Origin of the sequence: Agrobacterium sp. NPDC090283, assembly GCF_044769685.1 — a bacterium.
GTDB lineage: Bacteria > Pseudomonadota > Alphaproteobacteria > Rhizobiales > Rhizobiaceae > Agrobacterium.
Map to the genome: position 1 here is coordinate 389,775 of NZ_JBIVYG010000001.1, position 57,671 is coordinate 447,445.

General features: G+C 59.2%; 48 protein-coding genes and 3 tRNA genes (2 of these 51 cut by a window edge). 37 read left to right on the plus strand and 14 right to left on the minus strand.

Annotation, left to right across the window (positions count from 1 at the left end; all coding sequences use genetic code 11):
* Nucleotides 1-450, plus strand: the end of a protein-coding gene (locus ACIQUH_RS01970) for an O-acetylhomoserine aminocarboxypropyltransferase (protein ID WP_400812185.1). It extends 834 nt beyond the left edge of the window; 450 of the gene's 1,284 nt are visible here — the last part of the coding sequence; the start codon falls outside the window, past its left edge; it ends in the stop codon at nt 448-450.
* 169 nt (nt 451-619) lie between these two features.
* Here ACIQUH_RS01970 and ACIQUH_RS01975 read toward each other — a convergent pair whose 3' ends face one another.
* Nucleotides 620-1,075: a MarR family winged helix-turn-helix transcriptional regulator gene (locus ACIQUH_RS01975; RefSeq protein WP_400812187.1), complete on the minus strand. Its 456-nt coding sequence runs from the start codon at nt 1,073-1,075 to the stop codon at nt 620-622.
* 178 nt (nt 1,076-1,253) lie between these two features.
* Between ACIQUH_RS01975 and ACIQUH_RS01980 the strand changes: the two genes are divergently transcribed.
* The 3 genes from ACIQUH_RS01980 (at nt 1,254) to ACIQUH_RS01990 (ending at nt 2,800) form a co-directional block, all read left to right on the plus strand.
* Nucleotides 1,254-1,718: a hypothetical protein gene (locus ACIQUH_RS01980; RefSeq protein WP_400812189.1), complete on the plus strand. Its 465-nt coding sequence runs from the start codon at nt 1,254-1,256 to the stop codon at nt 1,716-1,718.
* A 117-nt stretch (nt 1,719-1,835) separates the two neighbouring features.
* The gene (locus ACIQUH_RS01985) at nt 1,836-2,348 is read left to right on the plus strand and encodes a hypothetical protein (RefSeq protein WP_400812191.1); all 513 of its coding nucleotides are present in this window, start codon (nt 1,836-1,838) and stop codon (nt 2,346-2,348) included.
* A gap of 110 nt (nt 2,349-2,458) precedes the next feature.
* On the plus strand, nt 2,459-2,800 hold the full coding sequence (locus tag ACIQUH_RS01990) for a cupin domain-containing protein (RefSeq protein ID WP_400812193.1): 342 nt from the start codon (nt 2,459-2,461) through the stop codon (nt 2,798-2,800).
* Nucleotides 2,801-2,837: 37 nt separating this feature from the next.
* On the opposite strand, the gene ACIQUH_RS01995 is transcribed toward ACIQUH_RS01990, so the two are convergent.
* Both ACIQUH_RS01995 and ACIQUH_RS02000 read right to left on the minus strand, forming a co-directional pair.
* The gene (locus ACIQUH_RS01995; protein ID WP_400812194.1) at nt 2,838-4,091 is read right to left on the minus strand and encodes a cytochrome P450; all 1,254 of its coding nucleotides are present in this window, start codon (nt 4,089-4,091) and stop codon (nt 2,838-2,840) included.
* Between the two features lie 83 nt (nt 4,092-4,174).
* Entirely contained in the window at nt 4,175-5,422 is a 1,248-nt protein-coding gene (locus ACIQUH_RS02000) for a diguanylate cyclase (protein ID WP_400812195.1), read from the minus strand.
* A gap of 449 nt (nt 5,423-5,871) precedes the next feature.
* Between ACIQUH_RS02000 and clpP the strand changes: the two genes are divergently transcribed.
* The 5 genes from clpP (at nt 5,872) to ACIQUH_RS02025 (ending at nt 14,024) form a co-directional block, all read left to right on the plus strand.
* On the plus strand, nt 5,872-6,504 hold the full coding sequence (clpP, locus tag ACIQUH_RS02005) for an ATP-dependent Clp endopeptidase proteolytic subunit ClpP (protein WP_003521529.1): 633 nt from the start codon (nt 5,872-5,874) through the stop codon (nt 6,502-6,504).
* A gap of 292 nt (nt 6,505-6,796) precedes the next feature.
* Nucleotides 6,797-8,074 (plus strand): ATP-dependent Clp protease ATP-binding subunit ClpX, encoded by a 1,278-nt coding sequence (clpX, locus tag ACIQUH_RS02010; protein WP_003521528.1) that lies wholly within the window; start codon nt 6,797-6,799, stop codon nt 8,072-8,074.
* 415 nt (nt 8,075-8,489) lie between these two features.
* The gene (gene lon / locus ACIQUH_RS02015) at nt 8,490-10,907 is read left to right on the plus strand and encodes an endopeptidase La (protein ID WP_400812196.1); all 2,418 of its coding nucleotides are present in this window, start codon (nt 8,490-8,492) and stop codon (nt 10,905-10,907) included.
* A 290-nt stretch (nt 10,908-11,197) separates the two neighbouring features.
* Nucleotides 11,198-11,473: a DNA-binding protein HupB gene (gene hupB / locus ACIQUH_RS02020; protein ID WP_003496481.1), complete on the plus strand. Its 276-nt coding sequence runs from the start codon at nt 11,198-11,200 to the stop codon at nt 11,471-11,473.
* Between the two features lie 352 nt (nt 11,474-11,825).
* Nucleotides 11,826-14,024, plus strand: a complete 2,199-nt coding sequence (locus tag ACIQUH_RS02025) for an esterase-like activity of phytase family protein (protein ID WP_400812198.1) — start codon at nt 11,826-11,828, stop codon at nt 14,022-14,024.
* A 669-nt stretch (nt 14,025-14,693) separates the two neighbouring features.
* Here ACIQUH_RS02025 and ACIQUH_RS02030 read toward each other — a convergent pair.
* Nucleotides 14,694-14,769: transfer RNA gene (locus ACIQUH_RS02030), tRNA-Val, on the minus strand.
* A 445-nt stretch (nt 14,770-15,214) separates the two neighbouring features.
* Between ACIQUH_RS02030 and ACIQUH_RS02035 the strand changes: the two genes are divergently transcribed.
* The 25 genes from ACIQUH_RS02035 (at nt 15,215) to dnaE (ending at nt 43,287) form a co-directional block, all read left to right on the plus strand.
* A tRNA-Asp gene (locus tag ACIQUH_RS02035) sits at nt 15,215-15,291 on the plus strand.
* A 39-nt stretch (nt 15,292-15,330) separates the two neighbouring features.
* Nucleotides 15,331-15,407, plus strand: a tRNA-Asp gene (locus ACIQUH_RS02040).
* Between the two features lie 438 nt (nt 15,408-15,845).
* Nucleotides 15,846-16,211 carry an NADH-quinone oxidoreductase subunit A gene (locus ACIQUH_RS02045; protein WP_003496469.1) on the plus strand — a complete coding sequence of 122 codons (366 nt, stop codon included), beginning with the start codon at nt 15,846-15,848 and terminating at the stop codon, nt 16,209-16,211.
* Nucleotides 16,202-16,786, plus strand: a complete 585-nt coding sequence (locus tag ACIQUH_RS02050) for an NADH-quinone oxidoreductase subunit B family protein (protein ID WP_059762566.1) — start codon at nt 16,202-16,204, stop codon at nt 16,784-16,786. Before ACIQUH_RS02045 ends, ACIQUH_RS02050 begins: the two co-directional genes overlap by 10 nt.
* A 21-nt stretch (nt 16,787-16,807) precedes the next feature.
* Nucleotides 16,808-17,410, plus strand: a complete 603-nt coding sequence (locus ACIQUH_RS02055) for an NADH-quinone oxidoreductase subunit C (RefSeq protein ID WP_269710454.1) — start codon at nt 16,808-16,810, stop codon at nt 17,408-17,410.
* Nucleotides 17,407-17,835 carry a GFA family protein gene (locus ACIQUH_RS02060; RefSeq protein WP_149741472.1) on the plus strand — a complete coding sequence of 143 codons (429 nt, stop codon included), beginning with the start codon at nt 17,407-17,409 and terminating at the stop codon, nt 17,833-17,835. The genes ACIQUH_RS02055 and ACIQUH_RS02060 overlap by 4 nt, the downstream gene beginning before the upstream one ends.
* A 1-nt stretch (nt 17,836) precedes the next feature.
* Nucleotides 17,837-19,027, plus strand: coding sequence for an NADH-quinone oxidoreductase subunit D (locus tag ACIQUH_RS02065; RefSeq protein ID WP_149741471.1), 1,191 nt, complete (start codon nt 17,837-17,839; stop codon nt 19,025-19,027).
* Entirely contained in the window at nt 19,027-19,287 is a 261-nt protein-coding gene (locus tag ACIQUH_RS02070) for a hypothetical protein (protein ID WP_400812202.1), read from the plus strand. The genes ACIQUH_RS02065 and ACIQUH_RS02070 overlap by 1 nt, the downstream gene beginning before the upstream one ends.
* Nucleotides 19,288-19,303: 16 nt before the next feature.
* On the plus strand, nt 19,304-20,401 hold the full coding sequence (locus ACIQUH_RS02075) for an NADH-quinone oxidoreductase subunit E (RefSeq protein ID WP_400812204.1): 1,098 nt from the start codon (nt 19,304-19,306) through the stop codon (nt 20,399-20,401).
* Nucleotides 20,402-20,411: 10 nt separating this feature from the next.
* Nucleotides 20,412-21,716 carry an NADH-quinone oxidoreductase subunit NuoF gene (nuoF, locus tag ACIQUH_RS02080; protein ID WP_080817174.1) on the plus strand — a complete coding sequence of 435 codons (1,305 nt, stop codon included), beginning with the start codon at nt 20,412-20,414 and terminating at the stop codon, nt 21,714-21,716.
* A gap of 149 nt (nt 21,717-21,865) precedes the next feature.
* Nucleotides 21,866-23,947 carry an NADH-quinone oxidoreductase subunit NuoG gene (nuoG, locus tag ACIQUH_RS02085; RefSeq protein ID WP_400812207.1) on the plus strand — a complete coding sequence of 694 codons (2,082 nt, stop codon included), beginning with the start codon at nt 21,866-21,868 and terminating at the stop codon, nt 23,945-23,947.
* A gap of 13 nt (nt 23,948-23,960) precedes the next feature.
* Nucleotides 23,961-25,007: an NADH-quinone oxidoreductase subunit NuoH gene (gene nuoH / locus ACIQUH_RS02090; RefSeq protein ID WP_003496451.1), complete on the plus strand. Its 1,047-nt coding sequence runs from the start codon at nt 23,961-23,963 to the stop codon at nt 25,005-25,007.
* Between the two features lie 36 nt (nt 25,008-25,043).
* Entirely contained in the window at nt 25,044-25,535 is a 492-nt protein-coding gene (nuoI, locus tag ACIQUH_RS02095; RefSeq protein WP_004441327.1) for an NADH-quinone oxidoreductase subunit NuoI, read from the plus strand.
* A gap of 136 nt (nt 25,536-25,671) precedes the next feature.
* The gene (locus tag ACIQUH_RS02100) at nt 25,672-26,286 is read left to right on the plus strand and encodes an NADH-quinone oxidoreductase subunit J (RefSeq protein WP_400812208.1); all 615 of its coding nucleotides are present in this window, start codon (nt 25,672-25,674) and stop codon (nt 26,284-26,286) included.
* 29 nt (nt 26,287-26,315) lie between these two features.
* Nucleotides 26,316-26,624: an NADH-quinone oxidoreductase subunit NuoK gene (gene nuoK / locus ACIQUH_RS02105; RefSeq protein WP_003502389.1), complete on the plus strand. Its 309-nt coding sequence runs from the start codon at nt 26,316-26,318 to the stop codon at nt 26,622-26,624.
* A gap of 7 nt (nt 26,625-26,631) precedes the next feature.
* Entirely contained in the window at nt 26,632-28,629 is a 1,998-nt protein-coding gene (gene nuoL, locus ACIQUH_RS02110; protein WP_400812210.1) for an NADH-quinone oxidoreductase subunit L, read from the plus strand.
* Nucleotides 28,629-30,140 (plus strand): NADH-quinone oxidoreductase subunit M, encoded by a 1,512-nt coding sequence (locus ACIQUH_RS02115; protein WP_003502393.1) that lies wholly within the window; start codon nt 28,629-28,631, stop codon nt 30,138-30,140. Before nuoL ends, ACIQUH_RS02115 begins: the two co-directional genes overlap by 1 nt.
* An 18-nt stretch (nt 30,141-30,158) precedes the next feature.
* Complete coding sequence (gene nuoN, locus ACIQUH_RS02120; protein ID WP_003521512.1) at nt 30,159-31,601, plus strand: NADH-quinone oxidoreductase subunit NuoN; 1,443 nt, start codon at nt 30,159-30,161, stop codon at nt 31,599-31,601.
* Between the two features lie 26 nt (nt 31,602-31,627).
* Entirely contained in the window at nt 31,628-32,368 is a 741-nt protein-coding gene (locus ACIQUH_RS02125; RefSeq protein ID WP_400812211.1) for a biotin--[acetyl-CoA-carboxylase] ligase, read from the plus strand.
* A gap of 204 nt (nt 32,369-32,572) precedes the next feature.
* Nucleotides 32,573-34,240, plus strand: a complete 1,668-nt coding sequence (locus ACIQUH_RS02130; protein WP_400812212.1) for a ribonuclease J — start codon at nt 32,573-32,575, stop codon at nt 34,238-34,240.
* Nucleotides 34,241-34,862: 622 nt separating this feature from the next.
* Complete coding sequence (locus ACIQUH_RS02135; RefSeq protein WP_400812213.1) at nt 34,863-35,132, plus strand: DUF1467 family protein; 270 nt, start codon at nt 34,863-34,865, stop codon at nt 35,130-35,132.
* Between the two features lie 668 nt (nt 35,133-35,800).
* Nucleotides 35,801-37,123, plus strand: coding sequence for a proline--tRNA ligase (proS, locus tag ACIQUH_RS02140; protein WP_400812214.1), 1,323 nt, complete (start codon nt 35,801-35,803; stop codon nt 37,121-37,123).
* Nucleotides 37,124-37,242: 119 nt separating this feature from the next.
* Entirely contained in the window at nt 37,243-38,550 is a 1,308-nt protein-coding gene (locus ACIQUH_RS02145) for a lipoprotein-releasing ABC transporter permease subunit (RefSeq protein ID WP_400812215.1), read from the plus strand.
* Nucleotides 38,551-38,565: 15 nt separating this feature from the next.
* Nucleotides 38,566-39,249 carry an ABC transporter ATP-binding protein gene (locus ACIQUH_RS02150; protein WP_400812217.1) on the plus strand — a complete coding sequence of 228 codons (684 nt, stop codon included), beginning with the start codon at nt 38,566-38,568 and terminating at the stop codon, nt 39,247-39,249.
* A 537-nt stretch (nt 39,250-39,786) separates the two neighbouring features.
* Nucleotides 39,787-43,287: a DNA polymerase III subunit alpha gene (dnaE, locus tag ACIQUH_RS02155; RefSeq protein WP_400812218.1), complete on the plus strand. Its 3,501-nt coding sequence runs from the start codon at nt 39,787-39,789 to the stop codon at nt 43,285-43,287.
* A gap of 11 nt (nt 43,288-43,298) precedes the next feature.
* Here the strand turns inward: dnaE and ACIQUH_RS02160 are convergent, their stop codons facing one another.
* From ACIQUH_RS02160 to ACIQUH_RS02170, 3 genes are all read right to left on the minus strand, one after another.
* Nucleotides 43,299-44,537 carry a L,D-transpeptidase family protein gene (locus ACIQUH_RS02160; RefSeq protein ID WP_400812220.1) on the minus strand — a complete coding sequence of 413 codons (1,239 nt, stop codon included), beginning with the start codon at nt 44,535-44,537 and terminating at the stop codon, nt 43,299-43,301.
* Between the two features lie 166 nt (nt 44,538-44,703).
* The gene (locus ACIQUH_RS02165; protein WP_400812222.1) at nt 44,704-45,987 is read right to left on the minus strand and encodes a DNA polymerase IV; all 1,284 of its coding nucleotides are present in this window, start codon (nt 45,985-45,987) and stop codon (nt 44,704-44,706) included.
* A 69-nt stretch (nt 45,988-46,056) separates the two neighbouring features.
* Nucleotides 46,057-46,365 carry a DUF3572 domain-containing protein gene (locus ACIQUH_RS02170; protein ID WP_020012343.1) on the minus strand — a complete coding sequence of 103 codons (309 nt, stop codon included), beginning with the start codon at nt 46,363-46,365 and terminating at the stop codon, nt 46,057-46,059.
* A gap of 131 nt (nt 46,366-46,496) precedes the next feature.
* On the opposite strand from ACIQUH_RS02170, the gene ACIQUH_RS02175 reads away from it, so the two are divergent.
* Nucleotides 46,497-46,868 (plus strand): response regulator, encoded by a 372-nt coding sequence (locus ACIQUH_RS02175; protein ID WP_003521498.1) that lies wholly within the window; start codon nt 46,497-46,499, stop codon nt 46,866-46,868.
* 18 nt (nt 46,869-46,886) lie between these two features.
* A complete protein-coding gene (locus ACIQUH_RS02180) occupies nt 46,887-48,257 on the plus strand; it encodes a PleD family two-component system response regulator (RefSeq protein ID WP_400812224.1) in 1,371 nt (456 codons plus the stop codon).
* A 901-nt stretch (nt 48,258-49,158) separates the two neighbouring features.
* On the opposite strand, the gene rpmG is transcribed toward ACIQUH_RS02180, so the two are convergent.
* The 6 genes from rpmG to topA all read right to left on the minus strand — a co-directional run bounded on the left by rpmG (nt 49,159) and on the right by topA (nt 56,813).
* Entirely contained in the window at nt 49,159-49,326 is a 168-nt protein-coding gene (rpmG, locus tag ACIQUH_RS02185; protein ID WP_003496403.1) for a 50S ribosomal protein L33, read from the minus strand.
* A gap of 89 nt (nt 49,327-49,415) precedes the next feature.
* Nucleotides 49,416-50,582 (minus strand): MFS transporter, encoded by a 1,167-nt coding sequence (locus ACIQUH_RS02190; protein WP_400812497.1) that lies wholly within the window; start codon nt 50,580-50,582, stop codon nt 49,416-49,418.
* 17 nt (nt 50,583-50,599) lie between these two features.
* Nucleotides 50,600-51,226, minus strand: coding sequence for an NUDIX hydrolase (locus ACIQUH_RS02195; RefSeq protein WP_400812498.1), 627 nt, complete (start codon nt 51,224-51,226; stop codon nt 50,600-50,602).
* A 62-nt stretch (nt 51,227-51,288) separates the two neighbouring features.
* Nucleotides 51,289-51,732 (minus strand): DUF983 domain-containing protein, encoded by a 444-nt coding sequence (locus tag ACIQUH_RS02200; RefSeq protein ID WP_400812227.1) that lies wholly within the window; start codon nt 51,730-51,732, stop codon nt 51,289-51,291.
* Nucleotides 51,733-51,777: 45 nt separating this feature from the next.
* Complete coding sequence (gene rnr / locus ACIQUH_RS02205; RefSeq protein ID WP_400812229.1) at nt 51,778-54,132, minus strand: ribonuclease R; 2,355 nt, start codon at nt 54,130-54,132, stop codon at nt 51,778-51,780.
* A complete protein-coding gene (topA, locus tag ACIQUH_RS02210) occupies nt 54,129-56,813 on the minus strand; it encodes a type I DNA topoisomerase (protein WP_400812230.1) in 2,685 nt (894 codons plus the stop codon). Before topA ends, rnr begins: the two co-directional genes overlap by 4 nt.
* 258 nt (nt 56,814-57,071) lie before the next feature.
* Between topA and ACIQUH_RS02215 the strand changes: the two genes are divergently transcribed.
* On the plus strand, nt 57,072-57,305 hold the full coding sequence (locus ACIQUH_RS02215; RefSeq protein ID WP_400812232.1) for a hypothetical protein: 234 nt from the start codon (nt 57,072-57,074) through the stop codon (nt 57,303-57,305).
* Here the strand turns inward: ACIQUH_RS02215 and dprA are convergent.
* Nucleotides 57,258-57,671, minus strand: the final stretch of a protein-coding gene (gene dprA, locus ACIQUH_RS02220; protein ID WP_400812234.1) for a DNA-processing protein DprA. It continues 729 nt past the right edge of the window; the window shows 414 of its 1,143 coding nt (coding positions 730-1,143); its start codon lies off the right edge, out of view; the stop codon is at nt 57,258-57,260. The genes ACIQUH_RS02215 and dprA overlap by 48 nt on opposite strands.

A 57,671-nucleotide genomic window follows, 5' to 3' on the forward strand; every position in this document is an offset into this window, starting at 1 on the left:
TTCAATGCCTTCCTCATCCTGACCGGCATAGAAACCCTGCCGCTGCGCGTTCAGCGCCATTCCGACAATGCGCTCGCTGTCGCCAAATGGCTGAAGGCGCATCCCAAGGTGGGCTGGGTGCATTATGCGGGACTGGAAGACAGCGATAATCACGCCATCCAGCAGCATTATTCACCAAAAGGGGCGGGCTCCGTCTTCACCTTCGGCGTCAAGGGCGGTTATGCGGCCGGCAAGGCGCTGGTGGAAGGGCTGCAGCTTTTTTCCCATCTTGCCAATATCGGCGACACGCGCTCGCTCGTCATCCACCCGGCCTCCACCACCCATGCGCAGCTGACACCGGAACAGCAGACGGCCGCCGGCGCCGGGCCGGATGTGGTTCGCCTGTCGGTCGGCATTGAGGATGTCAAGGACATCATTGCCGATCTCGAGCAATCGCTTGCCAAACTCTGATCTGGTTCGTCACGCGAGTTTGGTGCCCGCGTGATCTGCAATGATATTTTGGTGTGCTTGAGCTGCCGCCGGAAAACCATGGAACACGGTATTTTCGGCGGCAACGGATTTCAGTGCTGCGGTGTGGCCGGAATTCGCGCCGAGCTACAATCGCTTGCCCGCATTCAGCTTATTTCTTCTGCAAAGTGACAATGAAGTCCTTTGAAATGGCACATGATTTTTCCATGAAGCCGATGATGAGCTGCAATTGCTCTTCATCATATTCTTGATAGAGCGCCTTCATCTGTTCCTGAAGGGGCGCGTAGATATGAAACAATTCCTGCATTTTTTCGGGATGAGGCGCTGCCAGCACACGACGGCGATCCGCAGGATCGGGCAAACGTTTTATGAAGCCGGCCTTCTCCAGCCGGTCGAGCAGTGCCGTCACCGCTCCGGTCGTGAGGCCGGTCGATCTTGCAAGTTCACCCGCACTTGCCTGGCCCTGCATTTGAAGGATGTCCAGGCACTCCAGATCGGTTGTGTTCATCCGCGCCTTTACCGCGACGGACTGGCTGATGAGCAATGATTGCGCGCTGGCTCGGCGAAGCACGTCGGTCAACCGGCGATCGAGGATATCTCTTGACATTTAAATATCTCAATAATTAAGAAATAATGGTCATCAAGATAATTGGCTGAGCGCGATTTCGCCAGCGTTAAATGTGTCGCCTGCGCCTGTGAGCGTCGAAAAGCGGAAAATGCGTGCTGGATGGACACGTTCGCGCAGGCGCCACTGCGATGGTTTCTGGAAGAGGTGAATGACGAATATGTTCGAGCCGCTGGTTTTCTACGCGATTATCGTCGCCGGTGTTCTTGGGAGCGTCGGGCTGGGCGGCGGCATCTACGAGACACTTCTTGTCGATCGGGTATGGCCTTCGCAGCCGATGTTGATCCAGCCTGAACGGGGCGGTATCAACCGAAAGCTTTTCTGGGGCCCCGCTCACGGGCTGTTTGAGGTGGCCGTGCTCCTCGCTGTCTGGCTGACATGGGCTCATCCCGCAATTCGCGTCTGGATATGGTCCGCACTCGCCGCGCATCTTGCCGCGCGGATCTGGTCCTTTGCATATTTCATCCCAATGGCGCTGCGGTTTGAGACGGGATCGGCCGGTGACGCAACGGCTGCTTCCAATGCTGCGGCGCGATGGGTCCGATTGAGCCGCTGGCGACTTCCCATCGAGTTTCTTGCGGTGATCTTCCTGTTCATCGCGCTTGCGAAATCAGCGGGAAACTGAGGCCCTGCACTGCCAGTCACCACTGGCGCGCTGTTTCCGTTCATCAGCCCATCTTACTCAAAGCGCCGAATCTGCCTAGAACGGACCCCTGCAGTCCCATCGCGAAAGATACGCCCTATGAAAAACCGAACCGGAATGCTCCGTATTGTCATCTTTCTGCTTGCGGGCGGGATTGCGGGCACGGCTGATATACCAGTCGTGGCTTCGGTTTCGCCGGCGAAGGCCGAGGCGGAATATTTCCCGAAGCAGCAGGATTTCGTTGGAAAATGGAAGCTCACCGGCGCCACCAGCCGCCCGCCGCGCGGCATGAAGACTGCGCCCACCGCCCAACAGGAAGCGGATGCGACACTCTTCCAGGAGACGGTGACGACATTTTATTCCGCGTTCGATTATCTGGAGATTACGGCAGACGGCCGCTACAATTTCCATCAACCCGGCGATCCCGTAGGGTCGTGCGTCTGGTGCGGCACATGGTCCTTTAACAAGAGTTCGCTCTGGCTGAAGCTGGATACTGCGCCCCGGCTCGATATTTACGCGAAGGACGGCGATATACAGATGACGTACACCGCCGAACCCGACAAGAAATCGAAATATACCTGGCTTGTTTTCGGCTGGACGAAGATGGACTAGGCTCCATGTCCGCCCGGTGGCAACGCCCGCTGGGACACTCAATATTTGACGCGGCGCCCGCAATCGCGCAAAGCTGTATGGCCAATCACATTTGACGGACAGGGGACGTCATGATGAATTTTTTGTCCTTCGATGATGCCACCGAGGTGGAGCACGGAGCGCCCGCGCCGGAAAGACTGATTTCCGGCGATCCGAAATTCACCACATGGAATATCGAGGAGGCTCCCGGCGGCATCTATGCCGGCATCTGGCAGTCCACGCCCGGTAAGTGGCGGGTGGTCTACGATGAGTGGGAATATTTCAACATTCTAGAAGGCCATTCCATTCTGACCGAAGACGGCGGCACGCCGCGTGATCTGAGGCCGGGCGACCGCATTATCCTGCGTCCGGGCTTTACGGGCACGTGGGAGGTGGTGGAAACGACGCGCAAGGATTATGTCATCCGGCTCTAAACCAGATGGTCTTTGCGAGTACTCTACCGGCCAAATCTCACCAGCTGAGATCGAGCCGCTCCAGCCCGTGGAAATGATAGACATCCTTGACCCTGGGCGGCTCGGCAATCTTCACGCCCGGCAGGCGTTTGAAAAGCAGGGGCAGGGCAAGATTGAGCTCCAGCCTTGCGAGCGGCGCGCCGATGCAGAAATGGATGCCGGCGCCGAAGGAGACGTTGGCGCCTTCGTTGCGGTCCGGCCGGAAGGTCAGCGGATCGGAAAACTTTGCCGGATCGAGGTTGGCGGCGGCCAGGATGAGGCTGACCTTGTCGCCGCGCTTGAACGCGACGCCGTCGATTTCGACCGGTTCCAGAACCCAGCGCTGGAAAATATGAACCGGGGCACAGATGCGCAGGGTTTCTTCCACTGTGCGTTCCGTCGCGGCCTCGTCGTGGAACAGGGTCTCCGGAGAGATGCCGCTTTCCAGAATGATACGTACGGAGTTACCGATCTGGTGCACGGTCGCCTCGTGCCCGGCATTCAGCAGCACGATGGTGGTGGAGACGAGTTCGTCGTCGGTGAGATACTGGCCCTTGTGCTCCGTATGGATCATATGGCTCAGCAGATCGTCCTTCGGCTCCGCCCGCCGCTCGGCGATCACGCTGCGCACATAGTCTGAAAATTCATGCGCGGCCCTGTCGGCCAGCAGCTCGTCTTCGGGCGTGCGCTTGAACATGTACATGCCGACATAGGCATGTGACCATTTCAGCAGTTGCGGCCCCATCTCCTCGGGAATGCCGATCATGCGCGCAATCATCGTCACGGGAATGATATCGGCATAGGAGGAGAGCAGTTCCGTTTCGCCTCTGCTTTCGAAGGCATCGATCAGGCGGCTGGCAAGTTCCTCGATTTCCGGCTTCATCTTGTCGACATGCCGGGAGACAAAAGCGCGATTGATGAGCGTGCGCAGCCGCGTATGTTCCGGCGGTTCCAGTTCCAGAAGCGAATGCTGCTCGGCGGCATCGAAATTCTTCACATGTTCGAGCGGTTCCGCCAAGCCGATCTCTTCGCGGCTTGCCACATGCAGGATCTGCCGTCCGAAGCGACGGTCACGCAAAAGCGCGCTTACATGGTCGTACCCGGTAAAGAACCATTGCCGCTGTTCTTCCCAGTAGAAGGTGGGACATTCAGCATGCAGGGCGGCATAGACCGGGGTGGGATCGTTGTAGAAGGCCGGGTCGCGGGCATCAAGCGAAACGCGGCGGGTAGCGGGATCGATTTTGAGAAAGGGAAATGTCGCTGTCATGCCCATGGTCTATTCCGCGCGCGGCGCTTTGGGAAGGGAGGGAAATCCCTTCCGGATACCTCTATGTCTGTCACTGGATGGTTACATCGTCACCGGCTGGCGATGGCGGATATCCGGTTCAGCGCCGCGACCTGGCGGTCGGCATTGTTATCCATCGGATTTTCGTCGCGATCCGCGGCGGGCACGACGACATTGGCCGAATTGACGTGGATGACGGTCCGGTTGCGCCCGGCTTTCTTGGCGGCATAGAGTGCGCGGTCGGCTTCCGTCATCATCGTATTGAGATCGGCATCCTTGATCATGGCTTCGGATATGCCAACGCTGGTAGTCACCTCGATGGCCTCACCACGCGAACTGATCTTTGAAAGGCGCAGATTGCTTCGGATGGCTTCCGCAAGCGTCGCCGTGCTGGAAGGGCTCTCCACTTCGGCAACCAGCGCGAATTCCTCGCCTCCCATTCTGACGAAAAGGCCGCGATCGCCGATCACGCGCTGCGCGATGTTACAGAAATGCACGAGGACCGCATCGCCGGACTGGTGGCCGTATCTGTCGTTTATCCTCTTGAAATGGTCGATATCGAACAGCACCAGCGCCACGTAACGGCTGGAGGCCGGCGACCTTTTCTTGATGCGTTCGAATTCCTCCAGCAGGCCGCGTCGGTTGAGGACGCCGGTCAGATGATCGGTCATGGCGAGCCGGTGGAGACGAATTTCCGTATCCTCCATGATGATCTTGGCGCTGATCATGATGATGGCCGTGAAGCCGAGCATGCCGGAAATGGAGAGCGCCGACGTCATGGGAATGGCGTTGGGAATTGCGGCATTGGCCGGGATGACGATGGAGGCGACGATCGCTCCGGCAAAAGCCTGCAATATCAGGATCGTGGCCAATACCTTTCGGCTGCGTGTGGCGCGCGCCCTGTTGGCCAGAAGGACACCGGCGAGCATGAAATAGCCCGTGGCCGCGCAGGCATGATAAAGCAGGATGCGGGCGACCATGTCTTCGCGCACCGACGGCACGAACATTCCGGCGATCCACAGCAGGGCCGGGATTGCAATCCAGCCGCCGGGTTTACGCTGCTCGAAGCACAAGAGGCCTGCGAGCCAGAAACCGAAGGCGGAAAGCGCCAGCATATTGCCGACCTGAATGGACAGGAAACTGGAAATATCCCCACGAAACGCCACCATGACAGTGCCGAAGCCCGTGGCGAGGAAACCGGCGGCGAAATAGAGATTATGCCGGCGGGAAGGGCGGTGCAGCCACAGCGTTCCCAAAAGCACGGCAAGGGTGAACGTCTCCGCCGCCCACAGTAGCGTGCTCGTCTTTGCATCCAGCATTGCAAAATCCTATCTGCGCCATCATGCGGTAAAAGCGGGCCCTTCGCACGAGGTGCGTTACGCCCGCTGAAATTGTTGAGCTGCCATTTCGCCCGAATGGGCCCATTCCCCAACGGGAACCGGAAATTCGCTGGCCAGTATCAGCAGCAAATACTAACGAGTTCTTGCCGGTGAGAAGTTATATCTGTGCATGGCGGGCGATTTTTGCCTTCGTCAGCTGCCATAGTAAAAAAATGGTGGCGGTGGGAGAAAGAGGCCCGACGGCCGCCGCCCGGTCCGAAAGCCCTGTCAACCTCGGCCGAAAGGCCTGCAAACGCTGTTGAGCCGTTAAGGATATGCGGCTTCGTGTCTTGAAGTACGGGGCAGGGACACTCTATGTAGGGAGTATGAAGGTTAGAAGTGATTCCGGAGCGGTTTTCCGCAAAGGGCAGAGTTGACAAAGGACGGACATGAAAAATCCAGTTGATACCGCCATGGCTCTGGTGCCGATGGTCGTTGAGCAGACCAATCGCGGCGAACGCTCCTACGACATATTTTCCCGTCTTCTCAAGGAACGCATCATTTTCCTCACCGGCCCGGTGGAAGACCAGATGGCGTCGCTCGTCTGCGCGCAGCTGCTTTTCCTCGAGGCTGAGAACCCGAAGAAGGAAATCGCGCTCTACATCAATTCGCCGGGCGGCGTCGTGACCGCCGGCATGGCGATCTACGATACGATGCAGTTCATCCGCCCTGCGGTGTCCACGCTCTGCGTCGGTCAGGCCGCATCCATGGGCTCGCTGCTTCTGGCTGCCGGCGAAAAGGGAATGCGTTTCGCAACCCCGAACGCCCGCATCATGGTGCACCAGCCTTCCGGCGGTTTCCAGGGCCAGGCATCGGACATCGAGCGTCACGCCCGCGACATCATCAAGATGAAGCGCCGCCTCAATGAAGTCTACGTGAAGCACACCGGCCGCACGCTCGAAGAGGTTGAAAAAACCCTTGATCGCGACCACTTCATGGATGCAGACGAGGCGAAGGACTGGGGCGTGATCGACAAGATCCTGACCTCGCGCCAGGAAATCGAAGGCGCCGCCGCGAATTGAGGCGCGCCGCTTTTTGACGTTTGTTTGAACCCGCAAAAGTAATTTCGGGGCTTTCAACCGCAACAGAAAGCGATATTAGTATATATAAAGGCTATGTTGAATTTTTATGACGTGGCCTTTGGTTTGATGGGGAATTCGTTGCAGCCGGTTGTCAGCTCCTGTATCTGATACGGCTAGTACCCCGGGAGACGAGGCGGATACGGCGATGCACCCCAAGGGCGGCCGTATCTGCGGGCGGTAAGTTGACCGCGATCCGTTTGGCGGACCTGCGGCGTGCTGGAAGGAAAGAGATATGAGCAAAGTCAGCGGCAGCAACGGCGGCGACTCTAAAAATACACTCTATTGTTCATTCTGCGGCAAGAGCCAGCACGAAGTCCGGAAACTCATTGCCGGACCGACGGTATTCATCTGCGATGAATGCGTCGAATTGTGCATGGACATCATCCGCGAGGAGAACAAGACGTCGATGGTGAAGTCGCGCGAGGGTGTTCCCACCCCGCAGGACATCATCAAGATCCTCGACGAATATGTCATCGGTCAGAAACAGGCGAAGAAAATCCTGTCGGTGGCCGTTCACAACCATTACAAGCGCCTCGCGCACGCCTCCAAGAACGGCGATGTCGAGCTTGCGAAGTCGAACATCATGCTCGTCGGTCCGACGGGTTGCGGCAAGACCTATCTTGCCCAGACGCTCGCCCGCATCATCGACGTTCCCTTCACCATGGCGGACGCAACGACGCTGACCGAAGCCGGTTATGTCGGCGAGGACGTGGAAAACATCATCCTGAAGCTGCTTCAGGCTGCGGATTACAATGTCGAGCGCGCCCAGCGCGGCATCGTCTATATCGACGAAGTCGACAAGATTTCCCGCAAGTCGGACAACCCGTCCATCACGCGCGACGTGTCGGGCGAGGGCGTTCAGCAGGCACTTCTGAAGATCATGGAAGGCACGGTCGCTTCCGTTCCGCCGCAGGGCGGCCGCAAGCATCCGCAGCAGGAATTCCTGCAGGTGGATACGACCAACATCCTGTTCATCTGCGGCGGCGCCTTTGCCGGCCTCGACAAGATCATCTCGGCCCGTGGTGAAAAGACCTCGATCGGCTTCGGTGCGACCGTCAAGGCGGAAGACGATCGCCGTGTGGGCGAGGTGCTGCGCGAGCTGGAGCCGGAAGATCTGGTGAAGTTCGGCCTCATCCCGGAATTCATTGGCCGTCTGCCTGTTCTGGCGACGCTGGAAGACCTTGATGAAGACGCGCTGATCCAGATCCTGTCCGAGCCGAAGAACGCGCTCGTCAAGCAGTATCAGCGCCTGTTCGAGATGGAAGATGTGGAACTGACCTTCCACGAGGACGCGCTGCGCGAGATTGCCCGCAAGGCGATCACCCGCAAGACCGGTGCCCGTGGCCTGCGCTCGATCATGGAAAAGATCCTGCTGGATACCATGTTCGAACTGCCGACCCTGGAAGGCGTGCGCGAAGTGGTCATTTCCAACGATGTCGTCAGCGGCGTCGCCCGTCCGCTCTACATCTATGCGGATCGCCAGGAAGAAAAGACCAACGTTTCGGCCTGACAGGCTGATACGCTAATGCGATGAAATCAGAAGGCCCGCATCCGTGCGGGCCTTTTCCGTTGTCTTGAGGACAGGAAACTTGCGCCTAACTTGGCGGAGCCCGATTTTGCGTTTGGAGCGGATTGCGCTTTGCTGATAAAGTCTTACAACTGATTTGCAGCGCGATATGACGGAAATGTGAATTCCCGTCGGCGACCCGGTTCCCATGTCCTCAGGGATAACCGGAAATGTCGGGAGTACTAGCCGGCGCTGGGTTTTGTTGAATTTCACGGTCTTGCCACGGCGCGAGACTGTCTGTTCCGGCGACTTGAAATCGGTGTTTTGAAACTCCACTTTCAGTCTCGAGAAATGAATGTGCCGGATGCCCCAAGCTGTCCGGCAAAGTGTCCCGAAAGGGACCAGGAAAGGAAATGATATGACGAACATCACGTCTGCGGCATCTGGCGGTACCTATCCGGTACTTCCCCTGCGCGACATTGTCGTTTTCCCGCATATGATCGTTCCCCTGTTCGTCGGGCGGGAAAAATCCATTCGTGCGCTCGAGGAAGTCATGGGCTCGGACAAGCAGATCATGCTTGTCACCCAGATCAACGCCAGCGATGACGATCCGGCTCCCGAGGCCATCCACAAGGTTGGCACGGTCGCCAATGTGCTGCAGCTTCTGAAGCTTCCCGATGGCACCGTGAAGGTGCTGGTGGAAGGCAAGGGCCGCGCCCAGATCGACAGCTATACTGGCCGCGAGGATTTCTACGAAGCCTCCGCGACGCCGCTGCAGGAACCCGCCGAAGATCCGGTCGAGATCGAGGCGCTGTCGCGTTCGGTCGTTTCGGAATTCGAGAGCTATGTGAAGCTCAACAAGAAGATTTCGCCCGAGGTTGTCGGCGCTGCCGGCCAGATCGACGATTATTCGAAGCTCGCCGATACGGTCGCTTCGCACCTGTCGATCAAGATCACCGAAAAGCAGGAAATGCTCGAAACCGTCAGCGTGAAGCAGCGGCTTGAAAAGGCGCTCGGCTTCATGGAAGGCGAAATTTCCGTGCTTCAGGTCGAAAAGCGCATCCGCTCGCGCGTCAAGCGCCAGATGGAGAAGACCCAGCGCGAATATTACCTGAACGAGCAGATGAAGGCGATCCAGAAGGAACTCGGTGACGGCGAGGATGGCCGTGACGAGATGGCCGAACTGGAAGAGCGCATCGCCAAGACCAAGCTTTCCAAGGAGGCCAAGGAAAAGGCCGAAGCGGAAATGAAGAAGCTTCGCCAGATGAGCCCGATGTCCGCGGAAGCGACCGTCGTGCGCAACTATCTGGACTGGCTGCTGGGCCTGCCCTGGGGCAAGAAGTCGAAGATCAAGACCGATCTCAACGCTGCCGAGACAATCCTCGATCAGGATCATTTCGGTCTGGACAAGGTCAAGGAACGCATCGTCGAATATCTCGCTGTGCAGGCGCGTGCCTCGAAGATCCGTGGCCCGATCCTGTGCCTCGTCGGTCCTCCCGGCGTCGGCAAGACCTCGCTCGCCAAGTCGATCGCCAAGGCGACCGGCCGCGAATATGTGCGCATGGCGCTGGGTGGCGTTCGTGACGAGGCGGAAATCCGCGGTCACCGCCGCACCTATATCGGCTCCATGCCGGGCAAGATCGTCCAGTCGATGAAGAAGGCCAAGAAGGCGAACCCGCTCTTCCTGCTCGACGAAATCGACAAGATGGGCATGGATTTCCGTGGCGATCCGTCGTCTGCTCTGCTTGAGGTGCTCGATCCGGAACAGAACTCCACCTTCATGGATCACTACCTTGAAGTGGAATACGACCTGTCCGACGTGATGTTCGTGACCACGGCCAACACGCTGAACATTCCGGGTCCGCTGATGGACCGTATGGAAGTGATCCGCATTGCCGGTTACACGGAAGACGAAAAGCGCGAAATCGCCAAGCGTCACCTGTTGCCGAAGGCGATCAAGGAACATGCCCTGCGCCCGGAAGAGTTCTCGGTTACCGATGACGCTCTGATGGTCGTGATCCAGCAGTACACCCGCGAGGCGGGCGTACGCAGCTTCGAACGCGAGCTGATGAAGCTGGCGCGAAAGGCTGTCACCGAGATCATCAAGGGCAAGGTCAAGTCCGTGGAAGTCACCGCTGCCAACGTTCCGGATTATCTGGGCGTTCCGCGGTTCCGCCACGGCGAGGCCGAGCGCGAGGATCAGGTCGGTGTCGTCACGGGTCTTGCCTGGACGGAAGTCGGCGGTGAGCTGCTCACCATCGAAGGCGTGATGATGCCAGGCAAGGGCCGCATGACGGTTACCGGCAACCTCAAGGAAGTGATGAAGGAATCCATTTCCGCAGCGGCATCTTACGTCCGCTCGCGCGCCGTGGATTTCGGCATCGAACCGCCGCGCTTCGACAAGAGCGACATTCACGTCCACGTTCCGGAAGGGGCAACCCCGAAGGACGGGCCGTCCGCAGGTGTTGCCATGGCCACCGCCATCGTCTCCATCATGACCGGCATTCCGGTTTCGAAGGATGTGGCGATGACGGGCGAGATCACGCTGCGTGGTCGCGTGCTGCCGATCGGCGGCCTGAAGGAAAAGCTGCTTGCGGCTCTTCGCGGCGGCATCAAGAAGGTGCTGATCCCGGAAGAAAACGCCAAGGATCTGGCGGAGATTCCGGATAATGTGAAGAACGAGATGGAAATCATCCCGGTTTCGCGCATGGGCGAGGTTATCAAGCACGCGCTCATCCGCCAGCCGGAGCCCATCGAGTGGGACGGCAGCATCGAGACGCCGGTGATCGCAACGGTCGAAGGCGTCGACGACGGCAGCCAGACCATCGCACATTGATGGATGATATCGTCGCGAGGGGCGGGAATCGCCTTTCGCGACGGGCATGCATAGAATCAATGCGTTAGGTGTCAGAGGGTGCACGCGCCCTTCAGCTTGGCGCAACTGATGCCAAATTGGCACGAATATGTGGAAGGCCGGCAGAAATGTCGGCCTTTTTTGTGAAAAAAAACGCAGACCCCTTGTTTTTCAGGCGATTCCAGCGCTTTTGAGTTGCTGTGCGCGGATGCGAACGTATTCTGCGCCGGCTTAATTCCTAGTCGTTTCAAACCATTGAAAGGGGTGGAAACATGAACAAGAACGAGCTCGTCTCTGCTGTTGCCGAAAAGGCTGGTCTCACGAAGGCAGATGCTGCTTCCGCTGTTGATGCCGTATTCGAAACCGTACAGAACGAACTGAAGAGCGGTGGCGACATCCGTCTCGCTGGCTTCGGCAGCTTCTCCGTTAGCCGTCGTGAAGCCTCCAAGGGTCGTAACCCTTCCACGGGTGCTGAAGTCGATATCCCGGCTCGCAACGTACCGAAGTTTTCCGCAGGCAAGGGCCTGAAGGACGCCGTCAACTCGTAAGGTTTCCGGAAAGCCGCAACGCCCGGCGGCGGGCGGGCGGCTTTTCAGGTTCACGAGGAAGCATGTTTTGACGCGCTGACACCAGCACAGGCACAAAGACGGTCAGGCCTTTCGGAAATCTTTCGGATGGCCCGGTTTCTCAGCCGGAATGGTGTGGATTGAAGGCATCGATGCGCGCCTGTGTAGCTTCCATCCGGACACACGGCGTTTCGATATGCGGAATGTGCGCATCAACACAAAAGCCCGGCCTTCACGGCCGGGCTTTTTGATTCACCCGCAAGGAAATGTCATCCCACTGTCATGTCTTTGACGCAGAAGCCATGGGGTATTTCTGGACCCAAGGGGGATTACAATGGCGTTCCGATTTTCTCATATGGCTTTGACTGCTGCGCTGCTCACATCCGCAGCTTTTCCGGCCGCTGCCGAGCCGGTTTTCAACCGCATCGCATCTTTCCCGGTGGCGAAAAACCTGCCCGCGGACAAGGACGCCAAGTCCGTCACGTCGGCTGAAATTGTCACCGCCAGCGAAGACGGCAAAACTCTGATCTATTCGGACAGCCCGCTTGGCGGCATCGGCTTCATCGACATCACCGACGCCAAGGCCCCGAAGGCAGGCGGTGCGTTGCTGCTCGAAGGCGAGCCGACGTCGGTTGCCGTTGCCGGCGTCAAGGTTCTCGCCGGTGTCAACACGTCTGAAAACCGCGCCAAGCCGTCCGGCAAGCTGGTAACGGTCGATATCGCCACCAAGAAGATCGAGGCAAGCTGCGATCTCGGCGGCCAGCCCGATTCGGTTGCCGTCTCTCCGGACAAGACCTTTGCCGCCATCGCAATCGAAAACGAGCGCGATGAAGAGGTAAACGAAGGCGCTCTGCCGCAGATGCCCGCCGGTTATCTGGTAACGGTCGGTCTGAAGAACGGCGTTGCCGATTGTGCGACGCTGAAGAAGATCGAGCTGACCGGTCTTGCCGAAATCGCCCCGGAAGATCCGGAGCCGGAATTCGTTTCGATCAACGCCAATGGCGAAATCGCGCTGACGCTGCAGGAAAACAACCATATCGTCATTCTCGACGGCAAGACCGGCACGGTGAAGACGCATTTCTCGGCCGGCAAGGTCGATCTCGAAGGTATCGACACGAAGTCGGACGGCCAGCTGAAATTCACCGACAAGCAGGAAGGCCGCAAGCGCGAGCCTGATGCCGTGAAGTGGCTGGACAATGACCGTATCGTCATCGCCAATGAAGGTGATTGGCAGGGCGGTTCGCGCGGCTTCACCATCTTCGACAAGACCGGCAAGCTTGTTTATGAATCCGGCGCCTCGCTGGAAAAGGCCGTTGCGGCCATCGGCCACTATCCGGAAAAGCGCTCCAAAGCCAAGGGCATCGAGCCCGAGGGTCTGGAAGCCGCGACATTCGGCGATCAGAAATATTTCTTCGTCCTGTCCGAGCGTGCCTCGGTCGTTGCCGTCTACAAGGACACCGGCAAGGAGCCGGAACTGACGCAGCTCCTGCCCTCGGGCGTTTCGCCGGAGGGTGCTGTCGCCATCCCGTCGCGCAACCTCCTTGCCACGGCCAACGAGGTCGATCTGATCGAAGACGGCGGCGTTCGCTCGCATGTCATGATCTATGAGCGCGCTGAAGGCGAAGCGGCCTATCCGCAGCTGGTTTCCGCAACTGTCGACGGTGCACCGATCGGCTGGGGCGCTCTTTCGGGCCTGGTCGGCGATGCCGAGAAGCCCGGCATTCTTTATGCCGTTTCCGACTCGGTTTATGGCAACCAGCCGTCAATCTACACCATCGACGCAACAAAGAAGCCCGCAACCATCACCAGCGTGCTGCGCGTCAAGCGTGATGGTATCGCCGCCCAGAAACTCGATATCGAAGGTATCACGCTGGACGGCAAGGGCGGCTTCTGGCTGGCCTCGGAAGGCGACAGCGCCAAGCTCGTCCCGCACGCGCTCTACAACGTCAATGCCAAGGGTGAAATCAAAGCCGAGATCGCGCTGCCGAAGGAACTGCTTGCCGGCGACACCCGCTTCGGTTTCGAAGGCGTGACCATGGTTGGCAAGGGCGACGATGCGACGCTGTGGATGGCCGTGCAGCGCGAATGGGGTACGGACGAGAAGGGCTTCGTCAAGCTCGTCTCCTATAATCCGAAGTCCAAGGAATGGGGCGCCGTGCGTTACCCGCTCGACAAGACCGAGGCAGGCTGGATCGGCCTTTCTGAAATCACCGCGCAAGGCGACTATGTCTATATCGTCGAACGCGATAACCAGATCGGCGACAAGGCCAAGATCAAGAAGCTCTACCGCGTGGCGATCGCCGACCTGAAGCCAGGCAAGATCGGTGGCGAACTGCCGCTGGTGGCCAAGCAGGAGGCCCATGACTTCCTGCCGGACCTGAAGGCCCAGACCAACGGTTATGTCGTCGACAAGCTGGAAGGCTTCACCTTCGACAAGGCCGGAACGGCCTATGCCGTGACTGACAATGACGGCGTGGACGATTCTTCCGGTGAGACGCTGTTCTTCAAGGTTGATATGAAGGCAATCAACTGATCGTGCCGAATGGCGCCGCAAATGAGAAAAGCCGGGCATAGCCCGGCTTTTTTGTGCGGCGGAAGCAACCCTGATGCGGGGGTGGCGATTTTGCGCGATGCTTCGCAATGCAAGCCGTTAAAGCCGGCATGACCGTTTCGCTATCGGGGTATCGAGGGTTTTGTGCGAGGGGCATCCAGGGAAAAGCTGCGGACCAGATCGCGAAAGATCACCGCCCCATGGAATTCTTGCTTTTAGGAGTATTGTCTTTTTCCGAGTCCTGCTGGACCCAGCGAAAAAAAATATAAACAGGCAGCGCAATAAGCGCGAGTGTTACAAACGCGTCGATCATGGTTTCATCCATTATTTCTACCGCTCATCATGAAACGGCTTGAAAATAGTGCCTGAAATCCCTTTAAAAAGTCTGAATCTGCTTATTTTTCGGTATGTTGCAGGGTGGCACAGGCATCCCGGCCGGGCTGTCTGAATGTGGAGCAGCAGTGCCGATTTGGCATAGAGGTAATCGGAAAAAAAGGCGATTCCGCCTGTCGAGAAGCCGAACCCGGCTCCGAATAAGCCCTATTGGCGAGGGCAGGCGATGATTCTTGATGCGGAAAATTTACGACGAATGAAAACGCGACCCAAACAATGATTGGTCTAGCTGCGCAGAAATTTGGATGATCTGGAAAATGGTGGGCGATGAGAGACTCGAACTCCCGACATCCTCGGTGTAAACGAGGCGCTCTACCAACTGAGCTAATCGCCCTTCGCGTCTTGCGGATCATGTCCGCCGCGTCGGTGGCCGTGATGTATTCGGATCGGAAAAAAACCGCAAGGGCTTTTGTGAAGTTTTTTTGTTTTTTTTGCCGAGAGGTTTTTCCCTCATCGGGGGCCGGGGGCAAAAAGCCGGGAACTGCGGGCTTTTTGCCTGAAGCAAGATCCGAGGACGCCTTGATGGCCATGGGTAAATCCCGTTACGGAAGCCCGCGGCTGTGGACAAGTTTTTTGTTTTCGTTGGGAAAAGCCCGAAAAACAGGGTGTTTGCAGCAATCGCGTTCACGGGCCTTCCGGTTTTTCCCGATCAAAATGAAGAAGCTTATTCTTTTGTCGTGAAACCTGCTTGACACCCCCGCACGAACGCCGTAGTTAGCCGCTCATCGAACAGCCGAGGCTGGTTCGAGCGGCGGGACAAGCTCCTGTCGTCAGGAGATGCGGGTGTAGCTCAGTCGGTTAGAGTGCCGGCCTGTCACGCCGGAGGTCGCGGGTTCGAGCCCCGTCACTCGCGCCATCCTGTCCCTCGGACAACGCAGATGAATGTCTGTGGTGCGCGGGTGTAGCTCAGTCGGTTAGAGTGCCGGCCTGTCACGCCGGAGGTCGCGGGTTCGAGCCCCGTCACTCGCGCCATTTCTCTCTTCTGAAATGTCTCTCCAAAAACAGATCGACACGCTGTGCGCGCAACTCGATTTTTTGCCGATTCCGACACCTGATTCCGGTCTTTTCAGGTGCGATTTTTCCTGCTTTTTTTACTCAAGTTTCGATTTCAGAATATCGTCACTTCACCGTCATTCTCACGTAAAATTCGTGTGACTTTTTTGCGGTTGCGTTCTCTAATCGATTATTATTGTATTTGAGGGGCTTAGGTCGGAATTGTGGCCCAAATTTGCGTCAATTCCGGCAATATTGTTGCCAATCAATGCGGCAGGTGTCTTGAAATGGAGCCTAAACTCTTGCAGAGAGGGCGCGGCTGCGCTAACCACTTTGGCGTTGCAACATATTTGTGCGCTCTTTGTGACTTGAGGTCGCAAAGGCAGGTCCGGCACCCGGCCGGGCAGGGAAGAGACCATGACTGAACTCCTCAGTTCCTACATTCCGATCGCAATCTTCATCGGTATCGCTCTCGTCATCGGCCTGGCGCTTCTCATTGCGCCTTTCGCTGTCGCCTACAAGGCGCCGGACCCGGAAAAGCTCTCCGCTTTCGAGTGCGGTTTCAACGCCTTCGACGATGCCCGCATGAAGTTCGATATCCGCTTTTATCTGGTGTCGATTCTGTTCATCATCTTTGACCTGGAAGTCGCCTTCCTGTTCCCATGGGCGGTGTCTTTCGGCGAGATGGGCTGGTTCGGTTTCTGGTCGATGATGGTGTTCCTTCTCGTTCTCACCATCGGCTTTATCTATGAGTGGAAGAAGGGAGCGCTGGAATGGGCATGAGCCAGAACGACACCACGCTCGTTGCGCCGCAGCCCAAGGGGATCATCGATCCCTCGACGGGCAAGCCGGTCGGCAGCAACGACGCCTACTTCACGGAAATCAATGACGAGCTGGCCGACAAGGGCTTTCTCGTCACCTCGACCGACGAGCTGATCACCTGGGCGCGCACCGGCTCGCTGATGTGGATGCAGTTCGGTCTCGCCTGCTGCGCCGTTGAAGGCCTGATGCAGGCGTCCGGTCCGCGTTACGACATGGAGCGCTTCGGTGTCGCCCCGCGCGCCTCGCCGCGCCAGTCGGACGTGATGATCGTTGCCGGCACGCTGACCAATAAGATGGCGCCCGCTCTGCGCAAGGTCTATGACCAGATGCCCGAGCCGCGTTACGTCATCTCCATGGGCTCCTGCGCCAATGGTGGCGGTTATTACCATTATTCCTACGCCGTGGTGCGCGGCTGCGACCGCGTCGTGCCTGTTGATATCTATGTCCCGGGCTGTCCCCCCACGGCGGAGGCGCTGCTTTACGGCGTGCTTCTGCTGCAGAAGAAGATCCGGCGTACCGGTACGATCGAGCGCTAAGGGCAAAGGACGGATTTAGGAATGAGCGAAGCTCTCAACGATCTTGCTGCTTACGTTAAGGAAGCGCGCGGTTCTCTCGTGGTATCTGCCGATATCGCCTATGGCGAGTTGACGCTGAACACGACGACTGAAAGCGTGATTGCGCTTTTGACCTTCCTGCGCGACGACGTGCAGTGCGGTTTCGTCAACATCATCGATATTTGCGGCGTTGACTGGCCGCAGCGCGAGAAGCGTTTCGATGTCGTCTACCATCTCCTGTCGCCACGCCAGAACCTGCGCGTGCGCGTCAAGCTGCAGGTGGCGGAAGACGAGGGCGTGCCGTCATCGACACCCGTTTACATGGGTGCTGAATGGTTCGAGCGCGAAGCCTGGGACATGTATGGCATTCCCTTCGAAGGCCATAAGGACCTGCGCCGCATCCTCACGGATTACGGTTTTGAAGGCCATCCGCTGCGCAAGGATTTTCCGGTTACCGGCTTTGTGGAAGTGCGTTACGATGACGTGCTGAAACGGGTTCTTTATGAACCGGTCGAGCTGAAACAGGAATTCCGTAACTTCGACTTCCTTTCCCCCTGGGAAGGAACCGAATATGTTCTCCCGGGCGACGAAAAGGCCAAGCAATGAGCCAAGCCCCCGCGACAGAGCATGGACAATGTCTTTGCGGCGCCGTTGGCTTCACAGCCACGCTCGGTGCCCGCGAATTCGGCGTCTGCCATTGTTCCATGTGCCGCCGCTGGTCCGGCGGTGCGTTCATGGCTGTCGAATGCACTGATATCGCCTTTGAAAATGAGCAAAACCTTGGCGTCTACTCCTCGTCGGAGTGGGGCGAGCGTTGCTTCTGCAAGGCCTGCGGCAGCACGCTGGTCTGGCGCTCCAAGGATGGCAAGCATTTTGCCGTTTCGCTGCAGGCTTTCGACAACCCTTCCAGTTTCAAGTTCGCGTCGCAGATTTTCACGGATGAAAAGCCTTCGAGCTATTCGTTCGCAGAAACCACGCAGAACATGACCGGCCCCGAATTCATCGCCATGATCACCTCGGCGGAGCACTAGAATGACTGAGCATAACGTCCGCAATTTCACGATCAACTTCGGTCCGGAACATCCGTCCGCGCACGGTGTGCTGCGTCTGGTTCTGGAACTGGACGGCGAAATCGTCGAGCGTGTCGATCCGCATATCGGTCTTCTGCATCGCGGCACCGAAAAGCTGATCGAGACCAAGACCTATCTGCAGGCCGTTCCCTATTTCGACCGTCTCGACTACGTCGCGCCGATGAACCAGGAACACGCTTTCGCGCTCGCCGTCGAAAAGCTGCTGGGCCTCGAAATCCCGATGCGCGGCCAGCTGATCCGCGTTCTTTATTCGGAAATCGGCCGCATCCTGTCGCACATCATGAACGTGACGACACAGGCCATGGACGTTGGCGCGATGACGCCGCCGGTCTGGGGTTTCGAAGAGCGCGAAAAGCTGATGGTGTTTTATGAGCGCGCCTGTGGCGCCCGCATGCACTCGGCTTACGTTCGTCCCGGCGGCGTGCATCAGGACCTGCCGCCGGAGCTGGTGGACGATATCGGCAAATGGTGCGACCCGTTCATCACCGTTCTCGACAATATCGAAGGTCTTCTGACCGACAACCGCATCTACAAGCAGCGTAACGTCGATATCGGCGTCGTCTCGCTTGAAGACGCCTTCGCCTGGGGCTTCACGGGCGTGATGGTGCGCGGTTCCGGCGCAGCCTGGGATTTGCGCCGCGCGCAGCCCTACGAGTGCTATTCCGATCTGGAATTCGACATCCCCGTTGGCAAGAACGGCGACTGCTACGACCGTTATCTGATCCGCATGCAGGAAATGCGCGAATCGGTGAAGATCATGAAGCAGTGCGTCGATCTTCTGTCGGGCAAGCACCGCATCGGCCCGGTCTCCTCGCTTGACGGCAAGGTGGTTCCGCCCAAGCGCGGCGAGATGAAGCGTTCGATGGAAGCGCTGATCCACCACTTCAAGCTCTACACCGAAGGTTACCACGTTCCGGCCGGCGAAGTTTACGCCGCCGTCGAAGCGCCGAAGGGCGAGTTCGGCGTCTATGTGGTCGCAGACGGTTCCAACAAGCCCTACCGCTGCAAGATCCGCGCTCCGGGTTATGCGCATCTGCAGGCGATGGATTTCCTGTGCAAGGGCCATCAGCTTGCCGACGTTACAGCCGTGCTCGGCTCCCTCGACATCGTGTTCGGGGAGGTCGACCGCTGATGCGTCTGCCGCTGGCCATACCGGCTTTTCTCGCTGCGATGTCGGCGCCCGTTCTCGCCCAGACGGCGACGAGCGAGCCTGAAGTGTCGCTGTCGGGCGGCGGCTCTTCGACCATCAAGCAGCTTCTGTCTTCGGGATACGAGATCAAGGCCTCGGTTCCCAATGGCAGCAAGTTCATCGTGTTCATGCAGAAAGACAAGGCGGCTTATGCCTGCGAATTCGTCACGGTGGCGAGATCGCGGTGTGAGACGTTAAACTGAAAAGGCGTGAGGAAGTATGTCCGTTCGTCGACTAGCCGAAGATCAGTTCCAGCCCGTGGCATTTGCCTTCAATGCGGAAAATACCGCATGGGCGGAAAAGACGATTCTGAAATATCCCGCGGGACGCCAGCAATCGGCGGTCATTCCGCTGCTCATGCGTGCGCAGGAGCAGGACGGCTGGGTTACCCGCGCCGCCATCGAAAAGATCGCCGACATGCTGGATATGGCCTATATCCGCGTCATGGAAGTGGCGACCTTCTATACCCAGTTCCAGCTGAAGCCCGTCGGCACGCGCGCCCATGTTCAGGTCTGCGGCACCACGCCCTGCATGCTGCGCGGTTCCGAAGCGCTGATGGATGTCTGCCGCAAGAAGATCCACCACGATCCGCTGCACACCAATGAGAGCGGCACGCTCTCCTGGGAAGAGGTGGAATGTCAGGGCGCCTGCGTCAACGCGCCGATGGTCATCATTTTCAAGGATGCCTATGAGGACCTGACGCCCGAGCGTCTGGAAGAGATCATCGACACATTCGAGGCAGGCAAGGGCGATACCGTCAAGACCGGCCCGCAGATCGACCGTCACCAGTCGGTCCCGGTCGGCGGCCTGACGACGCTAACGGAAGAGATCAAGCCGGACCGTTCCAATCTCGACAAGCCGGCCGAAGTGGTTGCGGATGCCGCACCTGTTCCGCCGTCCAATGCCGCAAAGCCGAAGACGGACGCGCCGGAAACCGACCCGAAGCTGAAGACGCCGGCGACCGCGCCGAAGGCTGCGGAAGCCAATGTCAAGGCTGCTGAAAAGGAAGGTTCGGGATCTGCGAAGCCGTCGCTCGATTCCAAGGATCGTCCGGCCGGCATCGAACGCCCGGCGACGCCTGACGACCTGAAGCTCATTTCCGGCGTTGGTCCGAAGATCGAAGGCACGCTGCACGAGCTCGGCATCTTCACCTTTGCGCAGATCGCCGGCTGGAAAAAGGCCGAATGCGACTGGGTCGACGGTTATCTGAATTTCAAGGGCCGCATCGAACGCGACGAGTGGATCAGCCAAGCCGAGGCGCTCGCCAAGGGTGGCGAAGCCGAGTATATCAGGGTCTTCGGCAAGAAGCCGCGGTAAGAGGTGAAGCATGTTAAAAGATCAGGATCGCATCTTTACCAATCTCTACGGCCTCAAGGACAAGTCCCTGAAGGGCGTGCGTGCGCGCGGCCATTGGGACGGCACCAAGCAGATCATCGAAAAGGGCCGTGACTGGATCATCAACGAGATGAAGGCTTCCGGCCTTCGCGGTCGCGGCGGCGCTGGCTTCCCGACGGGTCTCAAATGGTCCTTCATGCCGAAGGAAAATGACGGCCGTCCGCATTATCTCGTCGTCAATGCCGACGAATCCGAACCCGGCACCTGCAAGGACCGCGAAATCCTGCGCAACGATCCGCATACGCTGATCGAAGGCTGCGTGATCGCCGGTTTCGCCATGGGTGCGCATACCGCCTATATCTACGTGCGCGGCGAATATATGCGCGAGCGTGAAGCGCTGCAGGCGGCCATCGACGAGTGCTACGATGCCGGCCTGCTTGGCAAGAACAACAAGAACGGCTGGGATTTCGACATCTACGTCCATCATGGCGCGGGTGCCTATATCTGCGGCGAAGAGACGGCTCTGCTCGAAAGCCTCGAAGGCAAGAAGGGCCAGCCGCGCCTCAAGCCGCCGTTCCCGGCCAATATGGGTCTTTACGGCTGCCCGACGACCGTCAACAACGTTGAATCGATCGCCGTTGCGCCGACCATCCTGCGCCGTGGCGCTGCATGGTTCTCGGGGATCGGCCGTCCGAACAATGTCGGCACCAAGCTGTTCATGGTGTCAGGCCATGTCGAGCGTCCGTGCACCTTCGAAGATGCGCTGGGCCTGTCCTTCCGCGAGCTGATCGAACACCATTGCGGTGGCATTCGCGGCGGCTGGGACAATCTGCTCGGCGTCATCCCCGGCGGCGCATCCTGCCCCATCGTGCGCGGTGAGGACATGAAGGACGCCATCATGGACTTTGACGGCATGCGCGAAGTGAAGTCTTCCTTCGGCACCGGCGGCATGATCGTCATGGACAAGTCCACCGACGTCATCAAGGCGATTGCTCGCATCGCGGCCTTCTTCAAGCATGAAAGCTGCGGCCAGTGCACGCCGTGCCGCGAAGGCACCGGCTGGATGTGGCGCGTGCTGGAGCGCATGGTGAAGGGCAACGCGCAGAAGCGCGAAATCGACATGCTGTTTGAAGTGACCAAGCAGATCGAAGGCCATACCATCTGTGCGCTCGGCGACGCCGCCGCATGGCCGGTACAGGCGCTGATCCGCAATTTCCGTCCGGAAATCGAAAAGCGCATCGACCAATATACCTACAGGGCCATGGATGATGGCGCTGTTCTGGAAGCCGCTGAGTAAGCATCAAGGGCTTCGAGCGGAGCCGGAAATTTCCGGCCCCGCAGCACCATGAAACGTCTGGCAAACCTTCGGATGCCGGGCGCGATTAAGGATTTGTTGCGGACCGTGTGAGACATGGGACGAACAGGCAACAGGACGTAAGTAGAACCATGGCAAAGCTCAAGGTTGACGGTAAAGAGATCGAGGTTCCGGATCATTTCACGCTGTTGCAGGCGTGCGAGGAGGCTGGTGCCGAAGTTCCGCGCTTTTGTTTTCATGAGCGCTTGTCGGTCGCGGGTAACTGCCGCATGTGTCTCATCGAGGTGAAGGGCGGACCGCCCAAGCCGGCCGCCTCCTGCGCCATGGGCGTGCGCGATGTTCGCGGCGGCCCGAACGGCGAATTGCCTGAGGTTTTCACCAATACGCCGATGGTCAAGAAGGCCCGCGAAGGCGTGATGGAGTTCCTGCTCATCAACCATCCGCTGGATTGCCCGATCTGCGACCAGGGCGGCGAATGCGACCTACAGGACCAGGCCATGGCCTTCGGTATCGCCGGTTCGCGTTACGCGGAAAACAAGCGCGCGGTTGAAGACAAATATATCGGCCCGCTCGTCAAGACGGTCATGAACCGTTGCATCCACTGCACGCGCTGCGTCCGTTTCACCACGGAAGTGGCTGGTATCGCCGAACTGGGCCTTATCGGCCGTGGCGAAGATGCCGAAATCACCACCTATCTCGAGCAGGCCATGACCTCGGAGCTGCAGGGCAACGTTGTTGACCTTTGCCCGGTCGGCGCGCTCACCTCCAAGCCTTTCGCCTTCACCGCCCGTCCGTGGGAACTGAACAAGACCGAAACCATCGACGTGATGGACGCGCTCGGTTCGGCCATCCGCGTCGATACCCGTGGCCGCGAAGTCATGCGCGTCATGCCGCGCGTCAACGAGGCGATCAACGAAGAGTGGATTTCAGACAAGAGCCGCTTCATCTGGGACGGCCTGAAGACGCAGCGCCTTGACCGGCCTTACGTCCGCAAGGATGGCCGTCTGCAGCCCGCCACCTGGGGCGAAGCCTTCGGTGCGATCAAGCAGGCTGTTGCCGCAACATCCGGCAACAAGATCGGCGCGATCGCCGGCGATCTGTCTTCCGTTGAAGAAATGTTCGCGCTGAAGTCGCTTCTCGCCTCGCTCGGTTCGGCCAATGTCGATTGCCGTCAGGATGGCGCAGCGCTTGATCCGTCTTTGGGTCGCGCCAGCTACATCTTCAATTCCACCATTGAAGGCATCGAGCAGGCGGACGCACTGCTGATCGTTGGCGCTAACCCGCGTTTCGAAGCGGCTGTCCTCAACGCCCGCATCCGCAAGCGCTGGCGTCGCGGAGGTTTCCCGATCGGCGTGATCGGCGAAGCTGGTGAACTGCGCTACAATTATGAATATCTCGGCTCGGGTGCTGAAACGCTCTCCGATCTGGCCAATGGCTCGCACAGCTTCGTTGACAAGCTGAAGTCCGCCAAGAACCCGCTGATCATCATCGGTCAGGGCGCTCTTGCGCGCGCCGATGGTGCCGCCGTGCTCGCTGCCGCTGCCAAGCTCGCCGTTTCGGTCGGTGCTGTCAGCGAAGAGTGGAACGGTTTCTCCGTTCTGCACACTGCAGCTGCCCGCGTTGGTGGTCTCGATATCGGCTTCGTGCCGGGCGAGGGCGGTGTTGCCGCCGCTGAAATGGTCGCCTCCATGGATGTTCTCTTCCTGCTCGGCGCCGATGAACTCGATCTGTCGAACAAGGGCGCCAAGTTCACCATTTATATCGGCAGCCATGGCGATCAGGGCGCGATGAACGCCGACGTCATCCTTCCGGGCGCGGCCTATACCGAAAAATCCGGTATCTGGGTCAACACTGAAGGCCGTGTGCAGGTGGGCAACCGCGCCGGTTTCGCACCGGGCGAAGCTCGCGAAGACTGGGCGATCCTGCGTGCGCTGTCCGACGTTCTCGGCAAGAAGCTGCCGTTCGATTCGCTGTCGGCGCTGCGCGGTCAGCTTTATGTCGCGCATCCGCATCTGGCGGAAACCGACGAGATCGTCGCCGGCAACGGCCAGGATATCGAGGCTTTGGCCGGCAAGACCGGCTCGCTCAACAAGTCGGCGTTTGCTTCGCCGGTAAAAGACTTTTATTTGACGAACCCGATTGCGCGTGCATCCGCCGTCATGGCCGAGTGTTCCGCATTGGCCCGCAACAATTTCCAGGCTGCGGCAGAGTAAGGGTAGGGGATTTATGGAACAGTTTTTCTGGAGCTACGTCTGGCCCGCGCTGATCATGGTCGGCCAGTCCCTGCTGCTTCTCGTTTGCCTTCTGGTGGCCATCGCCTTCCTTCTGCTTGCCGACCGCAAGGTCTGGGCAGCCGTGCAGCTGCGCCGTGGTCCGAACGTTGTTGGTCCCTTCGGCCTCTTCCAGTCCTTCGCCGACCTTTTGAAGTTCATCCTCAAGGAACCGGTCATTCCGGCCGGCGCCAACAAGGCCGTCTTCCTTCTGGCGCCGCTGGTTGCCGTGACGCTGGCGCTTGCCACTTACGCGGTCATTCCCTTCAACGAGGGCTGGGTCGTCGCCAATATCAATGTCGGCATCCTCTATATCTTCGCGATTTCCTCGCTTGAAGTCTACGGCATCATCATGGGCGGCTGGGCTTCGAACTCGAAGTACCCGTTCCTCGGCGCGCTGCGTTCGGCCGCGCAGATGGTGTCCTATGAAGTGTCGATCGGCCTCGTCATCGTCACCGTTCTGCTCTGCGTCGGTTCGCTGAACCTGACGGATATCGTTCTGGCCCAGAAGACCGGCCTCGGCACCATGCTCGGTCTGCCGGCCTCGTTCCTCGATTGGCACTGGCTGTCGCTGTTCCCGATGTTCATCGTGTTCTTCATTTCCGGCCTTGCCGAAACCAACCGTCCGCCCTTCGACCTTCCGGAAGCGGAATCGGAACTGGTCGCCGGTCACATGGTCGAATATGGCTCCACGCCATACATGATGTTCATGCTCGGCGAATATGCTGCGATCGTCCTGATCTGCTGCCTGACGACGATCCTGTTCATGGGCGGCTGGCTGCCGATCGTGGATGTGTGGTTCCTGAACTGGGTTCCGGGCATTGTCTGGTTCGCGTTGAAGGGCTGCATGGTCTTCTTCATGATCGCTCTGACCAAGGCTTTCGTTCCGCGTTACCGTTATGACCAACTCATGCGTCTCGGCTGGAAGGTGTTCCTGCCGCTGTCGCTCGCCATGGTCGTTATTGTTGCATTCGTATTGAAGCTGACGGGGTGGGCCGGTTGATGTCTGAACTCCTCGCTCAAAGATCTGGAGACTGAGATGGCAAGCCTCTCCCAAGCCGTCAACTCGCTGTTCCTGAAGGAATTCGTAGGCGCGATCTTCCTGACCATGCGCCACTTCTTCAAGCAGAAGGCGACGATCAACTATCCTTTCGAAAAGGGTCCGGTCTCGCCGCGCTTCCGTGGCGAACATGCGCTGCGCCGTTATCCGAACGGTGAAGAACGCTGCATTGCCTGCAAGCTGTGTGAAGCGATCTGTCCTGCTCAGGCGATCACCATCGAAGCCGGCCCGCGCCGCAATGACGGCACGCGCCGCACGGTGCGTTACGACATCGACATGGTGAAATGCATCTATTGCGGTTTCTGCCAGGAAGCCTGCCCGGTGGATGCCATCGTCGAGGGTCCGAACTTCGAATTCGCGACGGAAACCCGCGAGGAGCTTTATTTCGACAAGCAGAAGCTTCTCGACAATGGCGACCGCTGGGAGCGTGAAATCGCGCGCAACCTCGCACTGGATGCACCTTATCGTTAAGGTGCAACCGTCTTTCCGGGGGAGACCCCGGAACGCGATGAAAAGTAAAATGCCTGCGCGGTTTTCGCCGGCGGGGACGAAACGGGTGAGGGGCCTTCGAGCCATCTTTGCCCGATGAGGACAAGAAGGCACCAAGATGGGTCTGCACGCTGTATTCTTTTATATATTCGCTTTCGTCGCCGTGGCGTCTGCGTTCATGGTCATCGCATCGAAGAACCCTGTTCATTCGGTGCTGTTTCTGATCTTGACCTTCTTCAACGCAGCCGCGCTGTTCCTGCTGACGGGGGCCGAGTTTCTCGGCATGATCCTGCTGGTGGTCTATGTCGGCGCCGTTGCGGTGCTCTTCCTCTTCGTCGTCATGATGCTGGATGTGGATTTTGCCGAACTGCGCTCCGGCGTGCTGCAATATGCCCCGGTCGGCGCTCTGATCGGTGTTATCCTTGCGGCCGAGCTGATCGTCGTGGTCGGCGGCAGCATGCTGAACCCGATTGCGGCCAAGTCCATCACCATGCCGATCCCGCCGGTGACCGAACGCACCAATACGGCCGCACTCGGTGACGTGCTCTATACCAATTACATCTACTTCTTCCAGCTTGCCGGTCTCGTGCTGCTGGTGGCCATGATCGGCGCGATCGTGCTGACGCTGCGTCACCGCACCGACATCAAGCGGCAGGATATTTCCACGCAGGTCGGCCGTGACCCGAAGACCGCCGTCACCACGGTCAAGGTCAAGCCGGGTCAGGGCATCTGAAGGCGCGAACGGATTCAAGGAAACACAATATGGTAATCGGTCTTTCCCACTACCTGACGGTCAGCGCCATCCTCTTCACGATCGGCGTGTTCGGCATCTTCCTCAACCGGAAGAACGTCATCGTCATCCTGATGTCGATCGAGCTCATCCTGCTGGCGGTCAACATCAACATGGTGGCCTTCTCGGCCTTCCTGAACGACATCGTCGGCCAGGTCTTCGCACTTTTCATTCTGACCGTCGCAGCTGCCGAAGCGGCCATCGGTCTCGCAATACTCGTTGTCTTCTACCGCAACCGCGGATCGATCGCCGTCGAAGACGTCAATATGATGAAGGGCTGATAAGGCTATGATCTACAAGGCTATCGTCTTTCTTCCCCTGATCGGCTTCCTGATCGCCGGCCTATTCGGCCGGTCGATCGGCGCCAAGGCCTCGGAATATGTCACCACCGGTCTGATGATCGTGGTCGCCATCCTGTCATGGATCGTCTTCTTCACCGTCGCGCTTGCCCATGGCGAGCCTGGCGAGGTGATCAAGGTGACTGTTCTGCGCTGGATCCAATCCGGCGGCATCGACGTCGAATGGGCGTTCCGCATCGACACGCTGACGGCGGTCATGTTCGTCGTGGTCAACACGGTCTCGACGCTCGTGCACCTTTATTCGATCGGATACATGCACCACGATCCGCATCGTCCGCGCTTCTTTGCCTATCTGTCGCTCTTCACCTTCGCCATGCTGATGCTGGTGACCTCGGACAACCTGCTGCAGATGTTCTTCGGCTGGGAAGGCGTGGGTCTGGCGTCCTATCTGCTGATCGGCTTCTGGTTCAAGAAACCTTCGGCCTCTGCAGCCGCCATGAAGGCCTTCATCGTCAACCGCGTCGGTGACTTCGGCTTCATCCTCGGCATTGGCGGCGTGTTCGTGCTGTTCGGCTCGATCAATTTTGAAACCATCTTCGCAGCCGCCAGCACCTATCTGCCGGCTGAAGGTGCGGCATCCACGGAAACCGTCATCAACCTGTTCGGCATGCAGCTGGACAAGGCCAATGCGATGACGGGCGTCTGCCTGCTGCTTTTCATGGGCGCCATGGGTAAATCGGCGCAGTTCCTGCTGCACACCTGGCTGCCGGACGCGATGGAAGGCCCGACCCCGGTGTCTGCCCTCATTCACGCCGCAACCATGGTCACCGCCGGCGTCTTCCTCGTCGCCCGCATGTCGCCGCTGTTCGAACTGTCGCATGATGCCTTGACCGTCGTGACGCTGATCGGTGCGATCACCGCCTTCTTTGCCGCGACTGTTGGCCTCGTGCAGAACGACATCAAGCGCGTCATCGCCTATTCGACCTGCTCGCAGCTCGGTTACATGTTCGTGGCGCTCGGCGTCGGCGCTTATGGCGCGGCCGTGTTCCACCTCTTCACGCACGCCTTCTTCAAGGCTCTCCTGTTCCTGTGCGCCGGCTCGGTCATCCATGCCGTCGATGGCGAGCAGGACATGCGGTACATGGGTGGCCTGCGCAAGCATATCCCCATCACCTTCTGGACCATGACCGTCGGCACGCTGGCGCTGACCGGCGTTGGTATCCCGGGCACGATGATCGGTTTTGCCGGCTTCTTCTCGAAGGACGTCATCATCGAATCCGCTTATGCGTCCCATTCGGTTCTGTCCGGTTTCGCCTTCACGCTTCTGGTCATCGCCGCGCTGTTCACCAGCTTCTATTCCTGGCGTCTGGCCTTCATGACCTTCTTCGGCAAGCCGCGCGCGTCTGCTGACGTCATGCACCATGTGCATGAATCGCCGATGGTCATGCTGATCCCGCTCTTCATCCTCACGGTTGGCGCGATCTTCGCCGGTGTTGCCTTCGAAGGTTATTTCTTCGGTCATGAATATGCCGAGTTCTGGAAGGGCGCTCTGTTCACGCTTCCGGAAAATGAAATCCTCGAGGAATTCCACCACGTGCCGCTGTGGGTGAAGTGGAGCCCGTTCTTCGCCATGGCTCTTGGTTTCGTGACCGCCTGGTACATGTACATCAAGTCGCCGGAAACGCCGAAGCGTCTTGCAGCGACCCATCGCGGCCTCTACCAGTTCCTTCTCAACAAGTGGTATTTCGACGAACTCTATGACTTCCTCTTCGTACGCTCCGCAAAGGCGCTTGGCCGCTTCCTGTGGAAGAAGGGCGACGTCGCCGTCATCGACCATTATGGACCGAACGGCATTGCAGCGCGTGTGGTTGACGTGACCAACCGCATGGTCCGCCTGCAATCCGGTTACCTCTATCATTATGCCTTTGCGATGCTGATCGGCATCGCGGCGCTTGTCACCTGGATGATGCTCGGGAGTGCCCTCTGATGACCGATTGGCCCATTCTTTCAACGGTCACCTTTCTGCCGCTCGTCGGCGTGGTGCTCCTGCTTCTGACGAATGAGAACGGCCCCTACGGTCGCCGCAACATTCTCAACGTCTCGCTGCTGACGACCGTCTTCACCTTCATCGTGTCGCTGTTCATCTGGATCGGGTTCGACAATTCGAACCCCGGTTTCCAGATGGTCGAAAAGCACGCCTGGTTTGGCAATATCGCCGCCTATCATCTTGGTGTAGACGGCATTTCGATGCTGTTCGTCATCCTCACCACCTTCCTCATGCCCTTCTGCGTGCTGGCAAGCTGGGATTCGATCGAGAAGCGCATCAAGGAATACATGATCGCCTTCCTGCTGCTGGAAGTCGTCATGATCGGCGTCTTCGTGGCGCTGGATACGGTTCTCTTCTACGTCTTCTTCGAAGCGACGCTGATCCCGATGTTCATCATCATCGGCGTCTGGGGCGGCAAGGATCGCGTCTACGCATCCTACAAGTTCTTCCTCTACACGCTGCTCGGCTCGGTTCTGACCATGCTCGCCATCATGGCCATGTACTGGCAGGCTGGCACGACCGACATGACGGAACTGTTGAAATACGGCTTCCCGGCCGGCATGCAGACCTGGCTCTGGCTTGCCTGTTTCGCCGCCTTCTCTGTGAAGATGCCGATGTGGCCGGTGCACACCTGGCTGCCGGACGCCCACGTTCAGGCGCCGACCGCAGGCTCCGTCATCCTTGCCGGTGTCATGCTGAAGCTCGGCGGTTACGGTTTCATCCGCTTCTCGCTCTCGATGTTCCCGCTGGCGTCTGACTATTTCGCCCCCTTCGTCTTCACGCTGTCGGTTCTCGCCATCATCTACACCTCGCTGGTGGCGATGATGCAGGACGACATCAAGAAGCTGATCGCCTATTCCTCCGTCGCCCACATGGGTTACGTGACCATGGGCATCTTCGCCGCCAATGTGCAGGGCGTGCAGGGCGCGATCTTCCAGATGCTGTCGCACGGTATCGTGTCGGGCGCGCTCTTCCTCTGCGTCGGCGTCGTTTACGACCGGCTGCACACCCGCGAGATTTCCGCCTATGGCGGTCTCGTGAACAATATGCCGAAATATGCCGTCGCCTTCATGATCTTCACCATGGCCAATGTCGGTCTGCCCGGCACCTCCGGCTTCGTCGGTGAATTCCTGACGCTGATCGGCGTCTTCCGCGCCAACACGCTGGTCGCGCTGTTTGCGGCAACCGGCGTCATCCTCTCGGCCGCTTATGCGCTATGGCTTTACCGCCGCGTGATCTTCGGCGCGCTCGAGAAGGAAAGCCTGAAATCGATGCTCGATCTGTCGACCCGCGAAAAGGTCATCCTTTATCCGCTGGTTGCACTGACGATCTTCTTCGGCGTCTATCCGGCACCGGTTTTCGATGCCACCGCCGCATCGGTCGATCTTCTGGTAAACAACTATACGGCTGCATTGCAGGCGGCGCAGAATGTTGCGCTCACTATGAATTGACGACAGGACCCGTTGGACATGACCGCTGAAATCCTTTTTGCCAGTCTGCACATTGCGACGCCCGAGCTGATCCTTGCGGTCGGCGCGCTGGCGCTGCTCATGATTGGCGTCTTCTCGGGCGACAAGTCGACAACGACGGTCACCGGCCTTGCCGTTGCCCTCCTGCTCGTCGTCGGTCTCTGGATCATTTTCGCCCCCGCATCGGGGGTGGCTTTCGGCGGTGTCTACATCGCCGATGCCTTTGGTAACTTCATGAAGGTGCTGGCGCTGATCGGCTCCATCACCGCCATGATCCTCGCCGTCGGGCAGGGCCGTTTCGAACCCATCGGCCGTTTCGAATATCCGGTATTGCTGGTTCTCGCGACGCTCGGCATCCTGCTGATGATCTCGGCCAACAACCTGATCTCACTCTATATGGCGCTGGAACTGCAGTCGCTGGCGCTCTACGTCGTCTGCGCGATCAACCGCGAGAGCCTGCGCTCCACGGAAGCGGGCCTGAAATACTTCGTTCTCGGCGCGCTCTCCTCCGGCATGCTGCTCTATGGCATGTCGCTGGTTTACGGCTTCACCGGCAATACCGGCTTCACCGAAATCGCGCAGGTTCTGGCATCGGAAACCCGTTCGCTCGGTCTCGTCTTCGGTCTGGTCTTCGTTCTCGCCGGCTTGGCATTCAAGATTTCGGCCGTGCCGTTCCACATGTGGACGCCTGATGTTTATGAAGGCGCGCCGACCCCGGTTACGGCCTTCCTGTCGGCTGCACCCAAGATCGGCGCCATGGCGATCCTCGTTCGTATCGTCATCGAGGCTTTCCAGCCGGTCTTTGCCGACTGGCAGCAGATCGTCGTCTTCATCTCCATCGCTTCCATGCTGCTCGGTTCCTTCGCCGCCATCGGCCAGAAGAACATCAAGCGCCTGATGGCCTATTCCTCCATCGGTCACATGGGTTACGCGCTGGTCGGTCTCGCTGCGGGCACCGAAGCCGGTGTGGCTGGTGTCATCCTCTACATGACCGTTTATATGGTCATGACGCTCGGCACCTTCGCCTGCATTCTCTCCATGCGCCGCAAAGAAATCGGCAATGTCGAGACTGTCGAGGATCTCGCCGGTCTTTCGTCCTCCAACCCCTTCATGGCGGTTGTGCTGACGATCCTGATGTTCTCGCTTGCCGGCATTCCGCCGCTCGCCGGCTTCTTCGGCAAGTATTACGTCTTCCTCGCCGCCATCGAGGCGAAGCTCTATCCGCTCGCCATTATCGGTGTGATCGGCTCGGTTGTCGGCGCCTATTATTATATCCGCGTCGTCAAGGTCATGTGGTTCGATGAAGCCAAGGACAAATTCGAGCGTCCCGCCGGCGAACTCAAAGTCGTTTATGCGCTTTCCGGCCTCTTCGTTGTCGCCTTCATCGTCTTCGGCGGTGCACTCGGCAACGCGGTGACAGTTGCGGCAAAGACCTTCTTTTGAGCAGCACACACAGGCATACGGGCCGGATGTCCATCGATGATATCAGGCACGAGGCGATGGCGGAAACGCCATCGACCAATCTGGAATGTTTCGCCCGGGCACGGGCGGGTGATGGCGGCAATCTGTGGGTTACCGCCATTCGCCAAACCGGCGGTCGCGGCCGTCGCGGTCGGCCCTGGGTTTCCGAACCCGGCAATCTCTATGCCTCGCTTCTTCTCATTGATCCCGCGCCAGTTGAGCGTATCGGCTCCCTCCCGCTCGCCTTTGCGCTTGCGGTCTATCGCGCCATTCGCGCTGTGCTGCCGACGGGCGGTGAGGCGCTTGAGATCAAATGGCCGAACGACGTGCTGATCGGTCGCCGCAAGACCTGCGGCATCCTGATGGAGGCGGAGCTTCTGCCCGACGGACGGCGCGCCATCGTCATCGGCATCGGCATCAATATCGCCCACAAGCCGGAGAACCCGCTTTATCCCGTCACCATGCTCTCCGAACATGGCGCCTCCTGCTCGCCGGATGAACTTTTCGCCCATCTCTTCCGCGAAACTGCGGAGGTGCTGCGGGACTGGGATGAGGGCAGGGGCGTTGCCGGCATCATGACCGGCTGGCGGGCGGCGGCCTGCGGTATCGGCGAACATATCACCGTCAATTTCCCGGATCGTTCGATTGGCGGGCGTTTTGTCGGGATTGATGATAATGGTTATCTGCTGCTGGACGAGGACGAGGGCGCAAGGCGCTCCATCGCTGCCGGCGACGTGTTTTTCGGATGAGGTGAACGGTGCGGCCGACCAACCCGCGCCGAGCCGGATCCCACGGGTTGGAGCTTTCCTGCTGCTCATGAAAAGCAGGGTGACAAACCGGTTCCGCATCGGCCCGGTCGATCAGATGGTTCAACAGGTCCGATGCTGGATAGAGGCGGCGGGCGCGGCCAATGGCCGGCGCCTGAGCGCTTTCGTGAATGGATAAGAAAAACAATGGCTAAACAGGACGAACTGGTCTTTGTGCCGCTTGGCGGCGTGGGTGAAATCGGCATGAATCTGGCGCTTTACGGTTATGGGCCGGAAAGCAAGCGCCAATGGATCATGGTGGATTGCGGCGTGACCTTCGCCGGCCCGGACCTGCCGGGTGTCGATCTGGTGCTGCCTGACATCAGCTACATCGCCGAGCAGAAAAAGAACCTCAAGGGCATCATCATCACCCACGCCCATGAGGACCATTATGGTGCGCTGAACGATCTCTGGCCCGGCCTCAACGTGCCGGTCTATGCCTCGCCTTTCACCGCCGGCATGCTGGAAGCCAAGCGCGCCTATGAGGGCACCCGTGCCGAAATTCCGGTGACGATCTTCAAGGCCGGCGACCGCATCAATGTCGGTCCGTTCGAAATCGAAGCGGTTGGCGTCAACCACTCCATTCCGGAGCCGATGTCGCTGGTCATCCGCACGCCGCTCGGCAATGTCATCCACACCGGCGACTGGAAGATCGATGAAGCCCCGTCGCTGGGGCCGTTGACGGATGAGGCGCGTTTCCGCGCCATCGGCGAAGAGGGCGTGCTGGCGCTGATGTGCGACAGCACCAATTCGGTGCGTGACGGTGTTTCGCCCTCCGAACACGAGGTTTCCGAAGGCCTGCGTCAGATCATCGAGAATGCTGAGGGTCGCGTGGCCGTCACCACCTTCTCCTCCAATGTCGGGCGCATCCGTTCGATTGCGCAGGCGGCGGAAGCGGCCGGCCGCGAGGTCTTGCTGCTCGGCTCCTCGCTGAAGCGCGTCGTCAATGTCTCGCAGGATCTCGGCATCATGGAAGGCATCAAGCCGTTCCTTGCCGAAGACGAATATGGCTATATTCCGCGCGACCGTGTGGTGCTGATCCTGACCGGTTCGCAGGGCGAACCGCGCGCAGCGCTCGCCAAGCTTTCCCGCGACGAGATGCGCAATGTGGCGCTCGCTTCCGGCGATACGGTCGTGTTTTCCTCACGCGCCATTCCCGGCAACGAAAAGGCGATCATCGAGATCAAGAACGGCCTGATCGAGCAGGGCGTCCATATCGTCACCGATAATGAGGCGCTGGTGCATGTCTCCGGCCATCCGCGCCGCAACGAACTGCTGCGGATGTACGAGTGGACGAAGCCGCAGATTGTCGTGCCTGTTCATGGCGAGGCGGCGCATCTGGTGGCGCAGAAGGAACTGGCCGAACAGGCCGGCATCTCGCAGGTGCCGAAGGTGCGCAACGGCAATGTTCTGCGTCTGGCTCCCGGCCCGGCGGAAGTCATCGACGACATACCGCATGGTCGTGTTTTCAAGGACGGTAATCTTGTCGGCGATATGGACGAGATGGGCATCAGCAATCGCCGCAAGCTCTCCTTCGCCGGCCATGTCGCCGTCAACGTCGTGCTGGACAGCCGTTACGATTTCCTCGGCGATCCCGATGTCGTGCCCTTCGGCCTGCCGGAGTTCGATGACGAGGACGAGGCTATGGAGGACACGCTTTATGACGCCGTGCTCGGCGCCGTCGAAAGCATCCCGCGTGCCCGCCGCAAGGATCTGGAACTGCTGCGCGAAGCGGTGCGCCGCGCCGTGCGCGCCGCTGCCAACCAGAGCTGGGGCAAGAAGCCGATCGTGACGGTTTTCGTGACGAAGGTTTGATCCGGGAGGCAGGGAGCTTTCGGGCGATAATATCATCCGCACTCCGTCACCCCGGGCTTGATCCGGGGTCCAGAGCGATCAAGTCCTTGATCGCGTAAAGACTCGTCTCACGGCGCAGACGCGCCTTAGCTGGATGCCGGATCAAGTCCACTACTGTGCGGTTTAAGTTTTCATACCGGCGGCAATGCCCCTGAAGCCGGTTGTGAAGGATGCGCATCCCCTCGACGTCATCCTCGGCCCTGTGCCGAGGATCTAATCACGTTGAATAAAATCAATCGGTTGCAGATCCTCGGGACAAGCCCGAGGATGACGTTAGAGTGTTCGGCACCCTTTGCTATTCACCTGACGCCGCCATTCCCCAATTCATGTCCAAATCGCGGAAAAACAACTAAAAACAAGTAGAATCAAAGTCGTAAACCTTGTCCAGAAATTTAAACCGGACAGCAGTGGATCAAGTCCGGCATGACGGAGGAGAGGTCGTCCGCCTTCGTCAGCGATCTGACGGCGCCTGCTCAAAGCGCGGTTCTGGTTGTCCTTCCAAGGCTTTTTGCGCTTCTTTCCGAGAATTGATTCCGGTTCGCCGATGAATGCGTTACAAGAGCGCATTGTGCAGGAGGATCACATGCCGCTTCTTTCGGCCTTCGCCGTTTATTTCATCGTCTGGTGGACGGTGCTTTTCATCGTACTGCCGATTGGGCTGCGCACCCAGGATGAGGATGGCGATGTGGCGCTGGGCACGGTGGCCAGTGCGCCATCCAGATTCAGGGGCGGGCGGATCGTTCTGTGGACGACCCTGATCTCGGCGCTGATCTGTGGGCTCTGGTATGGCGGAACCTGGTGGTTCGGTGTCAGCCTTGATGACTTGCCAAGAATTATTCCGGTTTTTGACTGAAAAAAGCGCTGATGATCTCGGCCCCGCCCGTATCCGCGCAATAAGCCTGACGGGAAGACCGAAGTCTCTGCCCATGCAAGCGGCAGTTTCCGGCAAAACTGGCTGAGCCCTGTGTCATATGGATGTCATATCTATCGTGCACACAGCGGGGGTGTGTCCGCGTGCGTGATTCACTGCCGCAATTCTACTGGAATGACGGTCGGAAGCAGGGCACTGTGTGTAGAAGCAAAAAAAAACAAGGCCTTTCAGCCTTGTTTTCCAGGTTTCGCGTGATCTGTAACCGTTGCCGGGGCAGCGACGAGCGCGCCTAAGATCTGATCCTCCCAAGACTGACCGCGAAAATGACAAGAATTTAAACTTCCTGCCTCTTTTGTAAGCTAAAGCTAGCCCAAACCCCCATGCTTGTCATCTCATTTTTTGCATATTTGTTACAGTCGGCAAAAAATTCCCTGTGGTGCATTATGTCGCACCTGATCAAGAATATTATTCCGGCCAAAGCGTTTTGACGCGAATTAGCTATCGCGAAAATACCTTGAAATGGCCTTTATCCCTCTTTTCATGGCGGGTTTTCTTCTTGGCGGGAAACGGCTATATCCGGCGCCAATATCCCTTTATTCGGGGCGATTCCCGCGCCTGTGGCGCGGTCGTCCGCATCAATGGAAGCCGTCATGCGTCTTAGCCGTTATTTCCTGCCCATCCTGAAGGAAAACCCCAAGGAAGCCGAGATTGTCTCTCACCGCCTCATGCTGCGCGCCGGCATGATCCGGCAGCAATCGGCTGGCATCTATTCCTGGCTGCCGCTCGGCAAGCGCGTGCTGGACAAGGTCAACAAGATCATCCGCGAGGAGCAGAACCGTGCCGGCGCCATCGAGCTTCTGATGCCGACGCTGCAGACGGCCGAACTCTGGCAGGAAAGCGGTCGTTACGATGACTACGGCAAGGAGATGCTGCGCATCAAGGACCGCCAGGACCGCCAGATGCTGTACGGCCCCACCAATGAGGAGATGATCACCGACATCTTCCGTTCCTATGTGAAGTCCTACAAGAACCTGCCGCTGAACCTCTATCATATCCAGCTGAAGTTCCGCGACGAGGTGCGTCCGCGTTTCGGCACCATGCGCTCGCGCGAGTTCCTGATGAAGGACGCCTATTCCTTCGACCTCACCAAGGAAGATGCGATCCATTCCTATAACAAGATGTTCGTGGCGTATCTGCGCACCTTCGAGCGCCTTGGCCTGCGCGCCATTCCGATGCGCGCCGATACCGGCCCGATCGGCGGCAATCACAGCCATGAATTTATCATTCTGGCAGATACCGGCGAATCCGAAGTCTTCTGCCACAAGAGCTTCCTGGATCGCGCCATCCCGGCCGAAAGCACCGATTTCGACGATGTCACGGCTCTGCAGGGCGTATTCGATGAATGGACGGCGGACTATGCCGCCACGTCCGAAATGCATGACGAAGCCGCCTACGACGCCATTCCCGATGGCGAGCGTCTTTCCGCGCGCGGCATCGAGGTTGGCCATATCTTCTATTTCGGCACCAAATATTCCGAGCCGATGGGCGCGAAAGTGCAGGGCAAGGATGGCAAGGAACACCCTGTCCACATGGGTTCCTATGGCATCGGACCGACACGCCTTGTTCCCGCCATCATTGAAGCATCGCATGACGAGAATGGAATCATCTGGCCGGCCTCGGTCGCTCCGTTCGATGTCGTGATCATCAACATGAAGGCTGGCGATGCGGCCTGCGATGCGGCTTGTGAAAAGCTGTATTATTCGCTCTCCAACGCCGGCAAGGATGTTCTCTACGACGATACCGACGACCGTGCGGGCCAGAAATTCGCCACAGCCGATCTGATCGGTGTGCCGGTGCAGATCATCGTCGGCCCGCGTTCCGTCGCGAACGGCGAAGTCGAAGTGAAGGATCGCAAGACCGGCGAACGTGAAACCGTCACAATCGAGGCGGCAATGAACAAGGTGCTCGGCTAAGCGAGCGAAAAGCGGAGCGGCTTCACCCGAAGTCCGCTCCGGTTTCGTCGCGCAGCCGCAGAAAGAAAGGCCGGTTTAGGAAAAGACCGGCCTTGCAGTTTTGAGATCAGGGAGACGACATGGCACAAGCCGAGGCTGAAAAGGGTGCGGCTGTTTCCGCCGGGGCAAAGACCGCCCGGCCGTTTTCCGCTTTTGAACGTATGGTGGCCTGGCGTTATCTGCGCTCGCGGCGCAAGGAAGCCTTCATCTCCGTCATCGCCGGTTTTTCTTTTGTCGGCATCATGCTGGGCGTGGCGACGCTCATCATCGTCATGGCCGTCATGAACGGTTTCCGCACCGAACTGATTTCCCGCATTCTCGGCATCAACGGCCATATGATCGTTCAGCCGATCGACCAGCCCTTCAACAATTACGATGAGCTGGCGAAGAAATTCGCCGCCGTTCCCGGCGTCACCATGGCGTTGCCGCTGGTGGAGGGCCAGACGCTTGCCTCCGGCCGCGGCGGCGCGGGCTCCGGCGCGCTGGTGCGCGGCGTGCGCCAGGAGGACATCGACAAGGTCAAGGAAGTCGCGACCAACATCAAGACCGGCGACCTCGTCGGCTTCATGGCGGGTGATGGCGTTCTCGTCGGCTCCAGGCTCGCCGCCCAGCTGGGCGTGACAGCCGGCGACGATATCACGCTGATTTCCCCGGAAGGCGACGTGACGCCGATGGGCGTCAATCCGCGCGTCAAATCCTACAAGATTTCTGGCGTCTTCGAGATCGGCATGTCGGAATATGACGCGTCCATGATCTACATGCCGCTGTCCGAAGCCCAGCTTTATTTCAATGCCGATGGCATCGTGCAGTCGATCGAGCTTTACGTCAGCCGGCCAGATGATGTCGACGGCATCCGGCCGCTGGTGGAACAGGCCGCCGAACGGCAGGTCTATATCACCGACTGGAGACAGCGGAACCAGACTTTCTTCTCGGCCTTGCAGGTGGAAAGAAACGTGATGTTCATGATCCTCACCCTCATCGTGCTGGTGGCGGCGCTGAACATCATCTCCGGCCTCATCATGCTGGTGAAGGACAAGGGCAGCGATATCGCCATTCTGCGCACGATGGGCGCAAGCTCCGGCTCCGTGATGCGCATCTTCTTCATGACCGGTGCGGCCATCGGCATGGTCGGCACCTTTGCCGGCGTGGCGCTTGGCGTCATCGTCTGCCTCAATGTGGAATCGATCCGCCAGTTCTTCTCGTGGATATCAGGCACCGTTCTGTTTGATCCGCAGCTTTATTTCCTGAGCCAGCTTCCGGCCGAAATGGATATCAGCGAGACCATTTCCGTTGTCATCATGGCGCTCACGCTCTCTTTCCTGGCAACGATCTTCCCGGCCTGGCGGGCTTCCAAGCTCGATCCGGTGCAGGCCCTGCGTTACGAATAAGGACCGCTTCGCAATATGGCAAAAAAAACAGTGCTGCGGCTTACCGGTGTCGAGAGAACCTATGGTCAGGGCGAGACATCGCTTTCCATTCTGCGCAAGGCCGATTTTGAATTGAAGAGCGGTGAGATGGTGGCGCTGGTCGCCCCTTCGGGCACCGGCAAGTCCACTCTGCTGCATCTGGCAGGGCTCCTCGAACATCCCGATGCCGGCGAGGTCTTCATCAACGGCGCGCCCTGCAACGGCCTGCCGGATGAAGCGCGCACCGCGATCCGCCGCAGCGATATCGGTTTCGTTTATCAGTTCCATCACCTCCTGCCGGAATTCTCCGCGGTGGAGAATGTGATGATGCCGCAGCTCATCGCCGGCCTCACGCAGGCGGAGGCCCGCAAGCGTGCCAGCGCGCTGCTCGACTATATGCGGGTGGGCCATCGCGGCGAGCATCGCCCGGCCGAACTCTCCGGCGGCGAACAGCAGCGTGTCGCCATTGCCCGCGCCGTCGCCAATGCGCCGCTCCTGCTGCTGGCCGACGAGCCGACCGGCAATCTCGATCCGGAAACCGCGCATTATGTTTTCGATGCGCTGGAGGCACTGGTGCGCCAATCCGGCCTCGCGGCGCTGATTGCCACTCACAATCATGAACTCGCCGCCCGTATGGACCGACGCGTGACGCTCTCCGACGGCAAGATCGTCGATTTTTGAGATCGATTGCACGAGGCCGATTCCCGTGCATCGTTTGCTTCCGCAGCGCTTGAGATGGTCATTTCCGCGATGGGGGTGATGGTTCCGGAACGGGTTGCGTCGATGCAGCGAGTCGGTCCGGTCAGTCTTCTCCAAGGGACGCCTGTTCTCCAGATTTGAATTTTTTCCGGACCCGGAGGTGTTTTGCCCTCCGGGTTTTTTCGCTTTGGAGTCAGCGGCTTGCTGTCCTCTATCCGGGAACCGAAGGCGATTCTGCCGCATTAGCAAGGGGAATATCAGCAAAACCCTGTTGACAATCGAACAAAATGAGAACAAAGTTGGAACATAACGAGTAAGGAGAGACCAATGACTGATTTCATCCGTGACGTTGCCGCTTTCGCCTCCATCGCTGTCTTTGTTGCCAGCTTTTCGGTGATCCTCACCGCCCTGTGAAGAAGACACCGGCGCAGAAGCCTGTATGGACGCCGCAAAACGGTGGACATTGAGCGCCGGAAATCGGAAAATCGCCCCCTCGATTCAGAATGACAGGAAGACGATATGGGCGATACGGTTGTGCGTGGAGAGACCTCTGGCGAAACGCTGAAGACCCCCGGTTTCGTCCATCTTCGGGTTCATTCCGCATACTCCCTGCTTGAGGGGGCGTTGCCCCTCAAGAAAATCATGTCCAAGGCCGTTGGCGACGGCCAGCCGGCCATTGCCATTACCGATACCAACAATCTTTTCGTCGCGCTGGAATTTTCCGAAAAGGCGCGGGACGAAGGTCTGCAGCCGATCATCGGCTGCCAGCTGTCCATCGACATGCAGGATGCGGCGGAGGATCGCCGCAACCACAATAGCCACCTCCAGAAACTCCCCGCCATCGTTCTCCTTGCCGCCAATGCGGAAGGCTATGAGCGGCTGGTGGATCTCGTCAGCCGCGCCTATCTGGAAGGTGAGGGCAGCAGCCATTCCGTGCACATTACCCGCGCATGGCTGGAAGAAGCCTCCAATGCCGGCCTCATTGCGCTGACCGGTGCTTCCGGCGGCCCCGTCGATATGGCGCTGAAGGAAGGCCACGCCGCGCAGGCGAAGGAGCGGCTGCTGACGCTGAAGTCACTGTTTGGTGACAGGCTCTATATCGAATTGCAGCGTCAGTCCGGTTACGACCGTTCCCATGAGCGGCGCCTGATTGGTCTTGCTTATGAACACGACATCCCCCTCGTTGCCACCAACGAGGCGTTTTTCCCGTCCAAGGCCGATTATGAGGCACATGATGCGCTGATGGCGGTGGCGCATAACGCCATCGTGTCCGATGACAGCCGGTTCCGCCTGACACCCGATCATTACCTCAAGAGCCGCGCGGAGATGACGGCGCTGTTTGCGGATATTCCCGAGGCGCTGGAAAATACCGTCGAGATTGCACTCAGATGCTCCTATGTGCTGAAGAAACGCGGGCCGATCCTGCCGCGGTTCACCGGTGCCAGCGACGATCCGGAAGCGGCTGAACGCGCCGAAACCGAGGAATTGCGCCGGCAGGCGGTGGAGGGACTGGATCAGCGGCTTGCCGCGCTCGGCATGGCGCCCGGTTATACGGAACAGGATTATCGCGAAAGGCTGGATTTCGAGCTCGGCGTCATCTCGCGCATGAAGTTTCCCGGTTACTTCCTGATCGTTGCCGACTTCATCAAATGGGCCAAGCAGCACGATATTCCGGTTGGCCCGGGCCGTGGTTCGGGTGCGGGCTCGCTCGTCGCTTATGCGCTGACGATTACCGATGTCGATCCGCTGCGCTTCTCGCTGCTGTTCGAACGCTTCCTCAATCCCGAACGCGTTTCGATGCCCGACTTCGATATCGACTTCTGCCAGGATCGCCGCGAAGAGGTGATCCGTTACGTGCAGGCCAAATATGGCCGCGAGCAGGTGGCGCAGATCATCACCTTCGGTTCGCTGCAGGCGCGCGCGGCCCTGCGCGACGTCGGCCGTGTGCTGGAAATGCCCTATGGCCAGGTCGACAAGATCTGCAAACTGGTGCCCAACAACCCGGCCAACCCGACGCCGCTCTCCAAGGCGATCGAGGAAGAGCCGCGCCTGCAGGAAGAGGCGGACAAGGAGCCGGTCGTCGCCCGCCTCCTGGATATTGCCCAGAAGATCGAAGGGCTTTACCGCCACGCCTCCACCCACGCCGCCGGTATCGTCATCGGCGACCGACCGCTCTCCAAGCTGGTGCCGATGTATCGCGATCCGCGATCCGATATGCCGGTCACCCAGTTCAACATGAAATGGGTGGAAAGCGCCGGCCTCGTCAAATTCGACTTTCTCGGCCTGAAGACGCTGACGGTGCTGAAAGTGGCCGTCGATTTTGTTGCCAAGCGTGGCATCAAGGTCGATCTCGCCGCCATTCCGCTTGAGGACGCCAAGACCTACGAGATGCTGTCGCGCGGCGAAACCATCGGCGTGTTCCAGGTGGAAAGTGCGGGCATGCGCAAGGCGCTGATCGGCATGCGCCCAGACTGCATCGAGGACATCATCGCGCTGGTGGCGCTTTATCGTCCCGGCCCGATGGAGAACATCCCGGTCTATAATGCCCGCAAACATGGCGAGGAGGAGCTGGAATCGATCCATCCGACCATCGACCATCTGCTCAAGGAAACGCAGGGCGTTATCGTCTATCAGGAACAGGTGATGCAGATCGCCCAGGTTCTGTCAGGATATTCGCTCGGCGAAGCCGATCTTCTGCGCCGCGCCATGGGCAAGAAGATCAAGGAGGAGATGGACAAGCAGCGCGAGCGTTTCGTCGATGGCGCCATCAAGAACGGTGTCTCGAAACCGCAGGCCGACACCATCTTCGACCTCCTGGCGAAATTCGCCAATTACGGCTTCAACAAGAGCCATGCCGCCGCTTACGCCATCGTGTCCTACCAGACCGCCTATATGAAGGCGCATTATCCGGTGGAGTTCCTTGCGGCCTCCATGACGCTCGATATGGCCAACACGGAAAAGCTCAACGATTTCCGTCAGGATGCCGGCCGCCTTGGTATCGAGGTCGTCGCACCCTCGGTGCAGACCTCCTTCCGCCAGTTCGAGACGGGTGAAAACCGCATCTATTATTCGCTGGCCGCCATCAAGGGCGTGGGCGAGGGGGCGGTGGAACACATCGTTCAGGTGCGTGACGGCAAGCCGTTCACGAGCCTTGAGGATTTCTGCCTGCGCATCGATCCCAAGCAGATCAACCGGCGTGTGCTGGAAAGCCTCATCAATGCCGGTGCATTCGACTGCTTCGGCCGCGACCGCGCCGAGCTGATCGGCGGGCTGGACCGCATCATCGGTTATGCCCAGATGGCGCAGAACAACCGCACCATTGGTCAGTCGGACATGTTCGGCTCCGGCGGCGGCAATGGCCCGGAAAAGCTGGTCCTGCCCGCCTTCCAGCCCTGGCTGGCGTCAGAAAAGCTGCTGCGCGAATATCAGGTGCTCGGTTTTTACCTCACCGCCCATCCGCTCGATACCTATCGCCCCATATTGGAAAAGTTGCGGGTGCAGAATTTCGCCGATTTTTCCGCCGCGGTGAAGCAGGGTGCGACCGCCGGCCGTCTGGCCGGCACAGTGACGGGCAAGCAGGAGCGCAAGACCCGCACCGGCAACAAGATGGGCATCGTCACGTTTTCGGATGCATCAGGGCAATATGAGGCCGTGCTGTTTTCCGAAGGGCTCGGCCAGTTCCGTGATCTGCTGGAAGTTGGCAAGTCGCTTGTCATCACCGTACAGGCGGAAGAGCGGCCGGAAGGCATAGGTCTGCGTATCCAGACCGCGCAGTCGCTGGAAGAAAAATCCGTGCAGATGCAGAAGGCGCTTCGTGTTTATGTACGCGATTCCGGCCCGCTGAAAACCGTTGCCCGCCATCTCAACACAAAAGGCGACGGATCGGTTTATTTCATCGTCATCAAGGATGAGGGCAGCCGCGAGATCGAGGTGGAGCTGACGGAGAAATATCGCATTTCACCTGAAATCGCCGCCGCGCTGCGGTCCGCTCCCGGGGTCGTTGATGTGGAACTGGTGTAAGGCGAAATCCCTCACACCGGCCCCTCTTTCGTGACGGTGATAAAGTCGGTCCCGGTTCCTGTCTCCATCTGGTGGCTGAGATCGGAAACGGTGATCGAGCTTCCGCTTGAAAGCTCTTGCTCGATCCGGCTGCGTATCTCCGCAGGAATTTCGAGGCGGCTGAGCACGGCGCTCAGCTGGTCGAAACCGCCGGGCGCTTCGGTAACGGTGATGCCAAGCCGTTTGCGGGCGGCGGCCGGCAGATGATTTTCGAGCGTCACGCCGTTCCATTCCGCGGTTCCGGCTGCGCGGTCCACGGAAACAGCCTCGAGGAAATGGGTTCCGAGCGCCACTTCCGGATCCTTGATGTCGATGGCCGCTTCGAACAACGGCTTGAAGTCCTGCCGCACCATGATCTGGCCGTTCGGCGGATGATCCTCACCGGCAGACGCGTAAAGCGCCGTCACAAAGGCGTCGGTCAGAAGCGGTCCGGTGGTTTTCAGCCCTTTCCAGCGCTTGAACCCGTTGATGGCGCTCACCGTCATCTCGCCGGCATAACCATCGGCAGAACCGGCGTCGAAACCGAGGCGGGTCAGCACGGCCTGGATATCCATCACCTTTTCCCGCTCGCCGCGGCGCGTGATGAGAATGCGCAGCGGCGATGGCTCTCTGGTCTTCGTCGACGGCTTGAGGGCCTGCGTCTTTTCATTGACGGCGACCTCGACCGTACCCAATGAGGCATCGTAGGTTGCCGGGCGCAGCTCCACATCCGACAGAAGCAGCTTGCCGTCATCGGCATCGTCGCGTGGCACAAACAGCGTCGGGTGCTGCACGAAACGCAACGAGACCGGGCGATCGGTGATGATGACATGGACCCCGGTCCGCGTATCACCAAAGAGTGACTTAGCGAACTTGGAGGGCAGGCGCACGCAGCCATGGGAGGCCGGATAATTCGGAACCTTGCCCTCGTGCAGCGCGATGCCGGACCATGTCAGCCGTTGCATGAAGGGCATTGGTGCGGCCGAATAGATATTCGACTCGTGGTATTTCCGCTTTTCCAGAATGGAGAAGATGCCGCTCGGCGTCTCGTGCCCGGCCTTGCCGGTGGAGACTTTCGAGGTGGCGATGATCTCGCCATTCTCATAAAGCGAGAGCGACTGGTCGCTTTTGGACACCAGGATCTGCAGCGACCGGCTGTCGGCGGCAAGTGCCGGAAAGGCAAGAATGCTGGCCGACAGCATGCCGGTCAGAAGACGGAGGCGAAGGGACATGACGCAATACACCACATGCACAAAACTTCCCTCATTCAACCATGCGAAGTTTAATGAAGTTTAAGGAAGCCGCGGTCGCTACATCACTAATTTGTGTAAAATCTAAAATACGTCCGGGACGACGTGATGGTGGGCAGGGGTTTTGCGCTTTGCCGCCGTCGGGTCCCTATTTGCGGGTCCCAAAGGTGTAGCCGGTCTCGACGCTGCCCTTGCCGAATTTGTCGCGCAGCTTGTCCATCGCCGCTTCCGCGGCTGCTCGGCGCCCTGCCTGTTTGTCGACGAGATCTGGAGGATCGGCGAGGCCGGCATCGCGCAGATCGCTGACGCCGATGCCGATGAGGCGGAATTTCGTGCCGTCGGTTTCTTTTTCCAGCAGTGCAAGGCCGGTGCGGAATATGCGGTCGGCAAGCTGGGTGGGGTCGTCCAGCCTGCGGTTGCGGGTGCGGGTCTTGAAGTCGGCCGTTTTCATCTTCAGCACCACGGTCTGGCCGGAAATGCCGTTCTTCTTCAGCCGCCAGGCCACTTTTTCGGAAAGCGACCGCAGGATGGGAACGAGATCCTCGTGGCGGGAAATATCGTTGAAGAAGGTGGTTTCGGACGAGACGCTTTTGACCGGATCGTTATTGTGCACATGCCGTTCGTCAATGCCGCGCGAGAGCCGGAACAGCCGCTGCCCCATCACGCCGTAACGGCGCATCAACTCGCTCTCTTCCATCTCCTGCAATTGCGCGATCATGCGGATGCCATCCGCCTCCAGCGTCGCTGCAAAGGCCTTTCCCACGCCCCATATGGTCGTGACCGGCCGCGCTGCCAGAAAGGACAGCGCCTCCGCTTCACCGACAACCGAAAAGCCGCGCGGCTTTTGCAGGTCCGAGGCGACCTTGGCGAGAAACTTGCAATAGGAAAGCCCCGCAGAAACACTCACCCCGACCTCCTTTTCCACGCGCCGGGCGAATTTCGCCAGCACCCGCGCCGGCGGATCGTGATGCAGCTTCTCAGTGCCTGAAAGATCGAGAAAAGCTTCGTCGATGGAAAGCGGCTGCACCAGCGGCGTCAATTCCTGCATCATGGTGCGGATTTCACGGCCGACACGGCTGTATTTTTCCATATCGGGCTTGATCACCACCGCGTCGGGGCAGGCTTCCAGCGCCTTGAACATGGGCATGGCGGAGCGCACGCCGTGGATGCGGGCGATATAACAGGCGGTGGAGACAACCCCGCGCTTGCCGCCGCCAACGATGACAGGCTTGTCTGCCAGTTCCGGATTGTCGCGCTTTTCGACGGAGGCATAAAAGGCGTCGCAATCGATATGGGCGATGCTCAGATCGTAGAGTTCGGAATGATAGAGAAGACGCGGGCTGCCACAGGCGCGGCAACGCCTCAACCCTTCTGGCTGGCCAGCCAGACAGTCGCGGCAAAAACCGGGATCATAGCGGTGCGACGTGGACATGGGCCGAAAACAAAACCAGAACGTAGCCGACCATACTCCGGCTGCGATGGCCGCTCAAGGGGCGTCCCGTCAATACACACCTGAATCCAGCCCCGGCCCGGAAAAATGGTGCCATGCGGCGGCCACCGTTTCGGGGGATGTATCGGTGGCGGCGCAGAACGCCATCAGGTCCGGCTCGTGGCTCATCAGAAAATCCGTCAGCCCCGCCAGAAAGCCGGGATCGTTGACGGCCTGACGCAGCATGTTGGCCTGTAACCCGCTCAGGGCCAGAAAACGCGCCAGCATGTCCGGTTCGTTTGCCAGCCAGCCAAGTATGGCGGCCGCCGTTTCTTGCGGATCCTGGCCTGCATTGCCTTTGTTTTTTGTATCGCGCAGCATTTCTTCCCCGAAGTTACCTATTTTGAAACCAAATCCCTCTAGCCTTGCGCAACGAATGGACGATGGAATCGGTTCTCTGGCAACTTATATGTCTGGATGAAGGTTTCAAAGCGAAACGGGGACTGCCCACCATGCCCAAGCAGGTCATGATAGTCGAAGACAACGAGCTGAACATGAAGCTCTTTCGCGACCTGATCGAGGCGTCTGGTTATACCACTATTCAGACGCGCAACGGCATGGAAGCGCTCGATCTCGCCCGCAAGCACCGCCCGGATCTCATCCTCATGGATATTCAGCTGCCTGAGGTTTCGGGGCTGGAGGTGACGAAGTGGCTGAAGGAGGATGACGAACTGCATGTCATCCCGGTCATCGCGGTTACGGCATTTGCCATGAAGGGTGACGAGGAGCGCATTCGCCAGGGTGGTTGCGAGGCCTATGTCTCAAAGCCGATTTCCGTCCCGAAATTCATTGAAGTCATCAAGACTTATCTGGGCGATGCGTAGGGCGACTGGGGAACGGTTATGACGGCGAGAGTTCTGGTTGTTGACGATATTCCGGCCAATGTGAAGCTTCTCGAGGCCCGTCTTCTGGCGGAATATTTCGACGTCGTCACCGCCGAGGACGGTTTCAAGGCGCTGGCGATCTGCGATGAGGAACAGGTCGATATCATCCTGCTCGATATCATGATGCCGGGCATGGATGGGTTCGAGGTCTGCGAAAGGCTGAAGGCGAACCCCAATACCGCCCATATTCCGGTCGTCATGGTCACCGCGCTCGATCAGCCGTCGGACCGTGTGCGCGGCCTCAAGGTCGGCGCTGACGATTTTCTGACCAAGCCTGTCAATGACCTGCAACTCATCGCCCGTGTCAAAAGCCTGGTCCGCCTCAAGGCCGTCAGTGACGAGCTGCGGCTGCGCGCTGAAACCGCCCGGCAGATCGGCATCGAGGAAATGCTGCGCAGCGACGGCCTGATGCAGACGCCCGGCCGCGTGTTGGTCGCCGATGGTCGCGCCAGCTCGCAGGAGCGTATCCTCCGGGCGTTGAAGCCGGTCGCCGAGGTCGATGCGGTCACCGAGCCGCAGGCCGCCTTGCTCAAGGCGGCGAGCAATCCTTTCGAACTCGTCATCGTCAATTCCAATTTCGAGGATTACGATCCGCTGAGGCTGTGTTCGCAGCTCCGCTCGCTGGAGCGCACCCGTTTCCTGCCGCTGCTTCTGGTGGCGGAGCAGGGGGCGGATGAGATGGTGGCGCGGGCGCTCGATCTTGGCGTGAATGACTATATTCTCCGCCCGATCGATCCGAATGAGCTTGTTGCCCGTTCGCTGACGCAGATCAGGCGCAAGCGCTATAACGAGCATCTGAGGCTTAATCTCCAGCACACGATGGAGCTTGCTATTGTCGACGGGCTGACGGGCCTCAACAATCGCCGTTACCTCGATAATCACCTGAAGATACTCTTCGACCGGGCCGCCATTCGCGGCCGCCCGATCTCCATCTGCATGACCGATATAGACCGCTTCAAACTGGTCAACGATACCTATGGCCACGATGTCGGCGACGAGGTGCTGCGGGAATTCGCGGCCCGCATCCGCAGCACGGTGCGCGGCGCCGATCTCGCCTGCCGTTATGGCGGGGAGGAGTTCGTTGTCGTCATGCCCGATACGCCGATGGAGCTTGCGGCAAGCGTCGCCGAGCGCCTGCGGGCGATTATTGAGGACAAGCCTTTTTATGTCCGTTCCATCGACCGTGAATTGAGCATAACCGCGTCTCTCGGCATAGCCACCAGCAGCGGTGCCTTCGGGGCGCCGGACGAGATACTGAAACAGGCTGACAAGGCGCTTTATGAGGCGAAACATGGCGGACGCAACCGTGTCGTGGCTGCCGCTGCCTGAGCCTTGGGGCTGATTAACTGAAAATAGTGCGGAATTTCTCCGTCATATCCCGGCGAAATAGTTGATCGGAAAACTAGAGCGGACGTCGCGAGACCGCAAACCATTGACCTTGGATGTATTTTATCGTTTTGCAATGAAAGGATGCAACTTAACGATATAAATAGAGTTCAAGTTGAAAAACCCGTTGAATTCAATCTCTCCGGCAACTATAGTGTGCCAGCTTTGTATACTTAACCATGTTTCCCAGGTGATGTATCTCTGGCTTAAGAATTTGTTGATTTTTATTTTACTTCTGCGCACACTCACAATTGAGAATAACAGTTCTTCCGGCGGTTCATCCGTCTAGTGATGATGAATGATCGCGGCTTTTAGCCGTCGCGATTTCGCTCGTCAGGGGCTGGTATTGCGTAGTTTGAATGCCCCATGATGCTCAGGTCCGCCGCATCTCCTGAATCGTGGGGTCGGTCGGCTGACGATGTCCGAATCGGTTCCTCGTGCCGTAATCGCATCGTTGGCCGACCGCCTTCTTCCCCAAAGCAGTCTGCTGATGGCGCGTGTTGTAAGGCACAGGTTTCTCCTGCCGCCTTCCAGCTAAGGCTGTGCGACGCCGATATAGGGGCGAGGGGCATAGGGGCAGTGGCGGCTTGCAGCGGCCTTCGCGGATGTCTGCGAATATCTCGGCGCTCATGTCTTGAGAGGGTGGCAGGTTAAAGCCTGTCAGCGCCTGACGCGCGCCTTGGCAATGGCGATAACAATGTCACGGCTTTGAAGAGAGGCGGCGCGTTTATTTCCGGCATAGGGAGGCCGCTGGGTGCGAAAAAGACTTGTGTCAGCTCTTTTTCCCGCACAAACAAAAAACGCGCCCGTTGGGCGCGCTTTTGCCGGAGACCCGATCAAGAGATCACTTGATCTTGGTTTCCTTGAATTCAACGTGCTTGCGTACAACCGGGTCATACTTCGTCTTCGTCATCTTGTCCGTGAACGTACGGCTGTTCTTGGTGGTGACGTAGAAGGTACCGGTGTCGGCTGTCGACAGCAGCTTGATCTTGATTGTTGTAGCTTTCGCCATGGTCGTCCTGCCTTTAAACAAAAGAGAAGCCGCAGGCGCTTCTCACCTCGGCTAAATCTGGCGCGAAACTACGTATCGCGCCTGAAAAGTCAAGCCTGTTTTGCCCGGAAAACAAAACGGACGACATAAAGCACCACGTAAAGCCCGAAAAATACCGCCAGCGACCAGGCGAAACCGTCGGTTCCGGCAAGGTCCATGGAAATGCCCACGGCCTGCGGCCCTGCAATCGTGCCGACCGCATAACAGAAGATGAAGGCGGCATTGGCGGAGACCAGATCGGCGCCCTTCAGGCGCGATCCGAGATGGGTGAGGCCGACGGTATACATGCCGGAGACCAGGCCGCCCCAGAACAGCAGCAGGGCCGCCACCAGAAGCCAGCTTTCCACCAGGAAAGGCAGGGCCAGCGTGCCGCAGACACCGGCAAAGGCCATCAGCCCCAGCATTGTCCGCCGGTCTTTCATCCGGTCCGAGAGCAAGCCGATCGGTATCTGGAAGACCATGTTGCCGATGCCCATCACGGTCAGCAGAAGCGCCGCCTGCGATTCGTTGAAGCCTTCGCGCGTCGCATAGATCGGAAAGAGCGAAAGGCCGCCTGCCTGCACCGAACCGAAGACAAAGGCCGCCGCGGACGCCATCGGCACCAGCCAGACATAACGCACGAAATGATGGTTAGGCCGCTCGTCCAGTTCCGGGCTTTCGCCGCGCGCCATGAAGATCGGTATTGCGGCGAGCAGGATGATCGCCGCACCGACCAGAAACGGCAGGATGCCTTCGCTGCCGACCACGGAAAACAACAGCGGGCCGACCGCAAAGCCGACCGCAAGGCCAGTGGCATAGATGCCGAGGACCATGCCGCGTTTCCTCGGCGGGGCGGTCATGTTGATCCAGTATTCGGAGAGAATGAAAAGCGTGGTGGTGGCGCCGTGGAAAACGATTCGCAGCGGAAACCACATCCAGAAGACCTCGGCGAAATAAAAGCCGAGCGCGCTCAGCGCCGAAATGACGACGGCGAACAGCATGGTTCGCGCCACGCCGAAATCATGGGCGATCTTGGTGGTCACGGGGGCTGCCATCATCGCCGCGACACCGGCCATGGCCGAATTCACCCCGATCATGGTGGAGGAGATGCCGCGTTTCTCAAGGATGATCGACAGGAGCGGCAGGCCGAGACCGATGGCGACACCGACCGCACTGATGGCGGAAATGGCGGCAATCAGTGAGGGCCAGTGAATGGCGTCCGCTTCTTCGCATTTCATTTGTGACATGACGGCCTTTATACAAAGTCTCGAATGAACCGGCCGTGGCGCGTGACATAGAGCCGCGCGGGGCTTTCAAAGGGCAATGAGGGATCACCTATCATGAGTTTTGTGACATCTTCGAGAACTGTGCGTGTGATTTTGGGCATGTTCAGACCGGAAAGGTCTGTCATGTCAAGCCATTGCACATTGGAGAGCTCGTCGGAGTCACGGGTTAGCCGGGTATCGAGCCGGAATTCGTCGGCATAACAGCAGAAGAATCGCGTGTCATAGCGCCGCACATTGCCGGGCGGGGTGATGGCGCGCGCCACATATCGGAAGCGGGAAAGATCCGGACCCTCGGCGCCCTGCCGGAGATCCACGCCGGTTTCCTCGAAAAGCTCGCGCGCGGCGGCCAGCGCCAGAGCTCTCGCGCCGGCGGCACTCAGGCGTCGTGCCGCGGAAGCGGTCAGGCTGTTGAGGACGGCGGGGTGCAGATCGCTGGAAAAGGGCAGCGCATGGTCGCGCGGATCGCGTTTGCCGCCCGGAAACACGTAAGTGCCCGGCATGAAGACATGGGCGCTGCTGCGCTGGCCCATCAGCACCCTCGGTTGCGGGCCGGAACGATCGAACAGGATGATGGAGGCGGCGTCGCGCGGCCGCAGGGGGGCGCTCACCGTCGTGGCATCCCGGGGAGGCTGAGGCACATGCACGGTTCCGCCCACCGTCAGTGAGACGAGCCGTCTATTTGCATCTTTTGCTGTTTTCGGTCGAACCCGTGCATTCGCAGGGCCCATTGCAGGCCGATCACGCCGCCCTTGATCGGTTGCAGCGTCAAGAGTGCGGCCAGAACGGTGATAGGCACCCAGATGGCGAAATGCACCCACATGGGTACGGAAAACACCATATCGGTCATCATGAAGCCGCCAACCGCGATGTGGCCGATGATGACGATGGAGATATAGGGCGGCAGGTCGTCCGAACGGTGATGATGCATTTCTTCGCCACAGGCCGCACAGGCGTCCACCGGCTTCAGGAAGGCGCGGAACAGGCGACCGCTGCCGCAGGCCGGACAACGGTTGGCCATGCCCCGCATGATCGAGCGGCCGAGCGGCCTCTCCGCGCTATCGTCTCCGAAGGTGACCGTTTCCGAGCCCTGATGTGCACTCATCCTTAAGTCCTTCTCCCGTTCGTTCAACCGCCTGAAACGGTCTTGTTATCGTCGCCTTCTGGGCGGCCGCGTTCCGGGCTTGGCGGCAGGACGCGATGTCCGCCGGCCCGCCTTGTGGAACGAGCGCGTGCCGACTGGCATCTTGCGCCCCGGGCTCATCATCTCGAAACGCAGCGCACCCGCCAAAGGCACCGCTTCTGCAAGCCGGACCTGAACCGTGTCGCCAAGCTGATAACCGAGACCGGTCTTTTCCCCCGTCAGAGCCTGATGGGCTTCATCATACAGGAAATAATCGGTTCCGAGTGTAGATATAGGAACAAAGCCATCAGCGCCAAACTGCGGCAGCGCGACAAATAGTCCCGCCTTGGTGACACCGCCGACGCGACCCTCGAATTCCTCACCCACCCGCTCGGACAGATGATGCGCGATCAACCGGTTGACGGTGTCGCGCTCGGCGGCCATGGCGCGGCGCTCGAAGGTCGAGATTTCGGCGGCGATATCGTCTAGCGTCGCCTCTTCCTGTGGCGTGATGCCGCCTTCGCCAAGCCCCAGCGACCCGACCAGCGCCCGATGCACGATCAGATCGGCATAACGGCGGATTGGCGAGGTGAAATGCGCATATTTCATCAGGTTGAGGCCGAAATGGCCGATATTCTCGGGGCTGTAGATCGCCTGGCTCTGGCTGCGCAGCACCATTTCATTGACCATGATCTGGTGCGGCGTATCAATGGCACGCGCCAGAATGCCGTTGAAGGAATTGGCGCGCATGGCCGCACCCTTGGCCATGGAAATGCCGATGGTGCCGAGGAATTCGCGCAGTACCTCCTGCTTGGAAAGCGTCGGCGCATCGTGGACACGATAGACCAGTGGCTGTTTTTTCTTTTCAAGCGTCTCGGCGGCGGCGACATTCGCCTGGATCATCATTTCTTCGATGAGTTTATGCGCATCGAGGCGTTCGGGGATGACGACCTTGTCCACCGTGCCGTCGGGCCGAAGCTGGATCTTGCGCTCGGGCATGTCGAGTTCCAGCGGCTGGCGACGGTCGCGGCCGCGCTTCATCACCTCATAGGCGTGCCACAGCGGCTTCAGGATCGGTTCCAGCAATGGACCGGTCTTGTCGTCCGGCCGTCCGTCAATCGCAGCCTGCGCCTGCTGGTAGGAGAGCTTGGCGGCACTCTTCATCATGATGCGGTGGAATGTGTGGCCGGCCTTGCGGCCTTCCTTCGAAAATGTCATGCGCACGGCAAGGGCAGGGCGGTCGACACCTTCCTTCAGCGAGCAGAGATCGTTGGAGATGCGCTCCGGCAGCATCGGCACGACACGATCAGGGAAATAAACGGAGTTGCCGCGCTTCAGCGCCTCGCGGTCAAGCGGCGCACCCGGCCGCACATACCAGGAGACATCGGCAATGGCGACGGTGACGATGACGCCATCAGGATTGTCGGGTGAGGTGTCCGGCTCGGCATAAACCGCATCGTCATGGTCCTTGGCGTCGGCCGGATCGATGGTGATGAGCGGCAGGTCGCGCCAGTCCTCGCGATGCGACATGCTGGCCGCCTTGGCCGCATCCGCTTCCGCCAGAACATTCGGCGGGAAGATATGCGGAATGCCGTGGGAATGGATCGCGATCATCGAGATCGCCTTCTCCGAAGCCACGGAGCCGATGACCGACAGAACCTTGGCGCGAGTCAGCCCGTAACGACCGCTGTTGCGCGAGGTTTCCACCTCGATCAGGTCGCCGTCCTTGGCGTCACCGACGCCATCGGGGTCGATGACCATCTCTTCGCCGCGCCGGTCGATCGGCATCAGGCGTCCGCCGCCGCCCTCCGTCTGCTTGAACACGCCGAGCAGCGCGTTCTGGCGACGGTCGATCAGCTTGACAACACGGGCCGTATAGGCCGGGCCGGAGCTTTCCTTGGAGGGGAAGATCTTCGCGAGAATACGGTCGCCGAGACCGGCGGCCGGAGCCTTCTTGCCGCGATCCTGCGACGACTGGCGGATCAGCACGGCCGGTGCCGCGCCCATATCTTCCGGCCATTCCGCCGGACGGCCGATCAATTCGCCGTCCTTGTCACGCGTGGTGATGTCGAGAACCGTGACGGGCGGCAGACCGCCCGGCCGCGTCAGCGACTTGCGGCTTTTGTGCACCATGCCATCGACTTCGAGTTCCTTCAGTAGCGCCTTGAGGACAACACGGTTTTCACCCTTCAGCCCGAAAGCCTTGGCGATTTCGCGTTTGGAAGCCTGCTGCGGATGGTCCGCGATGAATTTCAGCAGCACTTCGCGGGAAGGCACCTCGCCATGGATGATGCCTTCACCTTCGCTCACCCGCTTGCCGCGCCCGGTACGTCCGAAACCGTCGCTGGCGGAACCCTGTCTCTGACGCGGCGCCTTGCTCACTCTGCTGCTTTCTTGGGTTTGGCCGCTGCCTTCGGCTTGGCGGCCGCCTTGCTCTTGGTCGCCGCCTTGGCCTTGGTGGCTTTCGGCTTCGCCGCTGCCTCACCATCGGCCTTCTTGGCGGTGGTCTTCTTGGCCTTGGCAGGCTTGCCGCCCGTGCCGGTCTTGGCGATGCGTTCGGCGATCAGCACCAGCGCTTCATCGACCGTCACCGAAACCGGATCCTGCCCCTTCGGAATGGTGGCATTGACCTTGCCCCAGTTCACGTAAGCGCCATAACGCCCGTCGCGAACGGTGATCGCGCCGCCATCGGGATGGTCGCCCAGCTCCTTCAGCGCGGCCGGCGTGCCGCTGCGGCCGCGTCCCGGTCCCTTGCTCTGCTTTTCGGCAATGACGGTGACGGCGCGGTTGAGACCGATCGAGAACACGTCCTCGATGCTTTCGAGATTGGCATAGGAACCGTCATGCAGCAGGAACGGCCCGTAGCGGCCGAGGCCGGCGGAGATCATCTTGCCGGTTTCCGGGTGCTTGCCGATATCGCGCGGCAGGTTGATGAGCGCTAAGGCCTTTTCGTGGTCGATATCCTCGGGCTTCCAGCCCTTGGGCAGCGAGGAGCGCTTCGCGTCCTTGCCGTCGCCACGCTGGATATAGGGCCCGAAACGGCCGGAGCGCAGCGTCAGCTCCTCGCCGGTCATGGGATCGGCACCCAGCGCCTTCGGCTCGTTCGATACGGCAGCTTCGGCTTCCGAGCCCTCGGAAGTCAGCTGACGGGTGTAGTTGCATTCCGGATAGTTGGAGCAACCGACGAAAGCGCCATATTTGCCGAGCTTCAGCGAAAGATTGCCGGTGCCGCAAACCTGACAGATGCGCGGATCGGACCCGTCCTCGCGCTTCGGGAAGACCAGCGGCGCCAGAACTTCGTTCAGCGCGTCGAGAACGTTGGTAACACGCAGTTCCTTGGTATCTTCAATCTGAGCGAAGAAATCCTTCCAGAAATCGCGCAGCACCTGCTTCCAGTCCAGCTCCCCGGCGGAAATGCGGTCGAGCTTTTCTTCAAGCGCTGCGGTAAAATCATATTCGACGTACTTGGTGAAGAAGCTTTCGAGGAAAGCCGTCACCAGCCGTCCGCGCGAATGCGGGATCAGCTTACGTTTGTCGACGACGATATATTCGCGGTCGCTCAGCGTCTTCAAGGTCGCCGCATAGGTGGAAGGACGGCCGATGCCGAGTTCTTCCATCTTCTTGATCAGCGAGGCTTCCGAATAACGTGGCGGCGGCTCGGTGAAGTGCTGGCTGGCATTGATCTTCTGCTTGGCGAGGTTCTCGCGCTCATTGATCGGCGGCAGACGGCCTTCGTCGTCACCATCGTCGCTCTGCTCGCCATCTTCCTTCTGGTCGGTATAGGCGGCAATGAAGCCGTCAAAACGGATGACAGAACCGACGGCGCGCAGGCCGGCCTTTTCGCTACCATTGCTGGCGAGAATTTCCACGGTCGTGCGCTCGATTTCGGCCGACGCCATCTGGCTGGCGATACCGCGCTTCCAGATCAGGTCGTAAAGGCGCAGCTGATCGGCATCGAGGTAACGCTTCACCTGATCGGGCGTGCGGTTGAAATCGGTCGGGCGGATCGCTTCGTGCGCTTCCTGGGCGTTCTTGGCCTTGGTGGAATAAAAACGCGCTTTTTCCGGCACGTAACGGTCGCCGAACTGCTCGCCAATGGCCTTTCGGGCGGCATCGATCGCCTCGGGGGCCATCTGCACGCCGTCGGTACGCATATAGGTGATCAGGCCAACGGTTTCACCGCCGATATCGATGCCTTCATAAAGCTTCTGCGCCACCTGCATGGTGCGCGAAGCGCCAAAGCCCATGCGAGAGGAGGCCGCCTGCTGCAGTGTCGAGGTGGTGAAGGGCGGGCCGGGATTGCGCTTGACGGGCTTTGCCTCGACGCTGTCGACCACATAGGTCGCGCCTTCGAGCAGCGCCTTCAGCCGGTTGGCATCTTCGCCGGTCTTGATCGCGCGGTTCTGCAACCTTTTGCCATCGGCCGAAACCAGCTTGGCCTCGAACTCGTCACCGCGCGGTGTCTTCAGAAGCGCGCTGATGTTCCAGTATTCCTCGGAGACGAAACGCTCGATCTCGGATTCACGGTCGCAGACGAGACGCAGCGCCACAGACTGAACACGACCGGCGGAACGGGCGCCCGGCAGCTTGCGCCACAGAACCGGGGAGAGGTTGAAACCAACGAGGTAATCCAGCGCACGGCGGGCGAGATAGGCGTCAACCAGCGGCACATCGATGTCGCGCGGGTTCGCCATGGCATCCAGCACCGCCTTTTTGGTGATGGCGTTGAAGACCACGCGCTTGACCGGCTTGTCGCCGAGAACGCGCTTCTTTTTCAAAAGATCGAGAACGTGCCAGGAAATGGCCTCGCCTTCGCGATCAGGGTCGGTTGCGAGAAAAAGGCCGTCGGAGGATTTCACCGCATCGGCAATATCCTTCATGCGTTTGGCGGACGCGCTGTCGACCTCCCAGGACATTTCGAAATCCTGGTCGGGCAGCACCGATCCGTCCTTGGCAGGAAGGTCTCTGACGTGGCCAAAGGATGCAAGAACCTTGTAGCCCGAACCAAGATACTTGTTGATCGTCTTGGCTTTGGCAGGAGATTCTACGACAACGACATTCATATTGTTCTTCTCTGGAACTGGTCCGTTAACGTGGCCGGGTCGCGGCGCGGTGCCGCAATTGGCCTTCTTTATAATTCGACATGGACAGGTAATGCCCGCTGGTCAAGAGGCAAGCCCGATTTTCTCGTTTCCGGGTCTATGCAACCTATGGATAATCTATTGTTGTATTGCAATCTTTGGTAAATTGGTTATGATGGGCAACATCATTTGAATCGACTTAATGCTCCCCGTTTCAGTCTGAATTTCCAGGATAAATATATGGTCCCGAACGCAACAAACAATAATGCCGATAATGACGGGACCAGAGAGAACTTGGCTTACATCCGCCAGATGCTGGCGGAGTTGCGCCAGGTCGCCAGCCGCGAGGGTGCAGACATGCTGTGTTACCTGATCGAGATGGCTTATGTTGAAGTCGGCGATATCCAGAGCGGTCGGCGCAAGCTGTCAATCCGCGATGAAGAGCGAAACACGCCCCCCGGCATGCCGGTTTAGCCTCCCGGCAATATCAAGCTCCAGCAGCACCAGATGAACGGTTGCGGCGGAAAAACCTGTGTGACGGATGATATCGTCCGTTTCCACGGGCGAGGGACCGAGAGCGGCGGCGATGATGCTGCGCTCGTCGTCCCCCGGTGGTGACATCTCGGTGTCGGATCTCGGTTCCTCGATCTTGCGGTCATAGGGCAATTGCGGCTCCATCAGCGGTCGCAGTGCGTCGAGAATGTCGGCCGCACCCGTGGTCAACATCGCGCCTTCCTTGATCAGCCGGTTGGTGCCCTCGCAGCGCGCATCGAGCGGGGAGCCGGGCACGGCGAAAACGAGCCGTCCCGCTTCGCCGGCAAGCCTTGCCGTTATCAGCGA

Excerpts from the sequence above, each read along its gene's own strand:
- ACIQUH_RS01975 (WP_400812187.1), bottom strand. The coding sequence starts at position 1,075 with ATGTCAAGAGATATCCTCGATCGCCGGTTGACCGACGTGCTTCGCCGA.
- ACIQUH_RS01980 (WP_400812189.1), top strand. The coding sequence starts at position 1,254 with ATGTTCGAGCCGCTGGTTTTCTACGCGATTATCGTCGCCGGTGTTCTT.
- ACIQUH_RS01985 (WP_400812191.1), top strand. The coding sequence starts at position 1,836 with ATGAAAAACCGAACCGGAATGCTCCGTATTGTCATCTTTCTGCTTGCG.
- ACIQUH_RS01990 (WP_400812193.1), top strand. The coding sequence starts at position 2,459 with ATGATGAATTTTTTGTCCTTCGATGATGCCACCGAGGTGGAGCACGGA.
- ACIQUH_RS01995 (WP_400812194.1), bottom strand. The coding sequence starts at position 4,091 with ATGGGCATGACAGCGACATTTCCCTTTCTCAAAATCGATCCCGCTACC.
- ACIQUH_RS02000 (WP_400812195.1), bottom strand. The coding sequence starts at position 5,422 with ATGCTGGATGCAAAGACGAGCACGCTACTGTGGGCGGCGGAGACGTTC.
- clpP (WP_003521529.1), top strand. The coding sequence starts at position 5,872 with ATGAAAAATCCAGTTGATACCGCCATGGCTCTGGTGCCGATGGTCGTT.
- clpX (WP_003521528.1), top strand. The coding sequence starts at position 6,797 with ATGAGCAAAGTCAGCGGCAGCAACGGCGGCGACTCTAAAAATACACTC.
- lon (WP_400812196.1), top strand. The coding sequence starts at position 8,490 with ATGACGAACATCACGTCTGCGGCATCTGGCGGTACCTATCCGGTACTT.
- hupB (WP_003496481.1), top strand. The coding sequence starts at position 11,198 with ATGAACAAGAACGAGCTCGTCTCTGCTGTTGCCGAAAAGGCTGGTCTC.
- ACIQUH_RS02025 (WP_400812198.1), top strand. The coding sequence starts at position 11,826 with ATGGCGTTCCGATTTTCTCATATGGCTTTGACTGCTGCGCTGCTCACA.
- ACIQUH_RS02045 (WP_003496469.1), top strand. The coding sequence starts at position 15,846 with ATGACTGAACTCCTCAGTTCCTACATTCCGATCGCAATCTTCATCGGT.
- ACIQUH_RS02050 (WP_059762566.1), top strand. The coding sequence starts at position 16,202 with ATGGGCATGAGCCAGAACGACACCACGCTCGTTGCGCCGCAGCCCAAG.
- ACIQUH_RS02055 (WP_269710454.1), top strand. The coding sequence starts at position 16,808 with ATGAGCGAAGCTCTCAACGATCTTGCTGCTTACGTTAAGGAAGCGCGC.
- ACIQUH_RS02060 (WP_149741472.1), top strand. The coding sequence starts at position 17,407 with ATGAGCCAAGCCCCCGCGACAGAGCATGGACAATGTCTTTGCGGCGCC.
- ACIQUH_RS02065 (WP_149741471.1), top strand. The coding sequence starts at position 17,837 with ATGACTGAGCATAACGTCCGCAATTTCACGATCAACTTCGGTCCGGAA.
- ACIQUH_RS02070 (WP_400812202.1), top strand. The coding sequence starts at position 19,027 with ATGCGTCTGCCGCTGGCCATACCGGCTTTTCTCGCTGCGATGTCGGCG.
- ACIQUH_RS02075 (WP_400812204.1), top strand. The coding sequence starts at position 19,304 with ATGTCCGTTCGTCGACTAGCCGAAGATCAGTTCCAGCCCGTGGCATTT.
- nuoF (WP_080817174.1), top strand. The coding sequence starts at position 20,412 with ATGTTAAAAGATCAGGATCGCATCTTTACCAATCTCTACGGCCTCAAG.
- nuoG (WP_400812207.1), top strand. The coding sequence starts at position 21,866 with ATGGCAAAGCTCAAGGTTGACGGTAAAGAGATCGAGGTTCCGGATCAT.
- nuoH (WP_003496451.1), top strand. The coding sequence starts at position 23,961 with ATGGAACAGTTTTTCTGGAGCTACGTCTGGCCCGCGCTGATCATGGTC.
- nuoI (WP_004441327.1), top strand. The coding sequence starts at position 25,044 with ATGGCAAGCCTCTCCCAAGCCGTCAACTCGCTGTTCCTGAAGGAATTC.
- ACIQUH_RS02100 (WP_400812208.1), top strand. The coding sequence starts at position 25,672 with ATGGGTCTGCACGCTGTATTCTTTTATATATTCGCTTTCGTCGCCGTG.
- nuoK (WP_003502389.1), top strand. The coding sequence starts at position 26,316 with ATGGTAATCGGTCTTTCCCACTACCTGACGGTCAGCGCCATCCTCTTC.
- nuoL (WP_400812210.1), top strand. The coding sequence starts at position 26,632 with ATGATCTACAAGGCTATCGTCTTTCTTCCCCTGATCGGCTTCCTGATC.
- ACIQUH_RS02115 (WP_003502393.1), top strand. The coding sequence starts at position 28,629 with ATGACCGATTGGCCCATTCTTTCAACGGTCACCTTTCTGCCGCTCGTC.
- nuoN (WP_003521512.1), top strand. The coding sequence starts at position 30,159 with ATGACCGCTGAAATCCTTTTTGCCAGTCTGCACATTGCGACGCCCGAG.
- ACIQUH_RS02125 (WP_400812211.1), top strand. The coding sequence starts at position 31,628 with ATGTCCATCGATGATATCAGGCACGAGGCGATGGCGGAAACGCCATCG.
- ACIQUH_RS02130 (WP_400812212.1), top strand. The coding sequence starts at position 32,573 with ATGGCTAAACAGGACGAACTGGTCTTTGTGCCGCTTGGCGGCGTGGGT.
- ACIQUH_RS02135 (WP_400812213.1), top strand. The coding sequence starts at position 34,863 with ATGCCGCTTCTTTCGGCCTTCGCCGTTTATTTCATCGTCTGGTGGACG.
- proS (WP_400812214.1), top strand. The coding sequence starts at position 35,801 with ATGCGTCTTAGCCGTTATTTCCTGCCCATCCTGAAGGAAAACCCCAAG.
- ACIQUH_RS02145 (WP_400812215.1), top strand. The coding sequence starts at position 37,243 with ATGGCACAAGCCGAGGCTGAAAAGGGTGCGGCTGTTTCCGCCGGGGCA.
- ACIQUH_RS02150 (WP_400812217.1), top strand. The coding sequence starts at position 38,566 with ATGGCAAAAAAAACAGTGCTGCGGCTTACCGGTGTCGAGAGAACCTAT.
- dnaE (WP_400812218.1), top strand. The coding sequence starts at position 39,787 with ATGGGCGATACGGTTGTGCGTGGAGAGACCTCTGGCGAAACGCTGAAG.
- ACIQUH_RS02160 (WP_400812220.1), bottom strand. The coding sequence starts at position 44,537 with ATGTCCCTTCGCCTCCGTCTTCTGACCGGCATGCTGTCGGCCAGCATT.
- ACIQUH_RS02165 (WP_400812222.1), bottom strand. The coding sequence starts at position 45,987 with ATGTCCACGTCGCACCGCTATGATCCCGGTTTTTGCCGCGACTGTCTG.
- ACIQUH_RS02170 (WP_020012343.1), bottom strand. The coding sequence starts at position 46,365 with ATGCTGCGCGATACAAAAAACAAAGGCAATGCAGGCCAGGATCCGCAA.
- ACIQUH_RS02175 (WP_003521498.1), top strand. The coding sequence starts at position 46,497 with ATGCCCAAGCAGGTCATGATAGTCGAAGACAACGAGCTGAACATGAAG.
- ACIQUH_RS02180 (WP_400812224.1), top strand. The coding sequence starts at position 46,887 with ATGACGGCGAGAGTTCTGGTTGTTGACGATATTCCGGCCAATGTGAAG.
- rpmG (WP_003496403.1), bottom strand. The coding sequence starts at position 49,326 with ATGGCGAAAGCTACAACAATCAAGATCAAGCTGCTGTCGACAGCCGAC.
- ACIQUH_RS02190 (WP_400812497.1), bottom strand. The coding sequence starts at position 50,582 with ATGAAATGCGAAGAAGCGGACGCCATTCACTGGCCCTCACTGATTGCC.
- ACIQUH_RS02200 (WP_400812227.1), bottom strand. The coding sequence starts at position 51,732 with ATGAGTGCACATCAGGGCTCGGAAACGGTCACCTTCGGAGACGATAGC.
- topA (WP_400812230.1), bottom strand. The coding sequence starts at position 56,813 with ATGAATGTCGTTGTCGTAGAATCTCCTGCCAAAGCCAAGACGATCAAC.
- ACIQUH_RS02215 (WP_400812232.1), top strand. The coding sequence starts at position 57,072 with ATGGTCCCGAACGCAACAAACAATAATGCCGATAATGACGGGACCAGA.